The organism is Shewanella sp. SM68 (assembly GCF_025653925.1).
GTDB lineage: Bacteria > Pseudomonadota > Gammaproteobacteria > Enterobacterales > Shewanellaceae > Shewanella > Shewanella oncorhynchi.
The window spans coordinates 1-57,671 of the sequence record NZ_JAKKRU010000005.1 but is presented as its reverse complement, the minus strand read 5'-3'; the positions used below and the strand labels follow the sequence as shown (position 1 = coordinate 57,671).

Genomic DNA, 57,671 nt, shown 5'->3' with positions numbered 1-57,671 from the left:
TAGCTCATAGGCCATTTCGTTTTGGCAGCCGAATTTACGGGATAACGGCCAATCAGCGGTATCTGTACCTTCGGTCAGAATACGCACATAAATACGTGAACCCGGCGCTTCTTCAGCGATCATTCGCAAATCGGCTTCTGAGTCAGATGCATACATACGCACGCCACGCTCATAAAATGCACGCACATCTTGACGCTTTTTAATCGTATTACCATAGCTGACTCGATCGGTTGTCACACCGACATTCATGACCATATCTAGCTCATAAATCGAGGCAATATCAAAGTTTGATCCTTTATCTTTTAGTAAAGATAAGATCTCGGCCGCGGGGTTTGCCTTAACTGCATAATAAACGTTGGCGTAAGGAAAACTATTAACCATGTCATCGTATTGTTTCGCTATGATACTGGTATCGATCACGACGAACGGGGTTGCTTTGTCTTTGGCAAACGCTTCAATACGCTTGAATGTGTCCATATCATAATAGTCAGCAACATCAATAGATTGAAATTGGCTCATTGGGCCAGAGTCTCCTTTGGGTCAGATAGATAACAGTAAGTGTGATGTAGTAAAAACGTGCGCAGTAAACGATATTTTTTCGCTTTACGCAACGAATTTTTATGCTGTATTAATAACTTTTTATTCCACAACTCTTTAAGGAACTGAACCATCAAAAAAAGGCGCTATAAAACAAATAATTATGCACACAAACCCTAAGGTAAATTTGTGTGCATTATCAGAATAAAAAGTGAATTTTTTACGACGTTATCGGAAGGGAGATGGATAGACTGGCTGGAGCCAAAATATCCATCTAAAAACAGTTATCTTGAAGTAACAATCACACAGCGAAAAGAAGACTAATGAATGCCTTAAAATACGTCCGTTAAATCGATTTGTTACTGCGGCTGATTGAGTTTTGCGAGGGCTTGGTTCAAGGCTTCACTGGAATCAAAATAGGCAATGTCCAAAATGTTACGCTGCTTGAGTAATATCATAGTGGCCATATCTTTGTTATCAGGTAATAAACGACTGATCTCACCATCCCTATCTAACCCAATCGCAAAAGGTAAATCTTGCATCTGTGGCACAGCTACAAATTTAGCGATCAAAGAAGGCATACCACTGATATCGGCAACATAAACTAAACCCGTTGGCATTTGAGTCGCGCTCAAGGGTGTAAGTGCATCCTTAATCACATCACCGCCTTTCATGCTGCGACTAAAGAGCAGCACTTGAGTCTCATCAGTCACATTAATGGTTTTATCATTTTGGTCGAGAAGTGAAATGGGATTAATCGCATCTCCGGCAACATAACTCGCAGCATACGCCCAGATTGGGGTTAACAGACAAGACAAACATAACAACAGCGTTTTCATAAACACTCGACTCCATTATTGGATAGGCGAACAGCATACCTGACTCCCCCTATCGACTCATTAAACCAACCACGATTACATGATACGCTTCACACATGAAGGGCGAAAAGTATTTGGTGAAATTTCTACGCTATAATCGCACAGTTAATTTTATTACAAGGATATCATAATGATAACACCTGGACTCGATCAAGAATTGCAGCAACTACAAGGCGTTTATCAACTCATCACCGAGTTTTTAGTCACCTACAGCTTTCAACTCGTAGGTGCTTTGCTGATCTTTTTGTTAGGTTTATGGGTAGCCAGTAAAGTATCACGCTTAGTCGCTAAGCAATTCGACAAACACAATATCGATATCACCCTAAGCAATTTTGTCAGCAATCTTATCCGCATTCTGATCATCGTCATGGTCGGGATTATCGCCCTCGGCAAGATCGGCATCAGTATTACCCCTATGGTTGCGGCAATTGGTGCTGCCTCCCTCGGCGCAGGTTTAGCCTTACAAGGTATGCTAGCGAACTATGCCGCAGGCGTGACTATTATCGTCACCCGCCCTTTTTTGGTAGGCAATACTATCGAAATCAAAGGGGAAAGCGGCGTTGTTAAACGTATCCACTTAGGCATGACCATACTCACCAATGAGGAAGGCGAGCAAATCAGCATTCCTAATAAGCATATCGTCGGTGAGATCCTGCATAATTCCTTTAGCAATAAACTGGTCGAAACCCAGTTCAATCTCAGTTACAACACAGATCCCGAACGAGCCATTAGTGTGATAACTGAGTTATTAAGCAATAATCCCTATGTTTATCAAGAGACCACACCTAATATCGGCATCAATGGTTTTAATGCTAATGGAATTGAAATGGGGGTTCGTTACTGGGTGCCCACACAAAGCTATTTTCAACATAAATATAAGGTGAACCTCGCTCTTTATAACGCCCTTAAGCAGGCAGGAATCGAGATTGCCTGCCCCATTAGAGAGATCCATCTGCAAGATAAATCACGCTAATACCCATGGGATTGTTCGGCTTAGTCGATCAGCCTAGCCCAAATTGTATACTTGCATTCTTGTAAAAATTTACGTTTACTATACTCCCAAATATCGATAGTGATGGACTACTATGTTGTTGATACTCATAATTATTGCTTTTATTGTACTGTTTATTTTTTTCGCTAAATATCAAAAAAAACAAGTGCAAGCTAAAGCACTTGCCGCAGGTGATCCTACTGCGCTACTCAATCATGGCTTAACACTGATTAACCAAGGCGAAGTCAACTCTGGCCTAGATTATATTCAGCAGGCAGTCGATAAAGGCTTAGCCGTTGCCGCCATTGCTATGGCCGAACTTTATTCCGGTCGATTCCCACAAGTTCCCGCCGATCCCAAGGCATCTAACGATTGGTATAAAAAAGCCGCCGAAATAGAGCCTCAATATTTACCCATGCTCACACTACCTAATTTGCTCTCTTCTGAGTCGCAAACACTCGATGAGTTAATCGCACAGGCAGAACAGCTCAAACCTAATGCCGAAGCGGGGCAAGCCGAGTTTCAATATGAGCTTGCTTACTTGTATCTAAGCCAGCCCTTTCTCGATCCCGATGCTAGCCAAGCAATTTACTGGTTCGGAAAAGCCGCCGCACAAGAAAACCAAAGAGCCTATTACCATTTAGCCACACTCTACTGGCATGATGAGCGCGTCACTTCGGACTATATCAAAGCACGTGAATACTTTGAGAAATCCGCAGCCGCTGATTATGAATTAGCAAAAGATGATCTAGGGCATATGCTTGCTGCAGGCCAAGGTGGACCTAAAGATTTAGCGCGTGCAGAGGCATTACTTAGCGAGCGCGCCGCAGACGATGATTTCCGCCAGTATTATCTTGGTAAACGTTTCCTCTACGGTGAAGATTTTGCTGTCGACTATGACAAGGCGCGCCATTGGTTAAGCCAATCTGTCGCTAGAGGTAATGACTTCGCTAAGATTGAATTTGCTCATCTTTTACTGAAAGCGCCACAAAATGAAAGTGATTACCAACAGGCTAAAATTGACTTTGAAGAATTCGCACTTAAGTGGAATGAAGACGCACTGCTAGGCTTAGGCAAGATTTATGAGCAAGGTTTAGGCGTGAGTCGCCAACCAATTAAAGCGTTAATGTATTACCAGCTCGCGGCCATGAGCAATAGAGCCGATCATCTAAAAGAATTAGCCAGATTCAGTCAGCAACTAGGTACCTTAGAGATAAGAGAGGCTGAGCGTATACGTGACAGTTTCTTGCATCAGCATCCAATCCCCGCTGAGCAACAACAATATTTTTATATCTATAAGGCTGCATCATTTTTAAGTGATGAAAAACCCACTCAAGAGGCTCTACAAGCGGCAGAAGCTTGGTACGTCAAATCGGCAGAGCTAGGTCATGAAATTGCTATGCGGGAACTGGTCAATATTTACGGCGCAGAACAATTAAATAAACCTATACAAATGTTTATTTGGTCTAGTTTATTGCTACGTCATTTTGGTAAATACGGGATGAATAGCGCTCAACGACTCCATCAAAACACCGCAAAATCATGTTTAACCGAATCCGAACTTGCCTACGCCGAAACTCAAATTGAGGCTATTGAAACCCAATTAACGCCCTATCTTGAGTCGGATAGGTAAGTTTCCTAGCAGCGAATGAGCCCCAGAAAAGGTTTGGTCAGATTTAACAGGCCAAACCGTTTGGTTACAAAATAGAGTGAATTTATAATTACTTAAAAAGCACAGTGGATGTATAAGCACTACAATCAATTATTGACCAAACCTGCGCAGCTAAACGACTCAAAAATAAAACCTAGTCGAATTAACTGTCCAGCCCGATAATTAAAACTGAGCATTTTAATAGGCAAGATGAATGAGGCTGATACTGATCATTGTCATTTCATGCTTATTTCTGTCCCAAGCAAGGGCAGAAACCTCTGCTGTTGTCTGGCAAGCACACTGCCGCGATAGGCATCCTGTTATTTATGTCGAAAATGGTGAGTGCAAAGGCCCAGGTGCAGCTGTCATCAATGAAGTCATCGCCCGCCTAGGTCACAAGATAAATTGGAGTAATGTGCCTTGGGCACGCACAATTAAAGTGGCAGAAATGGGACAAGTCGACCTAATTCCTGTCCATTCGATGACGCCAGAGCGCAACGATTTTCTAGACCCTATGCTACTGGGATACGACAAGCGCTACGTCTATTACTTTGCCCTTGCGAATAGACAACTTGAAGTCAAACATTTCGATGAACTAAAACCTCATATCATTGGCGCACTTAGAGGCGCTTTTTACTGTCCGCAGTTTAATGACAATCAAAACCAACTAAAAGTGTCTTTTGTTAATGATAACGGTCAGTTAATCAATATGTTGAAGGTTGGACGTATCGATTTAGCCATCACCTCCGAACAGCATGAAATGCAATTTTTTGCCAAAGATCCCCAACTCAAACAGATGGCGTACGTAGATATCAGCAAAAATGGCCGCTATTTCAGTATTCCGCTCATGTCGCCGCAGCATCAATATGCCAAGCAAGTTCACCAGATAGTCGACGACATGCGTACCTCAGGTGAAATTACTCAACTATTTAAATCCTACGGCGTCGAGCCTCCACTTAATCTCACTGAATCGCCCTTAGCAACTCACTAATCTGAATGCTGATAACCCAAAACTAACTTGGAATTAATTCGATCGAGCGGCTAAATGCCGTAACAAGGTCGCCAATGTTGGCGCAACTGCCTGATGGGAGGGATAACACAAACCAATACGACGGAACATTCTCGGACCATCAAATTTCACTTGCTTGAGCCTAGGCTCATCTTCAATCAAACCATCGGGTAAAAAACTCACGCCAAATCCGGCTAACACTAGCGACATCACTAGAGATTTTGACTCAGCCTTAGCGACCAAATTAAGCGACATATTGCTGCACGCCAATAAACCTATCGTTTGCTGATGGGCTTCACAGGGTGGGCACTCAATAAAGTCAAAGCCATTGAGCTGCTCGGGACGTAGGCTATCTACTTGGGCGAGGGTATGATCCTTGGGGACGCAGAGCACATAATCCTCCTCCCACAGCGGAAAAAATACTTCATCTTCATGGCGCAAGCTGTCGATGCTTAAACGGCAATCTGCAGGGCTTTGGTAATCCACCAGCTCCAGATCTAGCTTATCAACGGCTTGATTCACCTGTTGTAAAAATCCTGCCAAACGCCGCTGGCTTAAGTCTGGCATCACAGCCAAACGTAGCTTTTGCCGGCTTGCCTTCGCCATAAACAAGCCTGGTAACTTACTCGCCTCCTCGACTAATTTAACCGCCAAAGGGTATAGATAGTGCGCGCTGTCCAAAGGTTTAACGCCTTTTTTGCTGCGCTCAAATAACTGACCACCAAGCTCTTCTTCGAGTTGCTTTAACCCAGCAGACAGTGAAGGCTGGCTCACAAAGCAACGGTTAGCCGCCGAGGTAATATTGTTCTCTTCAAAAATTGCAATAAAGAAACGCAGCAAACGCAAATCGACCATTTAATCTTCTCCGACAACCGACGAGTTCAGCACAAATTTCAACAATAGTGCCATAGGCTGAGCCTATCATATCCAGCTGGAATAAGTATTTTTCGACTGAAAATCCCCAGCCTATACTGGTTAACAAGTTCAAGACGCCGAACAACAGTTTGTTTACGGCTTACATTGGCTCCAATTAATAGGAAATACTAATGAATCAAGTTACTAAATCACTGGTCGTCATCACGGGCGCTTCATCGGGTATTGGCGCCGCTATGGCCAAAAGCTTTAGCGCTGCAGGCCACCCGCTGCTATTACTGGCACGCCGAGTTGAAGCAATGCAAGCGCTTGAATTACCAAACAGCCTTTCTATCAGCGTCGATGTCACCGACGGCGCAGCTATTAAAACCGCCATAACCCAAGCAGAAGCACAATTCGGTCCGGTCGGCTGTCTTATCAATAACGCAGGAATCATGCTACTGGGCCAAATCGATGTGCAAGATCCCAATGAATGGAGCCGCATGCTCAATATCAATGTGATGGGCGTGCTTAATGGTATTCATGCGGTATTAGCCGACATGAAAGCTCGCAAAACTGGCACTATCATTAATGTCAGCTCTGTGGCGGGGCGTAAAACCTTTCCAAACCACGCCGCTTACTGCGCCACTAAATTTGCCGTGCACGCCTTAACAGAAAACATTCGTGAAGAAGTCGCCATAGATGACGTACGCCTTATCACTATCGCCCCCGGTGCCGTAGAAACTGAGCTGTTGAGCCATACCACCAGCGATGACATTAAAGCGGGTTACCATGACTGGAAAGAAGAAATGGGCGGCGTTATCGTCCCTGAAAACGTCGCCGCTGCTGCACTGTTTGCATGGCAACAACCGCAAAATGTGTGCGTACGCGAAATCGTTCTAGCACCAACGCGCCAGCAACCTTAACACGCAACATTACACAATAAAGAATATCAACCACGGCACTGACCGCCAGTGTTGCGGTTGAATCATGACTCACAAATGAGCTTGAGTTAACAATTAACCCAATGCAGCCGCAATAGACACAGGTGCAGACAATTAGACTCAGCCATTCTTCGGCCTTGCCCCAGTTTGTCTCATTGAGTGACTCAATACGGTAGTTTGACTCTGTTTACCCCCCAAATCATCTGATTTTTATGGCATTTATTTTGCGTAGTCATAGCGTGTTCAATTACGGCAATCAGTATGACCTCGGGCAAAATTTCCCAAACAGTATCCAATCCTTCATTCAACCGTTTACTCGGTGAAACCAGTGGCGCTTTTGCTGACTTAGGCACTTTTTTACCTTTAGTACTAGGGTTAATTGCCCTCAATCAATTTTCGCCCCAAGGGATATTTTTGGGGTTTGGTCTATTCGCTATTCTCAGCGCGCTGTTTTACCGTCGCCCGATTCCGGTACAACCGATGAAAGTCATCGCTGCACTGGTGATCGCTCAGGGCTTAACCCCAGGCATGTTGCAGGCAAGCGCCATGTTAATGGGCATTATCCTGTTAATTCTCGCCTTTAGCGGCGCCATCACTTGGTTAGCCAAACAGTTATCCCAAGCTGTGAGTGTTGGCATTCAACTCGCCATAGGTCTGCAACTGATGTGGATGGGCACTAAGATGATGAGTGAATTTTGGCTGGTTGGCGTGGGGGCATTTGTACTGTTATTTATCAGTAAATTTTTGCCGCTGCGTTACCTTGCCATGCCCTTAGTCATAGCAGCGGGGATGATTTGGCAAGCAAGTACACAAACTAGTTTAGCCACTAACTTTGATATTCAAGCAATGACAGCGCCATTTCAATTAGCGTGGCCGACATCAGTTGAATGGACCTCTGCCGTCGTTTTGTTGGTTTTGCCACAACTGGCATTAACCTTAACCAATGCGGTCATTGCCACGTCTGTAATGGCACAGGAGAAATTCCCTGAAGATGCCGCCAAACTCACGCCCAAAAACTTCGCCATTAGCTCTGGTCTTGCCAACTTATTGCTCGCGCCCTTTGGTGCCTCGGCCATGTGCCACGGTGCGGGCGGACTCGCGGTGCAATACCATTTTGGCGCCCGCACTTATCTGGCGCCGTTAATTTTTGGCAGTACGTGCTTAATGATAGCCCTATGCTGGGGTAGTCATATCGCTTGGCTATTAAGCCTTATTCCTATGGCAATCCTCGGCAGTTTACTGACCACTGCGGGGCTGCAACTGGCATGGTCGAAACGCTTAATCGATGGTAAGCCCTTCTGTATCTTTGTAATTTTATCAACCGCTGTGACTTGCCTCGCCATCAACGCCGCTGCGGGACTTGCCGTGGGGATAATTCTGGAGCAAGGTCGCCGCACTTGGGCCATGCTGGCCATGCGTTAATCACTTCCGACTCGCTGTAATAAGGGTTCCCAAAAACAAAAAGCGCGTTATACAACGCGCTTTTTGTTAACCATTCAAACCTCTTCTAACAAAGCTACAGCAGGCTAAAATGTTCTTGCAGGATTGGTCGGTGTGTCCTTTTGCGCCAGCGCCCATTTAGCAATGGCATCTTTACGCATAAAGCCTACGTTAGTGTGACCTTTAGCGTACTGAATAAACTTATCTAAAGCGGTCACAAGTCCAGGAGCGCCACCAATACGGTCGTGCACACTGATCGACATCATCCGTCGCTGCGTCGAACCTTCTTGATAGAGCATATCGAACTCATCCTTTAGTTCCTGCAAAAAGGCCGTGGCCGTCATGGCAGTGTTGCCACCAAAACGTCCGATATCATTGTTACGTAAAGTGTAAGGCACAACCGCAAAAGGCTTATTTCCTACTGGGATAATTGAAGGTTCGTCCCGCGATAGGTCATCAATGTGATAAATAAAACCTAAGTCCTGCAAAATATTGAGGGTTTGAGTACTATGGCGCATCCAAAAGGCATTAAAACCTAAGGGGCGCTGACCAGTGATCCTTTGCAGCGTCTCAATACTCGCCACATAGGAGGCGCGTTCCTCTGCTGGCGACATGCTGTACTGTGGCGTCCACGTTTGTCCGTGGCCCGAAATCTCATGCCCCTCATCTACAACTTGTTTGGCAAGTTGAGGATGTAGCTCAGCGGCGCGCCCAACCATGTGAGAAGTCACCTTGATATTGTGCTTACGCCACAAGCGCAGCAGCCTTGGAATGCCTTCGTTCATACCGTAGTCGTACCAAGTCGGGGTGATGGTATCTGGATAGCCCTTTTCCATCGGCGGAAACGGCCCTTCGGCATTTTTATCTTGAGCACCTGCTTCAAACTGCATTGAGATTGAAATCACTAACTGCTCACCACTTGGCCAAAATATTTTGTTCATACCACTGCCACCTGAACTTTTGGAGTCATTTTCTAAGGTATCTAATGATGGTAAACCAATAGCAAGCGCCGTTTGGCTTAGGCCGAACCCAGCAGCGATGGCGCCACCTGCCATTAAAAATCGTCGACGTTGATTCATGATTGAGTCCCTGCAGCTAATTGAGAAAATAGCGTTTGATAATCTTCGAGGTGCCAGTTATCTGTGATGAAACCATCCCGTACTCGATACATGTCAACAGCACGAAAATCGATTTTCTGCCCTTGGCCTTTTTGCTCACCAAAGACACCAGTGAAGCGGCCATTAAAACGCAGACGTACCACTGCACGATCGCCAACGACTAGCAAATGCTCAACTGAAACAGAGAGATCGGGGACCGCTGCCCTAAATGCCTTTGAGGCTTCGAGTGGACCCGTGATTCCCTGTGCGCGGCCAGCGGGCAGAGTACGGTCGATAAAACCAGTCGCCAATGCGCCGTGGGCAAAACTTGCATCGCCCGTGTGCCAAAAACTGGCATATAACAAAGCGGCGCGGGCGATAGCTTGTGCCTGCGGTGATTGATCAGAAATCGTTTCCATTGCCGCCACTTTTGGCACTAATGCCGCTCGCACTTTAGCACTATCCTGTGTTGTTGCCCCTTGAGCGGCTAACGCATCCATGCTCAGACTTGCTAAGCTAAAACCCACAATTGCAATACCCATAAAGCCTGAAAACCATAGACTTAAGCTGAGCCAAGCGGGTAAGCGCTGAACATACAAAGTGTTAACCCGATCCATTATGCCACCTCATCGTCAGCGGATCGGATGACGGCTCTCAATGCTTCGTTGTGTGTAGGATAATCGGTATAACCCACCCCACAACCGCCAAACAAGGGCCCTTTGTCGAATGCAGATAAAGGCAATTGATGCATTAAACGGTAAGGCAAATCAGGATTCGCAATAAAAGGTCGACCGAAGGCAACTAAGTCAGCATAACCGTTATCAATCACTTCATTGGCACGCGCCACATCATAGCGACCCGCAACAATAATGCTGCCCTTAAAGACTTTACGCAGCTCGACTCTAAAAGACTCTGGCACCTGCGGTGCATCATCCCAATCCGCCTCTGAAAGATGTAAATATGCCACGCCCAATGCCGATAAATGCTTAGCCGCTAACAGAATAGTGTCTACAATTTCAGGACACGCCATATCTTTAAACGTCACGTAAGGGGCGAGGCGAACCCCGACTTTATTGGCACCAATTTTCGCACTCACGGCTTGGACAATTTCGAGTAAAAAACGAATGCGATTTTCCTGAGAACCGCCGTAGGCATCAGTTCTGTGGTTTGAATTGGTGCGTAAAAACTGGTCAATCAGATAACCATTGCCGCCGTGAATTTCGATGCCATCAAAACCCGCCGCAACCGCATTCACTCCCGCCTGTGCAAAATCGGCCACAACACGGTCGATATCCGCTTGCACCATAACCTTAGGTTCTGGGCAATCCACCATTTGCCCTTCAGGATGCGCTTCATCCACAATCCATACTTTCGTGCCAACGGGCGCAATAGCTGATGGCGCAATCGGGGTATTACCCTGCTGAAAAATCGGGTGCGATACACGGCCAACATGCCAAATTTGATTAAAGATTTTACCGCCAGCCTGATGCACTGCCGCAGTGACTTTTTTCCAGCCCTCAATTTGCTCCGCGGTATACACGCCCGGCGTAAATGAATAACCTTGGCTGTCATCGGAGATTTGTGTCGCTTCTGTGATGATTAACCCCGCCGAGGCGCGCTGGGCATAATATTGCGCCATCAGATCATTAGGAATATTACCTGGCTGCGTAGTACGCGCCCGAGTCATAGGGGCCATCACAATGCGATTGTTTAATGCCAGTGACGCTAATTTGTAAGACATGAATAGACTCATACACACTCCGAACCAGAAATTAAGATGAAACATCAGTGGTGCAATTGTGCATTAGTTAATCTATATTGATAATCAGGCTATTATTAAAATCATTTTCAAAAATAATTTGATATGTATCATTTAAACGATCTGCAATTAGCGCTGCGTATCGCAGCCTTAGAGAGTCTCTCGGCAGCCAGTAAAGAAATAGGCATGACGCCGGCAGCGGCAAGTGCCGCGCTGCAAAGATTAGAGAAAAAGCTAGGATGTCAGCTATTTGCTCGCTCGACGCGGCGCTTACAGCTCACAGAAGAAGGGCGGATCTTTCTCGATTCGGCGAAACCCGCACTGGCTATTCTCGAAACCGCCAGCGCCAATTTAGCCGAACACAGGGGTGAGCTTAAGGGTGAAGTACGCCTCGCCTTACCTTCGGATATTGGTCGCAGCCAGATCCGTGCTTGGCTCGATGAATTGATGGACAGCGCCCCAGAACTGACAGTGCAGCTGTATTTTGGCGATCATATGACAGACTTAATCGACCAAAATATCCATTTGGCTTTGCGCTATGGTCAACTTGACGACTCAAACCTTAAAAGGCGTCAGCTCGCCATGACCCCAAGGGTACTGGTCGCCTCACCCGCTTATCTGGCACAACACGGCACACCAAGCACGCTAAATGAACTTAGCCAACACGCAGTACTGATCTTAAATCGCGGCGGTGAGCCATGGCAGAAATGGAAGTTAAGTCATAACGGCGCACCCGTTGAAATCGAAGTCAGGGGCCAACGTTTCTGTAACGATGGCGCAGTGATCCGCGACTGGGCACTCTCAGGTCGTGGAATTGCCTATAAGAGTTGGCTCGATGTGGCGCAAGATGTGACCGAAGGCAGACTCCACTTAGTGCTAGCCGATAAAATAGCCCCGTCTATCCCACTGCAATTGGTATACCTACAAACCGATTATCCCAGCCATAAGATCCGTCGCACCATAGAGTTTTTAGTAGAAAAGCTCAGCCAGTTCTCCCAAAACTATCCACTGCCCTAATGGTAATTTATTCCTTGGGAAGAACGACTGTCACCACACAGCCCTGTTGCCAAGGGAGTAAAGCTTGCGTAGATTGCTGACAGTTTTCGATTTGAATGCTGCCGTGATGGCGGGTAACCACATCCTTACAGATGGCTAAGCCAAGGCCTAATCCCGCATCTTTGGTTGAGGCAAAAGATGCCATCAACTCACTCGCCTGCCCCTGTAGCCCTTCGCCATTATCAATAACTAACACTTTGATTTCATTTGGATGATAATAGATATCGATCCATAATTGACGCACACGATTATCGCCGCAGGTTTCTAACGCATCTAAGCTATTTTTTACTAAATTGACCCACATTTGACTTAAACCAACGCTATCGCCCATCAGTTCAAAGGGCTCACCCTGCACTCGCACATTCACTTGCACATTCGCGCGGTCTAGCTCGCGCCGCAACAGAGCTAAAGCTTCTTTCACCACTGGCACTATATCTAAAGGTTCGGTCTTGGCCTGACGCCGCTTGAGTAAACCGCGAATACGATGCACAACCGCTCCGGCGCGAATCGACTGCGCATTAATTTTACCGAGTACATCATAGAGTTCCGGATTATCTTGCCCAAGCCTTTCCAGTTGTAGCATGGCGCCTTCGCTGTATTGGGTAATGGCGGCTATGGGTTGATTGAGTTCATGGGCAAGTCCGGCACCTATTTCCCCAAGAATCGCCGCACTTTGCAGTCGCTCAAGCTGCAGTGCCTTATCCTTTAATTGACGCTCAGTGCTAACTAAAAACTCACTTTTCTGGCGAAACTTATATTCAAGCCACAGGTGATAAATGGTGGAAATAATGAAAATTAACAACAGTGCGCCACCCCATTCTTTATTTTTTGCCATCCATTTGTATACGGTTTGATAAAGTGGTGGTGATGCTCCCTGTAGTTGTAATTCTTTAAATAACTCAATCACTTTTAACTGGCTTACGGGCGCAGTCCAGCCCAAAGTATCGGCGGTAATGGCTGCAATATGATCGGCGGGTAAATCGAATAAGGCGCGGGTAATCGCCATAGTCAGCTTAGGAGAAACCGTATCCGCCGCAGCGAATGACCAGTTTGGGTATAACTGAGTGCTCACCTCGCAATCATATCCTGCAGGCGTAGCAGGATGGATAACCCGATAATCACCCTGATTAACAAGACCCGTTGCGATCATTTCCTCTAAGGTACAAAAAGGCGCTATTGCGGCGTCGGCACTGCCGTCTCTGACTTGATAGATAAGCGGTTCTAACGGGAAACCGAGGAAGCGCACTTGCCCAAAAAACTGTTCGGGTAAAAACCCCATTTTATGCAGTAACCCCATGGCCGCTTGATACCCTCCCAAAGCCTGCGGATCACTGGCGACCACATTGCGCCCGCGCAAATCCTGCAAGGTACGGATAGGGCTGTCGGCGCGGACAATAATGGTCGCGCCTATGGTAAAAGTGCTGCCTTGATGCTTACGGCTCTTCATTGTCGCAAGCCAAGACAGCGGGAAATTGTTACTTAGATGTAGATATTGCCCAGGGTTAGTGACGATAAACTGCAAATCATGCTCAAGTAACTGACTACGCATGCCATTAAAATCCACAGGCACGACTTCAAAATGACTATTAGGCACTTGCTCACTGAGGTAATCCATCATGGGTTGCCAACGCTGCTTGGCCTGTAACACGCCATGATTTGCCAGCACTCCGACTCTAAAATGGTTCACTTCTGTCGCTTCGTTGGCATAGGACGGATTAAGCCCAATAACACTCAGCAAGAATCCCATCAATATCGCTTTACACCAAGAGTCAATCGTCATCGCCTCTATTACCCACTCTTATATGCCATTGTCATGGAACGACTTTAGCTCGCAGATAAAAATCAAGCTGTGAAATGCCGCCAAACTCTGGTTTATGCCCAGAGGGAATCGGCTAATTTAGTGATGTATCTCCCAAGACCTAGGCTTAAAATTGAGCCCACTCTGCACCCAGCTTAAGCTGATAGCATGCTTACCGACCTACAAGGAACACCATGTCGATAAAATTGCCACTCTATCTAGTCGATGACGATGAAGCGATTCTGGATTCACTGGGCTTTATGCTCGGACAATTTGGCTATCAAGTGCAAACCTTCAACAGCGGCCGCGACTTCCTTGAGCACTGTGCATTATCACAGGCGGGCTGCGTGATTTTAGATAGTCGAATGCCAGAAATCACCGGCCAAGAAGTGCAGCAAAAATTACTGGAAACCCACAGCCCGCTAGGCGTGATATTTCTCACTGGCCACGGTGATTTACCTATGGCGTTAAGCGCCTTTCGTAAGGGGGCCTGCGATTTTTTTCAAAAACCAGTATCGGGTAAAGCATTAGTACAAGCGATTGAAAAGGCACTGCGTGAAAGCCAAGCGGCCTTCGAGCAGCAAAGTCTGCAGCATAAGTTTGACCAACTGACAGAGCGCGAACAGCAAGTGTTAGCCCATGTGATCCAAGGCATGACTAACAAGCAAATATCGGAGGCGATGTTTTTATCCCTGCGCACGATTGAAGTACACCGCGCCAAAATCATGAAGAAACTCGAAGTGAACAATATGGCGGAGCTAGTGCAACACTTAGGCAATCTGAATTCTGTCTTATAAGTCAATCACCCGTGGTCACTAAACAATCGTTAAGCCTTCTCGCCACGCATAAGGATTTAACCGTTAAACCCTTTTTACCCCGACCATTCAAGATACCGTAACTACACAGTTTTCATCCAACCTGCGACAAGCTGTCGCAGTTTGCGCATTTGGCTTTGTGAAATGTCGTATCAGCCCGCACAATCAAGCCATAGGTTCCTTCCTTTGTGCCCCGCAGGCGCTCAAGAAATCCACTGCTTTTTGAACCTCCACCCGAGGGTAACTATACCCTCGGGGATTTTTTTGCTTCCATCCGCGAATGCCTTCCTCCAAAATAACAACTAAAGTAGAAATAGAACGATCCAGTTCAAGTTCCGTCTGCAAAGCAGTTATATACTTTCCAACCGCCTCAAATAATATGAATCATGGAAGAGCGAATGTTCAAACCTTTAATATTACTCAGCTTTAGCACCTTAGTCTTAACCTGTATGAGTGGCTGCGTTGGGCCACTTAATTCAAAATGTGATACAAATTCCCCCTACAGCAAACAAGAATGCAATGCAGCCGATGCCGCAGTTTATGTTGCGGCGGCCATATTGGAAGGCCCAGATAAAGGTCAAACGTGTAACGATATGTCGGGCAAAGCAAAACAAGACTGCCTAGCTCAACAACAAGCACTGAAAGAATCATTAGAGAAACACGCTCGAAAATAGCATTAAGGAAGATGAATGAAAGCCTCCGTTTTTATTGCCGCGACCCTCGACGGTTATATCGCAACACCCGATGGGGATATCGACTTTTTAAATCAGCACCCCTGTACTAATCCCAATGAAGACTTTGGTTATCATGCCTTTATCGACACTATCGATGCGATTGTAATGGGACGAAAAAGCTTTGAAAAAGTCCTCTCCTTCGATTGTGATTGGCCCTATGTAAATATCCCAGTGTTTGTATTAAGTCGCAGCGGCGTAACAGTACCGTCGGCGTTAAGTGAGCACGTGCAAGTGCTAAATGGCGATGCGGCAAGCATTAGCGAGCAACTCAAAACCCGTGGCTTTAAGCATCTCTATATCGATGGCGGCCAAACAATCCAAGGCTTTTTAGCGGCGGGGCTAATTCAGGAACTCACGCTCACTCGCATCCCCACTTTACTGGGTAAAGGTATTCCCCTCTTTGGCGACTTAGCTCAAGCGATTCAATTAATGCCAATTCACACGCAGCAGTACGACAATGGCTACGTACAAACCCGCTATCGTGTTATAGACAAAATGGCTTTATAAGCCGTTTACATTCGGCTGATTGCATTGAAGGGTGAAGTGATGGCTTACCATCTTGCTGCATAACCATGTAACAGCAATGTTAAACAACTAAATATTATCAATGGCTTACTGATTGCAAATCAAAGTTCCGTTAGAATATTGTCCTCTAACAAATAGGTGAGCAATATGAGTCGTTTGCAGTCATCGAAGGGTTTTACATTAATTGAGCTGGTTGTGGTCATTATCATCCTTGGGATCTTGGCCGTCGTCGCAGCACCACGGTTTTTAAACCTAGGTCAAGATGCCCACGATGCCAGAGCCCAAACCGCATTTGCGGCCTTTGCCTCTGGTGTTAAGCTTTATCACAGTTGCTGGCTTGCGGGCGGTCACTCTGGTTATACCCAAGATCTCGCCTGTTATGGTGACGGAAAACTCGACTCGACCACCACAGGATTTCCACTGGGAATAGAGACTGCAACCGCTGATGCCGGTGCTAAATTGCAGGGCGATTATTGTGGTCAGTTATGGCAAGGTCTTTTGGCTAATAATCAATTTGTCATTGCCGATCAATACTCTTGGCGCACAGTTCCCAATGTCGACATTGTTTACTGGTATGGTGCCGTCGACATAAAAGATCCCAATGCTTACTGCATTTTCAACTATGTCTCTGACGATCGCAGCTTCGGCAGTGAAAACTGGGATCTTAAATACTATCCCTTCGATGGCCGCACTATTGTAGGTCGATCCACCCTTTCCCAATAAGCGCTTATTTTTACTGCTAAAGGAGCGCGAAAGATCGCAAACTCCTTTGGCATTTGCCGCGATTACTTGAATTATTGTCATCCATCCCCATATATATCTCATCATCCACCGCAACTTTTGCTGCGGGCCAGAAGAGGATTCATTGTGACCACTATCGTATCAGTACGCCGTAATAATCAAGTTGTCATCGCCGGCGATGGCCAAGTCTCCCTAGGCAATACCGTCATGAAAGGTAACGCCAAAAAAGTGCGTCGCTTATATCACAACAAGGTACTGGCAGGTTTTGCAGGCGGCACCGCCGATGCTTTCACCCTATTCGAGCGTTTCGAAGCCAAACTCGAAATGCACCAAGGCCATTTATTGCGCTCGGCCGTTGAGCTCGCCAAAGATTGGCGTACCGACCGTATGCTGCGTAAACTCGAAGCTCTGTTAGTCGTGGCCGATGCGGAAACCTCGCTGATCATCACAGGTAATGGTGATGTCGTTCAGCCAGAACACGACTTAGTTGCCATTGGTTCAGGCGGCAACTATGCCCAAGCGGCGGCCCTTGCACTATTGCAAAATACTGAGCTGTCAGCCTTAGAAATCGCCGAAAAATCCCTGACTATTGCTGCGGATATCTGCGTATTCACCAATCAATTCAAAACGATTGAAGAACTCAATTACTAAACAGCCCGTGAGGAATATTATGTCTGAAATGACCCCCCGTGAGATTGTCCACGAGCTGGATGCACACATTATTGGCCAACAAAAGGCCAAACGCTCTGTTGCTGTCGCCCTGCGCAACCGCTGGCGCCGGATGCAACTTGACGCGGATTTCCGTCAAGAAGTCACCCCAAAAAATATTCTGATGATTGGCCCAACGGGCGTTGGTAAAACTGAAATTGCCCGTCGTTTAGCCAAGCTGGCGAACGCGCCTTTTATCAAGGTCGAAGCGACTAAATACACGGAAGTGGGTTATGTCGGTAAGGAAGTCGAGCAAATAATCCGCGACTTGACCGATATCGCCATCAAGCTGACCCGTGAACAGCAAATGGGCAAGTGTCGCCAACGCGCTGAAGAAAATGCCGAAGAGCGTATTCTCGATGCCCTGTTGCCTAAGCCGAAAAACGACTGGGAAAACACTGAAACCGATTCCAACTCAAATACCCGTCAAGTCTTCCGCAAAAAGCTACGCGAAGGCCAATTAGACGATAAAGAAATCGATATCGATGTGGCCCAACCGCAAATTGGTGTTGAAATCATGTCGCCTCCAGGCATGGAAGAAATGACCAACCAGCTGCAAAGTCTGTTTAAAAACATGGGCCAAGCACCAGCAAAACGTCGCAAGATGAAGATCAAAGAAGCCTTTAAGCTATTGATCGAAGAAGAAGCCGCAAAACTGGTTAATCAAGAAGATTTAAAAGAACAAGCCATTGAAATGGTTGAGCAACACGGCATAGTGTTCCTCGACGAAATCGACAAAATCTGTAAGCGCGGCGAAACCTCAGGCCCAGACGTTTCCCGTGAAGGCGTACAACGTGACTTACTGCCGCTCATCGAAGGCTGCACAGTCACCACAAAACACGGCATGGTAAAAACCGACCACATACTGTTTATCGCCTCTGGCGCATTCCAGATGTCTAAACCGTCAGATTTAATTCCTGAATTACAGGGTCGTTTACCAATCCGTGTCGAGCTAGATGCGCTATCAGCCAATGATTTTAAACGCATTCTGACTGAGCCACACGCCTCGCTCACCGAGCAATATATCGCGCTGATGGGCACAGAAGGCGTGAAAGTTGAATTCAGCGAATCGGGTATCGACAGCATTGCGAAAGCGGCATGGCAAGTGAACGAGCGCACCGAAAACATCGGCGCCCGTCGTTTACACACTGTGATGGAAAGGCTGATGGAAGATATCTCCTACGAGGCATCGGAAAAATCGGGCTCCGCCTTTGTTATCGACGCCGACTATGTCAGCGCCCACTTAGACAACTTAGTCCAAGACGAAGATCTCAGCCGCTTTATCCTCTAGTACTAAACCGTTCACCGCCAAGCTCAAATGACTTGGCGGTAAACGACTCAACTGCAAAAGTGTGACTTAAACGAAAAAGCCTGACCAAGGCTCTCGCTTACCCTTTGTATCCTTGGCCGCGAGTGGTTACATTAGTCAGGTGTTATTTTAATGAGTCGTTATCCTATCCTTAGCATTTTCTTGGTAGCCAACCTATGACCACAGCAACGCCCAATGTCACCAATCTTAAACTGAAACGTAAATCGCGCATTCTAGAAATCAGTTTCGATAATGGTGAGCAATATCAGCTCAGCTGCGAGATGCTCAGAGTCTACTCGCCCTCGGCCGAAGTGCATGGTCACGGTAATCCAAAGCTGGTCACCCACAAGAAAAACGTCAACATCAGCGCCATTGAACCCGTCGGTAATTACGCAGTGAAAATCGTCTTCGATGACGGCCACGACACAGGTCTATTCTCGTGGAAAGTGCTCTACGATCTCGCCACCCACCAAGTGGATCTATGGGAAAAATACCTCGCCCGCCTACGCGCAGAAAAAGCCTCACGCGAACCGCTGATTGCGATGAATATAAAGTACAATTAGTACGTTATGTAAATAGACGCTTAATTGTGGGATGTAAACTCTAAAAACAGAGAATTTAACAATGGGTAGCTTGTGAAGCTGTAACTTCTCTTACTGACTTGAGTATCAAAGGAAAGACCATGTCGGAAAAAATCCCCTGCCAAGAATGTAACACCTTAATCCTTCCGAGTACCGCCGAGAAAAATGAGGGTTTATGCATGCCCTGCAAAAATGGCATACGTGCAAACCTCGAGCGTGCGAAGGAATACTACCAACAAGAGCGTGAACTCGATAAAACCTGTCCCTTTCGAGCCTTTTGGCGAGATCTTGTTGTAAAGGTACATAACAAAGATCAAGGTTTTTATACGCTTAGACCAGAGGAACAAAACTACTATGCGGTGAACTGCTTATCTGGCGAGGTCTATAATGGTGGATTTATTCAATATTTCGACAACTCTTCAGGTGAGCATTACGCCTTCGCTGAGCGTGGACTTATCCAAATGGGAGCAAGCCACTCGTTAAACTTATTGCACCAAGCAAAACAGGCCGTGTTTGGCGAAAAGCCAGTACCAATCGACAGAGATCGTCGTTTAGCCGCAACCGATAACCAAGACCTGTACAGCGTACTCGATAAGCTCGATGACGAGTTTTATAAAGATCTAGATGATCTCGATGCCAAGCTTGAAAACTACGCCCTTGATTACGGACTGGTAAATAACACTTAACTGGCGATTGTCGGTAATCACTTAAAGATAAAGGCTATCCTTGGCAGAAATAAGCATAATTGAGTCTATCTTGCTGACCCCATACCGCAGTCCAGCCATTCACATCACTCATGTAAGCGAAATAAATGGACTGCGTTTTAAGACAAGCATCTTGAAATGGCGCTTTATTTTTATTAATAAAATGCGCCGACCTAACCAACACATCGGTACAAACGTCTTCATCTTCCACTAACCAAATAAAATCATCACGCCATTCATCCAATGCTATCGCCGCCTCTGGGGAATAGAGTCTCAACTTATCTTGAGCGAGTACCATTTGCTCGGGAGTCACAGAACATGAAACCGCCAACTTATCGAATACGCCTGAGCCGCCAGCCCAAAAAGACAAATCAAATTCCAACCTATCCTCTAGCGGCGTAAAACCCAATAAATTTTCGATAATCATCAAACTTTTAGCTAAATCGGCATCAGGCCTTTGGTAACGCTTTTCAATCCCATCATATTCCCGCATACAAACTAAGCTCCTGCTGCGTTAAGTGACGCATTAAAATTGAGTAACATACTATAAAATAATAACTTTTTGATCAATGTACCCAACGATTAAGACTATTACGCCAGTGACTCGCCGACTTTGATTTAAAAATGAGTTATCCCTAAGCGCTCGATGGCGCCATTTGCAGCATAAGGAAGCGCGAACACCGCGAGCACATGGTCAAGGATAATGGAATGAAAATTATCAGGCCTACCATTTTAAATCAGCAACTTCATCAAGTAAGGCCTGTGGTTTAAACCGTCCCTGCTAAAAGCGGCCTGTACAGTTATTTTCTTGATTTTCTTGATTTGCTTGTCTTGCTATTAGCTCATTCAAACATCGCACTCTTTTGAAAACTTAGGCATGAAATATCGCATAATCGGCTGCGGTAAATTGCAATTGAATGCTTTAATCGGTTGACCTCATGCGCCTCAACTAACTCTCCTTAAACGGATTTTTGTGTTAATTCATCGCCTTTAAACAACTTATGCCACTGCTCCAGCACTTCTCAGTCAGTCCAACGATTGGCACTGTCGATATCGGCTGGCAACACCACATGCAGATAATTCGACATCACCGCAAAGGCTGCAACATCAATAGCAAAAACGGCTTCAAGTTCAAACAGTAGTGACTCAACCCAACTACAGCGATGGTCATAATTTTTCCCAGAATAGGCATCATCGCCACATAAAAAAGCACGCCGCACAACGCGGCTATAGCAATGGTAACAGGGAGTGTCTTCAAGGCTTATCTGAGTTCTGAGAGGACGCGGCATATAAACCTCCTTGTTTAATGTTTATAGTCGGAGGTTAACTACCACGCCATTTAAGCTGGGTGTCTTGAAAACAGCTTCTTTGTAGGCAACCTGAAAGTGCATTATATTGTTGCTCTAAAATGGATGGCCAGATTTATTATTAGCCCTGCATATGTGATAAAACAGTTAAACCTTCGCTGGAAACAAATCTTAGAAATGGAGTATTGTCAGTGACAACGAGAACGGAATTACTCAATAAATTAAGCGCCTTATCGACCGCCGATCCAGAGCACTGTCCGGTAGTGACATTAAATGAGTACTTTTTAGAAAACGAAGATGAAGAGTCTATCGCACCCAATAATTGGGGTTATGGTCGACCATCCATCAAAGAAATCTATCGTTGCTTGAAAGAAATCGAACATAGGTCAGATGTGCAAGGTGTTTATGTTGGGATGCACGATGAATGGTCCGAAGCACTTGAGGATGATGAGCTATGGCCTGCAGCTGAGAACATTCATATTCTTACCTGTGCGCCTCTGGCGGAAGTGGAAGAATGGATTGAAGGAATCGCGGCAGATGGAATGGGGACAGGCTGGCCCTATGGCGAACATCAACTATCCCCTAAGCCGTATGCTGGCTATCATGTCTATACAGTATATTGGGATTAGTGGTTAGCTATCTCACTGTTTATGTGAATTTTATTGCATCAGACAACCCCAAAACATCGGTCTAGGCCGATGTTTTTATATCTAAGGATACCCAATCTCATTTTTGTAATATAAAACGTGCTCCACCAGCCTTATTATATGAATTAGCTCTTGTTATTTAGACTCCCATTGTTAAATTTTAAAAATGGAGTGTTAGTACTCTTTTTAAATACTAACAAACAACCCTAAAACTTCAGAAGTTTACCTTCCCCTGCGAAGTTGCCGAAGGGCGTTGAAGAAAATCGCGTGAGCGAGGCATGGATGCCAAGTTAGCTTTCGGATTCTTTATTTAATTAATAGGGATGTACCACCGTAAGCGTTAGCGATTTTGAATAAGCACGAAGCCCTGCTTATAAATAAAGAGTTAATGCATGTAACTTCGCTAGGGTGAGTGCTGCGAAAACAGCGGTACGAACGAGAGCCAAGGATGGCGAACTGGCAGTCAGACATCGACGTTGTTCGGCAAGGACTCTTGATTGAAAATCAAGGGGTGAAGCCCCCGACTTTGACTTTGCTTTAAAAGCTATCAAACCAAGTTTAGATAAACCTCCTTGTCGAAATCACGACAAATACCCTGCTTTGTGATCCTCACTGCAACCCAATTCGTAATGTCCAACAATCTCCCATCGCGAAATGCTTAACCGCGAAAGTAATTCAACGAGTCCACTTAATGCAATTACAGCAATTTCATACCGTCAGGTTAATTTTAGGCGATCAACTCAATGCCCAGCATTCTTGGTTTAACCGCGTTGATGATCAAGTGCTGTATGTGATTGCAGAACTGCACCAAGAAAACACTTATGTGACCCATCATGTGCAAAAGATATGTGCCTTCTTTGCGGCAATGGCGCAATTTGCCAAAGAGCTGCGTGCGCAAGGGCATCAAGTGCTCTATCTCACCCTTGATGACACCTTCAATAACACTCAGGGCTATAGCGATCTACTGGGGCTCATTCAACATCAGGTTACACAGGTTGGCGCGATCAAGTTTGAATACCAAAGGCCTGATGAATACCGCCTACTTGAGCAATTAAGTCAGCTTAAACTCAACACAGCCGTGGTGAACTGTGTCGATACAGAGCACTTTATCTTACCCTTTGACGAAATCGATGCGCAGTTCCCCGTCGGCAAACACATTATGATGGAGCACTTTTATCGCCGCATGCGTAAGCGTTACAACATCTTGATGCATGACGGGAAACCACTCGGCGGGCAGTGGAACTTTGATGCCAGCAACCGTCAAAAACTTAAAACTCAGGATATAAAAGTCTTGCCTGAGCCATTAATGTTTAGCTTCGATGTGACTGAGATCCTCGCTCGGCTTGAGCGTCATCAAATTCCGACCATGGGTCGTATTGATGCGCCATTGCTGTGGCCGATAAACCGTGCGCAAAGCCTCACACTATTAACGTATTTTTGTCAGGTTTGCTTGCCTTCCTTTGGCCGTTTTCAAGATGCCATGACAGCGCAACATCCCGCCAAGTGGAGCTTGTACCATAGTCGACTATCATTCAGCCTTAACAGTAAATTAATCAGCCCGTTAGAAGTCATCAATGCGGCCATCGACAGTTATCAAACGAATGCTGAGATTGATATCGCCCAAGTTGAAGGATTTGTGCGGCAGATATTAGGTTGGCGAGAATACGTTCGCGGCATTTACTGGGCCAATATGCCGCAGTACGCCAGCACTAATGCGCTCGATGCCCATGGGACGCTGCCCGATTATTTTTGGCATGGCGACACTAAGATGAGCTGCATGCGACAAGCCTTATCCCAATCATTAGATTTTGCCTACGCCCATCATATTCAGCGCTTAATGGTGATCGGCAATTTCTGCTTATTAACCGAAATAGAGCCAAATCAAGTCGATGAGTGGTATTTAGGCGTGTATGTTGACGCCATCGAATGGGTTGAAATGCCTAATACCCGCGGCATGGCATTGTTTGCCGACGGCGGCATTGTCGGTACTAAACCCTACGCCGCCAGCGGCTCTTACATTAATAAAATGAGTGACTACTGCAGCGGGTGTCATTACAAGATAAAAGAGCGCAGCGGCACACTCGCCTGCCCGTTCAATAGCTTTTATTGGCGCTTTATGGACAAACACCGCGCGCGATTGTCGCAGAACCCAAGGATCGGCATGCTGTACAACACATGGGACAAGATGGACGAGTCCGTAAGAAGCGCCATATTAGCCACGGCCGAGCACAACCTCGTTCATCTAAACCGTTTGTAGCGGAGTAATGCTAAGCGTGACTCATTGATATAAAGAGTTTGATATAAAGAATTTGATATAGATATTTGGATAGGGAGAGTTTGCTATGAAAGTACTTATCGTCGGCGGGAGTGGGGGTATTGGCAAAGCCATGGTTAAGCAAATTCAAGAAAGCTATCCCGACGCCACAGTGCACGCCACCTACTGGCATCATCTTCCCCAAGACAGGCAGGAGAAAATCCAATGGCATGCATTAGATGTGACCAATGAAGCTGAGATTAAACAGCTAAGTGAACAACTCACTGAATTAGATTGGATAATTAACTGTGTCGGCATCTTACACTCCCAAGATAAAGGGCCAGAAAAAAGCCTACAGTCACTGGATATCACCTTTTTCCAGCACAATTTAACGCTCAATACCCTGCCCAGTGTCATGCTGGCTAAACACTTCTGCCATGCCTTAAAACAAAGTAGCTCGGCAAGATTTGCCGTGATATCGGCGAGAGTCGGCAGCATTACCGATAATAGATTGGGTGGCTGGTACAGCTATCGCGCCTCAAAAGCTGCGCTGAATATGTTTCTCAAAACACTGTCGATTGAGTGGCAACGCACCATGAAACACGGCGTGGTGTTGTCTCTGCATCCGGGCACGACAGACACGCCATTATCTCAGCCATTTCAACAGAGTGTCCCCAAAGGCAAATTGTTTACACCTGAGTATGTCGCAAACTGCTTACTGCCCATCATTGCCAATGCTACACCCGCACAAACAGGGCGTTTTTTTGCCTACGATAGCACAGAGTTACCTTGGTGAAATAAGCTGAAGAGCAAGTCAAGCAGCGGCAACTCCGATGGAGTCTTTCTAAATTAATAAATCAAAGCCGAGGGTTTTAACCCCTTGATAGGATGATGCCCCCAACGCACACCCAATCCTTAATCAAGCCTTTTCAAGAACACTGAAAAATAAACAATTGAAATAAATCATTAAATTATTTTAAAACACTCAAGTGCATCACCATTCCGCTTGGCTAAATCGCTATTACCCAAAAGTCCTAATTCAGATTTAAAAGCGTCTAAATGAACGTTGAAGATAGTTCCTTTGTACGATTGTTAACACTTTTACATTTAAATAACATCTAGAGTCATGCGGTTATTCACGCTTTGCACAGAATAAAAATCTGAGAATTCCCGCCTGAGCAACAGCTCATTCTATGCGGCCATGGCAGAGGGATGCCGAAGACCCTGTAGAAATCACAATAAAAAAACGCTCGCCCGAGCCAGTTAAGCTGTATGGCATTCCAACGTTATTTACAAAACGGAAAAAGGATTTCAAGCATGATGCTAAACAAAAAACTGTCGCTACTCTTCATTGCTGTGTCGGCCACTTTAGGCACATCCGCATTTGCTGCCGATGTTGTCGATGTCGGCACTCTTAGAAGCGCGTCTTCAAGCAATAACTTAGTGTCTCAGTTCAGCTTAGACGCAGGTAGCCAACTCAAAGTCGAGAAAAAACTCAACCTAGGTCAAGGCAAGCAAAAACAACGTTTACAACAATATTTCCATGACGTACCGGTTTATGGTTTCTCTGTTGCGACGTCACAATCGAGCATGGGCTTTTACAGCGACATGTCTGGCCGTGTATTAAAAAATATTGAAAAATCGGCTGATTTTGTCAAACCCACTTTAACGGCTAATAAAGCGTTAGATATTGCGATCCGTGGCAAGTCTGACAAAGCCGTTGCAGGTCTAAAAGCTGAAAACAAACAAGCAAAATTATGGCTTTACCTCGATGATGCCGCTAAAACTCGCCTCGTTTATGTGACCTCATTTGTAGTATATGGCGATGAGCCAAGCCGTCCATTCACTATGGTTGACGCGCACTCTGGTGAAGTGCTCAAGCGTTGGGAAGGGATTAATCACGCTGCAACGGGCACAGGTCCAGGCGGTAACATTAAGACTGGCCAATACGAATACGGTACTGATTTTTCTAGCTTAGACGTTGAAGTGAGCGGTGACACTTGCACCATGAACTCACCTAACGTGAAAACCGTTAACCTAAACGGTGCCACTTCAGGCGCCACCCCCTTCTCTTATACTTGCCCACGCAATACAGTCAAAGAGATCAACGGCGCTTACTCGCCATTAAACGATGCGCACTACTTCGGCAACGTGATCTACAAGATGTATAGCGAGTGGTACAACACTGCACCGTTAACCTTTCAGTTAACGATGCGAGTTCACTACAGCAACAACTACGAAAACGCTTTCTGGGACGGCAGCGCTATGACCTTCGGTGATGGCGCAACTACCTTCCACCCATTAGTGAGCTTAGATGTCTCGGCACACGAAGTGAGCCACGGTTTCACTGAGCAAAACTCAGGGCTGGTTTACGCAGATCAATCTGGCGGCATGAACGAAGCCTTCTCAGATATGGCGGGTGAAGCCGCTGAATTTTACATGCACGGCACAAACGACTGGTTAGTCGGCGCCGATATCTTTAAAGGCAGTGGTGCACTGCGCTACATGGCAGATCCAACCTTAGACGGTATCTCTATCGGTCATATCGACGATTACTATGATGGCATCGACGTGCACCACAGTTCAGGTGTATTCAATAAAGCTTTCTACACTTTAGCTAACTTACCGGGTTGGGATACGCGCAAAGCATTCCAAACATTTGTAGTCGCTAACCAATTATATTGGACGGCGGACAGCTTATTCTGGCAAGGCGCCTGTGGTGTTAAATCGGCCGCAACTGACTTAGGCTTAAGTGCTGACGATGTGGTTACTGCGTTTGCCGCTGTGGGTATCACACCTTGTGAAACCCCACCACCACCGCCACCACCAGAAGCCACTGAGCTCGCAAACGGTGTCGCTGTGGCAGGTTTAGCCGGTGCGTCAGGTAGCAAAAAATACTACAAACTAGATGTCGCTAGCGGTGCAACTAACCTGAGCTTCAATATGTCAGGCGGCACAGGTGATGCGGACATGTATGTTAAATTTGGTCAAGCGCCGACCTCTAGCAGCTATGACTGTCGTCCATACAAGTCAGGTAATGCCGAAAGCTGTGCTATTGATCCTGCTCAAACAGGGACTTATTGGGTGATGGTCAGCGGCTATAGCAGCTACACAGGTGTGAGCCTAGTGGGTGCTTATGACGGCGATGACACACCAAACCAAGCTCCAACTGCAGGCTTTACTGCAAGCTTTGCTAACGGTAACGGCAGCTTCACAAGCACCAGTACTGACAGCGATGGCGACCTGACGTCATGGAACTGGGATTTTGGTGATGGTACAAATGCCGCAGGTGCGAGTGTCAATCATCAGTATGCCGAGTCAGGCAGCTACACAGTCACACTGACTGTAACTGACAACGATGGCGCAACAGCAAGCACTTCGGCAGAATTTGCGGTTGAAGTCCCTGAAGTCGCATTAGAAATGGCAGTAAAAAATGCGAACAAATCTCGTCGCGGCAGCATTCGTGTTGCACTCGAATGGGAAGGTCACAACGCTGATGAATATACTATCTTCCGTAACGGTGTTGCGGTTGGTACTTCAAGCAGTTCATCGTTTATTGACCGCTTCACTGACCTAGCTGGCACTAGCTTCAGCTATAAAGTGTGTGAAACTAACGGCCCTTGCTCAAACGAAGAAACCGTTAATTTTTAATCGCATAACCTAATCGTGCAATGGCGCTAGCGTAAAATCCTAGCGCTAATTCATCGATTCACTTCTCGTTTTCTTGTTAATGCCACTCAGCCCTTTTGAGTGGCATTTTTTATGGTCAAACGGCTCAGCCTCAGCACCTCATAAGGTTTGCCTTAAGCTGTTGCCCCTTGCCCACATGTGGATGAATTGTTACTTCAAATGTCCACTTTCACCCACTGGTTTCTTCAGCAATTTACGTTGCAACGTCCGGCGATGCATTCCCAATTGGCGAGCCGTGGCGGACACATTGCCTTGGTTAGCATTGAGCACTTGCTGAATATGCTCCCACTCCAAACGCTTAGGATTAAGTGGCGAATCGTCGACTTCATCTTCTTGAAGAGTATGGGAATGCCCATCCATTTCCAGTGCGGCGAGCAAGGTTTGGGTATCCACAGGTTTAGCTAAATAATTATCGGCGCCGAGGCGAATCGCTTCCACCGCTGTAGCGATACTGGCGTAGCCGGTGAGTAACACCATAGTCACCTTGGGCAGCAGATGACGCAGCGGCACAATTAACCCTAAGCCATTGGCTTCGGCAAGCTTCATATCTAAAAGAATATGGCTAGGACGAAACTCCCGCGCCACCAGCAGAGCATCGCTGGCATCATGGGTTAATCGGCATTCAAAGCCATGGCGTGTTAATCGGCGGCCTAAAATACTCGCAAGGGAAAGGTCATCCTCTACAATCAACAAACGTTTCATGAATTTACCTCGTCACTAGCCTTAGTCTTGTGCGATACAGACGGCGCCAGCTCCCTTAAAATAGTGAAACGAATTTGTGCCACAGTGCCACCTTGGGGATGATTAGCCAAAATCAACTCTGCACCCAAACGCTCTAAACTGGCATGACTGAGTAGCAAAGCAACCCCTAAACCCTTGGGACTTTCTATGAGTAAGGTGCCCAACTGTGGCAATAAATCGGGCGCGATACCAGTGCCATAATCGCGGATCTGCAAGTAGATCTGCTCTTCGTTTGGCGCTATATCTAAACTGATATCCACCTGCGGCGCACCTATGGTTTCGGCGCTAGCGCGGGCAGCATTTTCAATCAAGGCCATGATGGCTGGCGTTAAACTCATATCAGTCAGAATACTTTGCTCTGCCAGTTGCTCAGGCATACAAGTGATCAACCAATTAAGTTCAGTTTGCGGCATTAACAACAAGGTTTTTTGCTTTAAACTGTCCACCAGCTCAATGATCTTTAGTGGGCGCTGGCGGCGATCGCGGATCGACTCCGTCGCTAATCTCAGCTCGGCAAGGGTATGTTCACAGCGACCTAACGCAGTTTCCATCTCGACAATCGTTATCGAGGTATCGCTCATGTCTTCTTTTACTTCATCGAGTAATAACCTCAGACTAGAGAGCGGCGTGGCCAGTTGATGTGCCATCTGCGCCGATACTGTGCCTAGGGCTAAGAGTTGTTCCTGACGCAATTGCCCTTCGCGCATATAGGCTAACTGCGCATCTTGGCGGCGCATACGCTTAGTAATTAATGCCACGCTGGTTGTCATCACCAATGCTGAAATCACAAAGTTGAACCACATGCCTAAATAGTGGGAACTCATGTCCATACCGTGGTGCTGCATGGGGGATTCGGGCACAGTAAAGATCATCAGGCTGTAGGCAAAGGTTGAAATAGCCGTCAGTGCCCAAGGCGCCCAGATTGGCAAAGTCACAGCCGCAAGTGCAATCGGCAACAGTAATAACGAGATAAACGCATTGGTCGCGCCGCCGGAAAAGTGCAACCAAGATATCCAAAATAATGTGTCTAAGCTGAGCGCAATAAAAAGGCCGCGCTCCTTAGCAAATAAGGGTTTACGTAGCGCCAATGTGAGCGAAAGGTATAACACCTCCAGCACTAACACATGCACTAACGGCTCCATTTGCAGGCTAAGACCAAAAGTATCGGCGGCAAACGTGGTTAAGCCTATTTGCAGCAGCAAACCTAAGGTTCGCAGTAATGCGACTTGGTCGGCAGCCTGTAGACTGGTCCCTAAGATCTTAGCCATGGCGATCCCTACAGAGTGAGTCCGAGCGTGGCAAGTGCACCACTCGATTGTGCTAATGCTTGGCGCACGCCAGTGGCAAAATTGATTTCAGAACTAATCCCCAGCGCAGCTAAACGCGCACAGCTTAAGGTGCAGTCCCTTGGCCGCTTGGCGTTATCTGTCGGCGTAGACTCAGGCGTTAAGTGCGCTGTACTGAGTTGTAAAATCTCTCCTAAGGTCAACAACATCTGATACTTAGTCATAGTCTCTGCGGCGCTAAAGTGATAAATCCCCTGCACGGTAGAATGTTCAATATGCTGTGCAATCATCTTGTCTATGGCTTGGGCAATATCGGCGGTCGAGGTTGGACTGCGTATCGCCCAATGATCAACACCCTGAGCGCGACGCTCAATCAATTGGTTAACCAGCACTAGCACAGCAGATTCACTCAGCTTTTCTACTTGGCCGTAAAGGATTGGCAAGCGTAGCACGGCAAAATCAGAGCTAGTGTCTAGCACGATTTCTTCGCCCTTTAGCTTAGATTCACCATAAAAATTAACCGGATGAGTGACTGCATCTTCAGCGTACTTAGGTTGAGTGCCATCGAACACATAGTCAGTGGAAATATAGATAAGCCAAGCGTTATTGGCCTTAGCTGCCATAGCTAAGGCTTGGCTCGCGGTTAAGTTAAGCGCCAATGCCGCCTGCGGATTTTGCTCGGAAACATCGGGGCGACGCTCGGCGGCGCAGTGCACTATCACTTGCGGTTGCTCGCGGGCGATAAATGCCTCGACATCCAAAGGGGCGGTAAGATCGAGTTTATGCACTCGTTCACTTGCGCGGCTAAAACCCGTGGCGATAACCTCATGTCCTGTTAATTCAAGCTGTTTTACGACAGCTCTGCCGAGTAGCCCAGTCGCCCCCGTGACCATAATCTTAGCCATATCGCCCCATTCAGTTTCAACGCATATTTATGGCTAACAATTCTAAAAGCTTTTCATATTCAACGCACTTGTTTACTCTTCTAAACCAAACTTACTTAGGGTTAACTCATGCAAGATTAACCCAAATACCCATAGGCAGAATTTGAGTACGACACTTCCTCTGATATTAGCTGGCCCCATGCTGCGCCACTGCGATACCTCACACTTTACCCTGTGGTTTGTAAGTCGTGAGCCATTAACTGAACTTAAGCTGCGTCTTGGTGAGCAAGAGTACCTGTTGCAGGATGCCGATTTACACTATGTGCCACTTGGGCAACATGCCCATCAATATCTAATAATACTGTCGCGCCCAGAGTTGCTCGCACCCAATATCGTCACACCTTACCAAGTGTCTGCCGCTCAGCATGGTGATATTTTTGCCACGATAAGCCAGCTGAACTATGGCGATGCGTCGACGCCAAGTGTACGTTTCACCCCTGAATTAACCCAAGTATTCCACGGTTCCTGCCGCAATCCGCATCACCACAGTGACGATGCACTGGTCGCCGCCGATACCCATTTAGCCAAGATAATCAACAGGGGTGCGGAGGATGATCGCCCAGCACTTATCATAATGAGTGGTGATCAGGTCTATATTGATGATGTTGCGGGACCTATGTTAAGCGCCATAGGGCAAGTCATCGATTTGCTTAGTCTTAAACATGAGCAATTTGAAGGCGCGAGCATCACCACTAGTGAAGACATTCATTATCAGCCCGCATATTTGTATCAACGGCATAAAAACCTGTTGCCTCATACCCAATATCCGGCCAAAACCGCGCTGTGGCGTTGGTATCGCAATCACCCCATTTTTACCTCCTCCATCGCCGTAAATCATTTGGTCAGCCTAAATGAAATCATCGCCCTGTATTTACTCACTTGGTCACCTGAACTGTGGGAATTAGTGAATATCTCGAAGGATGTCGACGGCTTATCACCCACCAATACCGCCCGCTGGCAAAATGAGTGGCAACACTTGCTTGGCTTTAAAGCTGGGCTAGGGCAAGTCAGGCGCTTTATGGCGCACATTCCCGTTTATATGATGTTTGATGACCACGACGTCACCGATGATTGGAACCTGACGGCTAAATGGGAACAAGCGGCCTACGAACACGCATTTTCGAAACGCATTATTGGTAATGCCTTAATCGGCTACACCTTATTCCAAGGACTTGGCAACGCGCCTGATAAATTTGCCGCCGATATCCGCCCGCTGCTCGATGCGTTTTTTACGCGACAAGAAAGCGAAAGTCAGGATCTGCTCATCGACGAATTACTTAAATTTGAGCAGTGGCATTACACCTTAGAGTCCTCGCCCAAACTGGTCGTACTCGATACCCGTACCCGCCGCTGGCGCAGTGAATCTAATCTTGCAAAACCTTCCGGCTTGATGGATTGGGAGGCGTTAATGGATTTGCAGCAAGAGTTACTCGGCCAGTCGAAGGTTATTATCGTCTCACCTGCGCCCATGTTTGGGGTCAAGTTGATTGAAGCTGTTCAGCGTACAGCCACTCTGATCGGCGGTTCCCTGTTAGTAGACGCCGAAAACTGGATGGCCCACCCGGGCGCCGCCAATGCACTGCTGAGTATTTTTATGCACCGTAAAACCCCAGAGGAGTTTGTGATCCTCTCCGGCGATGTGCATTACTCCTTTAGTTACGACATCAGTATTCGTTTTAGACGCAGTAGTCCTAACATCTACCAAATCACCTGCAGCGGTATTAAAAATCACTTCCCTGAGAAGCTGTTACCGATTTTCGATAAACTCAATGGCTGGTTTTATGGCCACTTTTCACCACTTAACTTACTGACAAAACGTAAACGTATGTTGCTGCGCGGCAGGCGACCAAATGGTGAGCCGAGTAAACGTCTAGTGAATAAAAGCGGAATAGGTATGTTGGAATTAGCAGATGATGGTGCACCAACAAAAATTGCGGTTTTACATGGCGATATGAGCGAAACCCTGTTCGAACCACCCAAACAGGAATAACAGATTAAACGGGTTTATTATGTTTAACCGTTTCAGGCTGAGTGGCACCAGAGCCAGAATCCATCAAAGGCGTATTTTTGGATAACGCCTCATCGGTTTTGGCAGGTTTTGGCTGAGCCTGATTGAAAATCAGTGCTTCTGGCTGCGACTTATTCGATGGTTTTTCATGCGCCATTTGATCCCAAATGATCTTAGGGCTTTGATCCCGCTCGGCATCGGCTTCTGCTGTCGATGTGCCAGACGAACTTGGTTTCTTCGGTTCAATCACCGCACTCGCCTTACGGATCTCGGCGGCAATGTCATTCAGATAAGGCTGCTTAGTCCAGTCACCAAAATACATGGCCCCCACTAATACTGCAGCGCAAAGCAAGATAGAGAAGATCGCAGATTTGGTCATAATGGACTTCCTTTAAACAATCGTAATATGGCTCCCTATGGCAGAGACTCAGATACTGCAGATTGTATTCATACCATCACAGGGCCAAGCACACAATTGCACCCGATTATTTCCTTTAAACAGACTGGAAATAATGCTTTCCGCTGACTAAAACTCAAAACCTTGACATTGCATGTCGTGGTGCATCCCGCTCACTGGGTCAATAAAACGTAACCGCTGCGCCATCAACTTAAGAGGCGTCGCAAAGTTATCCGGCCCTTTAGGTAATAAGCTTGGATAAAATCTGTCGTTTAACAATGGCATACCTAAGCTTTGCATATGCACCCGCAACTGGTGAGTTTTGCCGGTAATCGGGCTCAAGTGGAACAAACCAAGATCGCCTTTTATGGCCACTAGGCTAATTTCGGAATGGGTATTTGCCTCGCCTTCCACGATTTTCATGGTAAAACTCGGGTCGCTCGGCTGCATGCGGTTTGTTACCGTCCAGTGCAATGGCAAAGTTAAGCAGCCCTTTTGATATTGTTCAATAATCTCAGATGTCAGCTTGGCAATCGCTTGATAGTCTTTACGAATCGCATCGTCAATAAAGAGTTGATGATAGAGCGCGCGGGTTTCAGGCGCGACCGTCATCAGGATCACTCCAGCGGTTTCACGATCAAGCCTATGAGCGGGCGCGATAGTATCAATGCCAGTACGCAATCTTAGTCTATGCACCAAACATTCGTTCACATAGTTGCCGCTTGGCGTCACAGGCAAAAAGTGCGGCTTGTAGGCCAAAATGACATTGTCATCTTGGAATAGGATCTGTTCTTCGAAGGGAATTTTCGCTTCAACCGGCACTTCACGGTAGTAATACACCCGCGCCGCTGGACGATATTCAGTGTCCAAGGCGATCAAACTGCCATCCCGCCAATGCACTTTTCCATCGAGGATCCGCTGACGCCATACATCTTCACCTATACGGGCAAAATGTTGTGCAAGAAAGGCAAACACTGTGGGTTTATCTGTGACATTCACAGGAAGCACTATGTAAGAAGGTTGGGCGGCGCGGGCAGATGCAGTCATATCACAAAAAAAGCGGCTATAGAAAGCCGCTATTCTAGCCTTTTTGTGGTTTTTCAGTCCACATGGGACTTGATGAGTTGCAGCACGAAGTCCAAGGTTTTATGGCAATCTGGCTGATTCACTAACACTAATTTATCTTTGTTATACATAGGCAAAACCTCGAGCCAGCGTTGGCTCACCCAAGCGGCGTCTTCCAAATGCACTTGAGAATAGAGCTCAAACAGATCGGGATTTACTTCATAAAATTGCTCTAATGCGGCGCTTATCAACTCAAATTCACCTTTAATCGCCTCTTCTTGCCAGTTACGGCAAGGTAAAGTACGCGCCATCCACAGCTTATCTTTGGCCTGCGCCGCTGAGAGGATGCTGACGCGTTGACGCCCTTCGAGCACTATGCTGAGTGAATCATCTTCTAGCTGATTAAAATCGATAATGTCACATTGGGTGGCAGTGGGATAACAGGGCGGACTACCACTGGGTCTAATGGTGGCAAAGGCGAGCACATACTTTCCCTTGAATACATCGGCCACCATGCGCAGATGATCTGGGTCAACCACGCGAACCTCCACCCGTCCCTGTGGCAGTAACAAGGCATCGCGCATGAGTAACGCCATTTCTCGTGTTTGCATAGCAACCTCCTGCCCAAAATAGAAGGAAACGAACTCAATGCATTCGTATTTCCTATTATTGTAGAGTGTAGCAGGTGAAAGAATTTCCTTCCTAAAGCCGCTGAGCGCACAAAGAAATTTGCGACCTCGCTATTTTGAATCAGGGCATTTCGACCACGTCATGTCAAACCCAGTTTTCGAGACCAAATCACTTCAACCTAGAGGTGCTCTAGCCGATCCAGCACATTTCCCCTCGCAACAACCGAGGCAAACTCCTCTGCAAGACGTTCACTCAAAGCCACAGACGTGCGCCAATATTGCATCCGCTGCGCCGTGTCCAGTTGCTTAAAATCTTCACGGTCGGGGATTTTGCCAAAGGGCAATGAAGCGACAAATTCGGCCGATGGCGCCAACACTAGCGCATTGTGATAATTAGCGCGACCTTGGCGCCACTTCAAGGATTTATCGAACCATCCTGGGCTGATGGTCGGATAAAAATGCGGATACAGCGTCAACCCCTTAGCACGGGATAAAGGCAAATCAAAATGATAGTCGGTAATGCCGCCATCGTAATACTGCCCATCGGCAACGCCTTCAATTTGGGACACAGGGGCCAGCAACAAAGGAATCGACCCCGTTGCTAACATCACAGCATCGACATTAGCCTCAGTTAATTCGACCTGCTGACTGGGTAAATCGTTGAGTTGCAAAAAGGGAGATGCTGCAGTTTGTTGGCTAAAGACCACACGCTCAAAATGCCAACCTAAACTCCGACGGCTCACTAAGTTGGTCGCCGCTGTCATCGCCAGCCCCGCCGCAAGCGGAAGCTTTGCCGTTAAACGATTTAAATGTTTAGCTCGGCACACGACGAAATGACTGTGAATATGAGCGTTATTAACGATTTCCCTGCCACCGTTTGCCCCTAAAATGCCCTGCACTACGCCTTTAACTTGCGCACTGACTTCCTGCGGTGTTGGCATATTGTCGTAACGCTGACCAATATAAAAATCCTCTAAGCGGCCATAGGCTATGAGGGGATCTTGCTGCGCCAAACACGCTAAACGCCAAGCCCCAGAGGAAGCGCCTAATGTATATAAAGGCGTTTGCCTGTCTTTGAAAAAATCAGCAAACAGATACTTATCTAACCCAGCGATACCAAGCCACTTAGGTCCACCAGAGGCGGCAAGCAACTGGGTAAAATGCTCAGCTTTAAGGCCTTGTTCTGCCAAGGTGTTAAATGCTGTTGCTCCCGCGAGAAATCGTAACGCTGACAAATCTGTGTTCCTTCAAGCCAGTGCCATTAAAATGAAATAACGCATTAAACCACGATGGCGCACGTCAATAAACAATTCGTATCATCGACTTAACTCAGTCGCAATGTGCATGCGACAACGTGTATTGTGCCGTACGAAGCCTCAAAAGCACGCAGGTCGATAGTGAGGTTTTCATCAATATATTCAACTGCATTTTAAATATTATTTAGAACACTAGGCTCTGAGTTAGCATATTTACGTCTTAATGTAACAATTGTTACAGTGATAACCTTCTCGGCATCAGATTGTTATTTTATCTGCACACCTAAGTTCGAGTATTGGGTCACAAACATCATTGAGAGGTTTTTATGCGTCTAGCCGTTATCGCATTGGCAGTGTCATCCACACTGGTTATTCCAGCAGTCCAAGCCGAAGAGCAACAAACAGGCTTCGAAAAAATCGAGATCATAGGCTCACGCATAGCACTACGCACGGCAACTGACAGTGTTGCGCCGGTCGATATCATTACTGCCGAACAACTCGAATCAACAGGTATGACCGAAACCGCTAAAGCGCTGCAATTTGCGGCGCCAAGCTATAGCTTCCCATTCTCCTCGGTGACTGACGGTTCAGATGCGGTGCGCCCCGCGAGCTTACGTGGCCTGTCGCCAGACCACACCTTAGTACTCGTAAATGGCAAGCGTCGCCATGGTTCTGCCCTAGTACATTTAAGTGGCACTATGGGAAAAGGCTCCTCTAACGTCGATTTAAATGCGATTCCAATGACAGCGATAAAACGCATTGAAATTCTCCGAGATGGAGCCTCAGCGCAATACGGTTCGGATGCAATTGCTGGCGTGATTAACGTGGTACTCAAGGACAGCGATCAAGGGGGAAGCGTCTCGGCGCAAGCCGGACAAACCTACCAAGGTGACGGTGAGCAATGGCGTGTAGGCGTTAACCATGGGATCAGTTTAAGCAATGATGGCTTTGTGAATGTAACCCTAGAAGCGCATCACAAAGACAGCACAAACCGCGCAGGATTAGATCCACGGCAGCAATACCCTAAGTTAGCAGATGGCTCAGCAGATCCGCGCGAAGCGACATTTAACCGTAAGAGCCACCACGTTGGTGATGCCGAATATGATAATGTCGGTTTATTTATCAATGCGGCTCAGCCTATATCTACCGACGGAAAACTGTATGCCTTTGGTGGTATTAGCCAACGTGAAACTAAATCGGGTGCTTTTTACCGTTTAGCTCTCGATGCCCGTAACTTACCCGAAGTGTATCCCGACGGTTTTTTACCGCAAATTAACCCCAAAATTATCGATTCATCTCTTACCCTAGGCTATGAATTCAACCTGAGTGACTGGGACATTGATGCCTCAGTAGGATATGGTAAAAATTCATTTAACTATAATATCGTCAATACCTTAAATGCTTCCTTAGGCCCTGAAACTCCTACTGAGTTCGACGCAGGAACGTTATCGACCCGTGAAGCCAATATCAATTTAGATATTTCCCGTTATTTTGCCTTTATAAACAATTCTGAAATTCTGTTTGCGACCGGTGTTTCATGGCGCCAAAACGGCTATGAAATTGAAGCCGGAGAAGAAGATTCGTATATCAATGGTGGCTATAATGGCAAAGCGGCAGGTAGCCAAGGCTTCACCGGTTTTACCCCTGAGTCTGAGGTTGATGAAACGCGCGATAACACAGGCATTTATGCCGAACTTGAAAACCAATTAACCAACGAGTTTTACTGGGCGGCAGCGCTACGCTACGAAAACTACTCTGACTTTGGCGGCAACACGAGCTGGAAACTCGCGGGTCGTTACGATTTTACCGACAACTTAGCCCTGCGTGGCACTATCAATACAGGCTTTAGAGCGCCGAGCGTACAACAACTGTACTTCAGCAATATCTCGACGTTGTTTAATCCCGATCCAGTGACGGGGCAACTGGTTCCTATTGAATCAGGCACCTTCAACACCTTATCACCAGTGACAAAGGCGCTTGGAATTAACGAACTAGAACCTGAAATATCGCAATCATTTAGTCTCGGTCTTGTTTATACCAATAACGCTGGCCTCGCGGTAACACTCGACACTTACCAAATAGAGATTGATGATCGCATCATCTTATCTGGCTCCCTAAGAGCGACTGATAGCCCTGCGGTTGCAGCGGCACTTGCGGGCACCAATGCCGATTCAGCACGATTTTTCGTCAATGCCGTCGATAGCCGCACTCGCGGGGTCGATCTCGTTGTTAGCCAAGATATTGATATTGGCACTTGGGGCGATTTACAGGCGAATTTAGCCTATGCCTATAATAAAACCGAGATCCAAGACATCAATCTGCCATCTATTTTAGGCGGATTAGAAAAGAAACTCTTTGATGGTATAGAAAGAACCCGCATGACGTCTGCTACGCCGCATAACACGGGCAGTATTGGGCTAACCCATGAACTCGGGGATTTTAAAACCAATATCCGCTTAAACTACTTTGGTGACTATAGTGAAGGTTATTCAACGGGCGATGTGAACTATAGCGATCAGTGGGTGATGGATCTGTCGGTAAGATACGCTGCCACCAATGCGCTAAGCTTTACGGCTGGGGTGCAAAATTTGTTTGATGTGTATCCAGAAAAACGACCTGATAACAATAATTTCAATGGTATCTTTGTATACCCATTAACCAATACCCCCTTTGGCTTTAATGGTGGTTACTACTTTTTAGAAGCCAAATACACTTACTAAACCCGTTTTAGCTAAGTTTAATAATACTTGATGTAGAAACAGGTCATTCAATGGCCTGTTTTTTATGCCGACATGTTTAGACCTGCTTCCAATCGACAAAGCTTATGTCCTAACTGTGGTGATCGGATTATAATCTTTACCATTCGCCCATTTCACTTCCACCATGTCGAGTAGCCGATGATCGTCGATACCTTAAAAAACCGCCATATTTATCAATCCTTAAGCCCTCGGCTTGCGACTGCATTAGAACATCTAGCGACGACCGACTTTAGTCAGCTACCCGTAGGCAATTATCCCCTCGATGGCGACAATATTTTTGTGATAGTGAATGACTATCAAACCAAACATAAGTCGACAGAACCCTTTGAAGTTCATCAAAAATATATCGATGTGCAATATGTTTTCAGCGGTGAAGAAGAGTTTGGTTACTTGCCACTAGCGGAGCAAACACCCTCGAAACCCTATTTTGAAAAACACGATTACGCCGAGTTTGATTACGAGGCAAACCAAGCCAATGCCTCTTATATCAAACTCAAAGCAGGCATGTTTGCGTTATTTTTCCCCGGTGACATGCATATGCCCGGCACAGGCGATATCGCCACGGCGGTGCGTAAAGTCGTGATAAAAGTGAAGATCTAAACCTTAAGCCATCTTTGCCGAACCTGAGCGTTCGATTTTTAGAGAAATAGTAACTGAAGAGCGCAGTGATATGCGCTTTGGCTATTTCCGATTAAAGCCAAATATTGCTAAAATTGTCACAAATTTAAAGGAGAGTCCCTGAAATGCCCATTTACGTTGTCGGTCACAAGATCCCCGATTCAGATTCAATCTGCGGTGCTATCGCGTTAGCCTATTTAAAAAACCAAATCGGTGAAGAAGCCATTGCCGCACGTTTAGGTGAATTGTCACCCGAAACTGCTTTTATTTTGGAACGTTTCGGCTTCGAAGCTCCAGAATACAAAACCAGCTACGCTGGTGAGCAAGTGTATATCGTTGACCATTCAGAACTGACTCAAGCACCGGATGATATCGCCCAAGCGACCATCGTCGGGATTGTCGATCACCACAAACTTGGCGATTTGACCACAGATACCCCGCTAGAATGCTGGATCCGCCCAGTGGGTTGCAGCAACACAGTGATCAAGATGATGTTCGACTTTTACCAAGTCGCTATCCCTAAAAATATCGCTGGCATCATGATGTGCGCCATTTTGAGCGATACCGTGATTTTCAAATCACCGACTTGCACCACTGCAGACATTCGCTGCGTTGAAGCATTAGCTGAAATCGCCGGAGTTGAAGATTTCAAAGAACTGGGCATGGAAATGTTCAAAGTGAAATCAGCCGTGCAAGGCACACCAGCACGTGACTTAGTAATGCGCGACTTCAAAGACTTCAACATGAACGGTAACTTAGTCGGTATCGGCCAGTTAGAAGTGATCGACCTGTCAGTATTTGACGATATCAAGGCCGAGCTAGAAGCCGATATCAAAGCGCTCAAAGTGGAAGGTAACCGCCACAGCGTTTTATTGCTGCTGACTGACATCATGAAAGAAGGTTCAGAGTTGTTGATTGTGTCTGACGATGCGGAGCTGACCCAACGTGCCTATGGTAAAGATACCGTTGATGGCAAAGTGTGGTTAGACGGCGTATTAAGCCGTAAGAAACAAGTTGTACCACAGCTACAAGCAGCATTCGCCTAGACATAATATCGTCGCCAAATCGCAACAGTAATAGCGTATTAAGGCCGAACTCAGTTCGGTCTTTTATATTTTTAAGGCAAAATTGATATCACCTGAGCCTTGCTAATCACTGCAAACGAAAACGGGCATGAAACTTTGCTCATAAATCTATCCAACCAGAGAAATTGGCGAGTATGATGGCCCAATCGTCCCATTGATTTAAGCACTTTCATCTATGCCAGAAACGCTACAACATATCATCACAGAACTCACGCCTTGGCTGCAGCAATATGGTTATGTTCTGCTATTTGTCGCGATTGCTGTCGAGGGTTTTGGCATTCCGGCGCCAGGACAATCCTTATTAATTGTCGCCAGTTTATTAGCCGCTACAGGGCAAATGTCACTGCCATTGGTATTAATCGTCGCTGCTTGCGGAGCACTCTGCGGTAACTGTTTAGGATATTTTATCGGCTGGCGCTTTGGCGACGTATTACTCAAAAAAGGGTGGATAAAGCCGCAATTGGAAGACAAAATCCATGGCGTTATTGGTCAATATGGCATTGCCGCTTTAGTGTTGAGTCGTTTTGTTGAGGGATTAAAACAGTTTATGTTTATCGGCTGCGGTCTCGCTAAAATGCCATTAAAACAATTTGTGATTGGCAATGCTCTCGCCACCAGCATTTGGGTGGCACTCTTTGGATTAGGCCCAGTGTTAATCCGCGATGAAATCGCTCCCATGCTGGCGTTTTACCACCAGCATAAATACCCCACATGGGCTATGGTCAGCCTAATACTCGCTGCGCTAATCACTTTTACTTGGCGCAGGTGGCAAACCAAAAATCCGCAGTAAGCGATTTAGGATCTATTCTTCCGATTCCTTTTGGATTATCTCTATCACCTTATGAGCCTTAACAAAATGGTCTAAGCGATGAGTTTGAATCCACCAAGTCGCCGCTTCCATAAGCAACTCTGGATCATCATTTTTGTTCGCAAAGAAGGCGTAAAATGAGAGGCCGACATTATCACCTTTAGTCTCAATTTTTTTATGACAAACTGCGATGATTTTTGCTCTTAACTCAGCTCTCATATTGACTCATAACGTTTATTCACCAGCTTATTAAATATTTTCAATGACATACAACACTAGATGTATCGTCTATTGCTTACTCCATACAGCTACCGATCACTTTATGCCTTCAGTTTCAACCTTAGGTTGAGGTTCTGCACCGTCATTTGGCTTAGCCTCAGGCTTTGATTCCGGCGCTTTAATTGGCGCGGGTGACGCCTCAGTCGCAGCAGGCTTATCTTGTTCCTGTGATACGTTTGGCTCCTGCAATGGTGCATTAACCTTAGGTGTCGGTGAACTCTGCTCTTCAGGTAAAGGCTCGACAATAATCACTGGCTCTTGTGGCACAGGCGTTTCACCTTCGGTAGATGTTGCAGCTTCTGACTCTGGCGCTAAGGTGCCGAGATCTTGGTTCGCAGGGCTTTCCACCGCATGTTTAGGTAATTGATTTCGATATAAATCAATCATACGCATCACCTCAGACAAGGCTTTACCATGCTCTGGAGTGAGAATGCCATTGTGCCCAGAGACGATTTCGTCAGACACGGCCAGTACCCATACGGCTTGCATATTGGCATCAGGGCAGGTTTGCACGGTACGACGAGCCTGCAGGCGAGCACGAATTTTCCAGCCCGATTGAGGCAGCGTCATCATACAGCCAGGGATTTGATCGTGCGCCATCAAGGCCGAAGGCATCTTCATTGGTGTAGTGCAATTGCCACCAGAGCATTTGTCAATATCGTGAGTAATAGCCCAAGAGTTCCCTACAGCGCGCTCGCCGTCCTTGATGTAATTGAAGGCTTCTTTCACTGCAAAATCCCCCTTCGATTGCAACACCACCATACTCGGTTTTTGTCTATCTAAGCTCACCAACGTATCTAATGGCTGATACTCTTTAGCAGGTACGGCGGGATTTAACAGTAAGAATAAATTAGGATTATCCTGCTGATTATCAATGGCGGCTTTGATGCGATCTTTACTCGCATGCAAAACAACAGCACCGCCAAGACTATGGCCAATCACAGTGTAACGCAGCAGTTTATGCTGTGTTACTAAGCTATCAAGCTTATCCAGCAGCTGTGATAGACCTAACTGCCCGATACGTTTAGCAACCCGTTTACGCTGTAAAATAGTGGGAAAATCTAAGGGTTCAATCCAACTTTTTGCATCATCTGAGCCATCGATCCAAAAAGGATCATATTTATCGCCCCGCCAGCCAATATACAACCCCAACAAGTTGCGCTGGGTATCGGACGCGGCCATTTGCTGATAAAACTGCTCAAAGGCAATAAAGTTTTCATCCTTAGGCTCAGCACTATGATGCCAGCCATGGACAAAAATCAATAATTCAGGGATCTGTGCAGGCTCTGGATGTAAGATTCGCGTCTCTAAACCTTGCCATTGCCTTTCGTCGTGGGGCTGACCTTTATCATTAAACTCAATCACATGAAAATTTTGCTTAGCGATATCAGGGCCGGGGATGTGGTAAACCTGATCTGGAATAAAAGGAAGTAGGATGCAAAGTAATAACAACATTAAAAACAGTAACTTGTACTGAGTAAACTTTTTCAGGCTCATTTATAACAACATAATTAACGGCCAAGCTAGGCCAAAATAGACGTGCTGAAAGGGACTAACAGCAAAATTGACGAAATTATACGCTAACGCCATTAACCCAGCTAGTGCCTAAGTTGCTTTTCATCTGAACTGCAACGCTGTTTAACGCCAAGTATCGGGAAGCGTGACTTGGCTCCATAACTCTTGGCACAGCGGCTGACTATTGTGCCAGTCGCCACCGTTAATCCATTTAACGAGGGTATCCCCCACCTTTGGATATGCAATTGGGTTAGGTGATGCCGTTTTAAGCCAGCGCTTAACTATGTTCACATCAAGACTCATCATGCTATCTGCGGCCGCTAAAAGTTGTAACGCCGCCACGTTCGATAACTGCTCAAACTGGCCAATCAGTGGTTTGACTAAGAGTTTTTTACCTAAGGTTAATGCTTCGCTGGCAAGTTCAAAGCCCGCATTGCCTATCACACCGCCGCAGCTGGCAAGATGTTGCTTAAACCCCTCACGATTAAAACCGTGCCATTTAATATGTTCAGCAACTTGGCCTTTAGGTTGTTGGCTGTGATATACCAAAAACTGATAATCACTAAAGTGAGACAGAAAGTGAGCAATCATATCCGCATCTTCAAAAGGCAAATAAACTAAAATCTGATGCGTGTGTTCGAATGGGCTGGCATCCACTTCGACAAAAGGCGGCAAAATAGGGAAGCCAAAATGATGCCAATGACACCCCAGCGCCACATCCACTGGAGCAAAATAATTGAGCAGCATCTCATTAAACCAAGTGCTACCGAGTTTTGGCACCGGATGAGTTAACGCCGCCTGATGGCTAATCCCAATAGATGGCACGCCTTGGCGCCGCGCAGCCCAAGCAGAGACAGGTTCAAAGTCGTTGAGTACTAAATCGTAGCAACTGAGATCTAATGCTTTAATATCTTTAAATAACGACAAGGACAAATTTTGCCGGACTGTTTGTGGCACATTAACGCGCCCAGAGCACGTCGCAAACGTCATTCCCGCTTGAACGCGATAATCGCCAAAGCACTCCATATCGAAAAACTGATCAGGCTTGCGCCCCGAAAATAGAAAGTCCACTTCAATATCTTGTTTCATCAATGCTTTAGCCATGACGCGTGCACGACTTAAGTGGCCATTCCCTGTGCCTTGAACTCCGTAGAGTATTCGCATTACGTATCCTTAAACTGATGAGTGAAGGAGAATTCCCACTAATGAAATGATTAACAGGCGCATATTTGAATTAAATCACTGGATGAACCAGCAATACCGACCCAATCCCCAATGAGGCTCCCGCCAGAATATCTAAGGGATAATGCACGCCAAGTGCAATACGTGAGCCCCCTATGCTAAAAGCCCATAAATACGCCACAGGAGCCGCCGCTGGATAGATTTGCGCCACGCTCGTTGCCATCACAAAGGCCGCAGCTGTATGACCAGACGGTAAGCTGAAGCGATCCGATGGTTCAAAACCACTCTCAAATCCCACTAATGCATGGCATGGCCGTGTGCGACGAATACTATTTTTCAATAGTAAATACAGAGGTAACTCAACCAAAAAACTCGCTAACATCAAATTAAATAGAGCCTGTCCTTGAGCGTGCGTCAGCATCAAACCCACGGACAAATATAAATACACATGCCCATCGCCACTCGCTGATACCCGCTTTGCACGGGCATATAAACCATAGTGCTGGGTGAAGCTCACGATATGGCAAAACATTCGCTTGTCTAAGTCTGCAACGTAACTCAACATAAAACAGGCTCCTTGCTGGCATACCAGCGAGTTTTACTGCGATGTTAATCTGTGCATTCTCTCGACGACGCTTAGAGTGCTTAGTCTGAAACCAACCGACTCACCAAGGCTCTATTCACGATTGAATTCGTTATTGACTGCTCACGGCTAATTTACTGTTTGCTAATAGTTAAACCTAAACCACATTAGCTAAAGCACTATTAGATAGCTTGAGATTAAGAAAGACCTGTGACGGCTAAGTGACATCTGCTCGAAGGTTTTATGACAAGAAGCATGGCTGAGGTTTTGATCTAGAAGGATTCTAGGGACGTTATGCAGGGGCTAAGGGATTTATTTAGAAATAGCGATAGGACTGAGACAGGATATTGTGTTGCTCTAAACGTTAATCTCAAGAGCAACACAATCCAATAAAACTTAGGCTGCGGCGGGAGTATTTGCCTTAGCACGGTAAATTTTTGTCAAATGGTAAATATTAATACAAGCAACAAACGCATTCATGCCGGCCACAGGCCAAGCAGAAATAAACACCCCATAAACCACAAACAGAGTGCATCCTACAAAATTCAACCATCGCAACCAAATGATATTCTTCATCATTAGAGAGATCGCCACCATTATAGAGGCAAAATAACCAATAATTTCAATCGTATTTACAGCTTCCATAGGCACCTCTCGAAGGCCCTCTACCGTCCATAAGCGTAACGGGGGGTCCATGCCCCTAAAGCAAATTAAGTTAAGTAAGTTAATTTAAACTTGGGATATAATACCAAAACGCGCAACAGAGTTGTAATAAAAAACCGTTATTTAATGACCAATATCAAGTTTTACCGAATAAATTCTATAGTGTGACGAAAATTTACTACAGATGTGTTAACAGCCAAGTGGCAACAATACCGTGATTGATAACACTTTTCTTTTCAATAATCCCTTTTATACTGGCGTAAACTCGCTAAACTGTACGCAACGCGGATCAATAGGAGTGTAAATATGGAATACAACACCTCAGAACTATGTGACATGTACTTAGATGTCGTAGATGTAGTCGAGCCCATGTTCAGTAACTACGGTGGTTGTAGCTCTTTTGGCGGTTCTATTAGCACCATCAAGTGCTTTGAAGACAACGGCCTAATTACCGAAGTCCTACAAGAGGATGGCCAAGGTAAAGTCTTACTCATTGATGGCGGTGGCTCATTACGCCGTGCGCTGATCGATGGCGCTATCGCAGAACTTGCGGTCAGAAACAACTGGGAAGGCATTATCGTTTACGGTTCTGTACGCGATGTGGATGCATTGGAAGAATTAGACATTGGTATTCAAGCCCTTGCCTCTATTCCAGTGGGTGCTGATGGCAATTCAGTGGGCGAAGTGGAAATTCCAGTCAATTTTGGCGGTGTGACTTTCTTACCCGGTGATCACATTTATGCTGATAACACAGGTGTGATTTTATCACCTGAACCACTCGACATTGAGTAATCTCACTCTTCAGTCAAGAAAGCCAGCTAAGCTGGCTTTTTTATTCACTATTTTCAGCGTTTCCCCATTGAATCCTCGCCCTACTCTGGCCACAATAGCTCGACTCTGGCCGAATAAGAATATCAATCTATGCCTGAATTTATTCCTTTTACCCATACCGATATCGCCTCACTCGTCAGCACAAGAACGGGCGAAACTAAGCTAGGCCAATGCGTCCATCTGGCCAATCACGAACACACGTTAGAGACCATACTCGCCACTGCAAAAGCCCACGGTGCAAGCTTTGCCATTATCGGCGTTGGCGAAGATATAGGCCCACGTGCCAATTTAGGCCGCGGCGGTGCAACCGATGCGTTCACAACCAGTATGCGCCAATGGCTCAATTTACAATCGAATCGTTTTCTTTCTGGCGCCGAATGCCTAGTGTTAGGCCAAGTGAACACCGCCGATCTGCAGCAACAAACTACGAGCAATACAACAGCTAACAGTGACGTCACCTTAGATGAATTACGTGATGCGGTGGAGCAACTCGATGAGCGCGTTATCCGTGTCGTCAGTGCGATTTTAAAGGCGGGTTTAGAACCCATACTCATCGGCGGCGGCCACAACAATGCCTATGGTTTGTTGATGGCAACCTACAGCCACTATCAGCGCCAAGTCGCCGCGGTGAATCTCGATCCTCACTCGGATTTTCGTTTGCTTGAAGGCCGTCACAGCGGTAATGGTTTTAGTTATGCAGCCGATCGCGGCGCCTTAGGTTGCTACCATGTACTGGGTTTACACGAGTTAAAAAACAGCGAAGCCAACCTAAGCCAACTCAGCGAATTTGGTGGCACTTGGCATAGCTTGCAACAAATTTGGGTGCGCCGTGAAATCAGCCTTAGCCAAGCTTTACTTGAAATCGCCGCCAAACTTAATGACACAGGTTTCCCCGTAGGATTAGAACTTGACGTAGATGCTATCGCTAAAATGCCCAGTAGCGCTTCAACCGCTGCAGGTGTGCCATTGCTCGATGCGGCGCATTATGTCAGTTATATCGCTCGCCACTGCCCATGTGCTTATTTGCATTTAGCCGAGGCTGCACCAAGTTGCCACGAAGCTGGGATTGAAGCCGGTTTTAGGGATGTTGGCCAAAGCCTAAGCGAGCTTATCTACGCTTATGTGCAGGCTCGCATGCAATTTTTGGCACAATGAATATCACCAGTTGCACCCAACTGGGCGCTAAGCTATTCACCAAATCCTGATATTGTGGTCTAATGCCAGTCCATTTTACGTGGTCGCTAAGCACTTAATCCTACGACTGTTCAGGAGTGCATCAAGCTAAGGCATTGCAGTTAGTTTACTAGCTCGATCACAGAGTGATAGATCAAAGATTCAGCAAATGCAGGCGATGGCTTACACTCGCAACTAATACATTGCAAAACAATAGGAACACATTGATGTCTGAGGGCGAATCTAAAAGTACCCACTTTGGTTACAAAACCGTAGAGGCCGATAAAAAGGCTGAACTCGTTGCCGGCGTGTTTCATTCTGTTGCCGCTAAGTACGACATAATGAACGATGTGATGTCCTTCGGCATTCACCGTTTTTGGAAACGTTACACCATTGAAGTCTCTGGCGCCCGCCCTGGCATGAAAGTGCTCGATTTGGCCGGCGGTACAGGTGACTTAACCGCAAAATTCTCTCACTTAGTGGGTGATAAAGGTGAAGTAGTTTTAGCTGACATTAACGATTCCATGTTAAAAGTCGGGCGCACTAAGTTGCGCGACAAGGGCATAGTCAACAATGTCAGTTATGTGCAAGCCAACGCCGAAGCACTGCCGTTTCCCGATAACCACTTCGACATTATTACCATCGCCTTTGGTCTGCGTAACGTGACCGATAAAGATGCGGCGCTGCGTTCGATGAACCGCGTGCTTAAGCCTGGTGGCAAGTTATTAGTGCTAGAGTTTTCTAAGCCTCAGCATGAAATCATGCGCAAAGTGTATGATTTATATAGCTTCAAAGTATTACCTAAGATGGGTGAACTCATCACTAAAGATGCCGACAGCTACGAGTATCTGGCTGAATCGATTCGTATGCATCCAGATCAAGACACATTAAAACAAATGATGGTTGATGCAGGCTTTGAACAAGTCGACTACACCAACATGACCGACGGCATTGTCGCATTGCACCGTGGTTATAAATTCTAATGATGCCGCAAGAAGTTGTGCTGCTTGCCTGCGCCGCAATTGAAACGGGTCTGAAAAAACTTCAGGCCCAAGCGGGCGACGATTATTCGCGCCAGCGCCAGTTGCATGGCAAAGTGTTTCGTATCCAATTATCGCAGCTCAGCTGGCCATTCTATTTAGTGTTTGCCAAAGAGATCCAAGTACTGAGCCGCTATGAAGGCGATGTCGATGTCAGTCTACATGCCGATGCGACGACGCTTTATCGCGTATCCGAAGGCGTAAACCTGACTGAACTAATCAAGCAAGATAAACTCAAGCTTGAGGGCGATCTCAATTTATTACAAAGCTTTAGCCAATATCTACGCAGTATCGAGTTTGACTTTGCCGAGCCAGTTTCCCGTTATTTAGGTGATGGCCCCACTCACAAACTCATCTGTTCTAGCCATCAGGTAAAAGACTTTGCACTCGAAGTGTTGCGTAAAACCCGCTCCCACTTAGGGCAACTCGCAGTTGAAGAGTATCGCCTCGCACCGCACCCAATTGAGTTAATGCACTTTCGCGATCAAATGGATGATTTAGTTGCCGACACTCGCGCGATTGAACAACGGATTGCCCAATTAAGAGACCAAATTAAGCCATGACCTTTGCCAGTATCCGCCGCGGTTACCACGTCATCAAGACCTTACTTCAGTACGGGCTAGATGACGTATTGCCGCCAAAGATGACACCTTGGTACTTTAAACTCGCCCGGAACAGCCTATTCTGGATCCGCAATAAGCATAAAAATAAGCCCGGTGGCGAACGCTTAAAATTGGCGATGCAGGAACTCGGCCCCGTTTATATCAAGCTTGGGCAAATGCTCTCAACCCGCCGCGATTTACTCAGCGATGAATGGGCCAGTGAATTGGCAATGCTGCAGGACAAAGTGCCGCCCTTTGATGGTGCACTTGCCCGCCAAGCGATTGAAGCTGAGCTAAAAGCGCCGATTGAATCGCTATTCGATGACTTTAATGAAATACCACTGGCCTCAGCCTCTATTTCTCAGGTGCATACCGCGACCCTCAAATCTAACGGTAAAGACGTCGTACTTAAGGTGCTGCGCCCTAATGTAGAAGCCAAGATTCAAGCCGATCTGCAGTTGATGTCGCAAACTGCCAAACTGATTGAATACCTCCTCGGTGAAGGTAATCGACTGCGCCCTGCTGAAGTGATCGAAGATTACCGCGTGACCATTTTAGGCGAGTTAAACCTTAAGCTCGAAGCCTTAAACGCAGTCAAGCTACGCAACAACTTCCTCAACTCAGATGCGCTCTATGTACCTTATGTGTATGAAGAGTTTTGCTATCCACGCCTGATGGTGATGGAACGTATTTACGGTATTTCTGTCTCGGATATTGCCGCACTTAAAGCGCAAGGTACCAACTTTAAGTTATTGGCCGAGCGCGGTGTTGAACTATTTTTTACCCAAGTATTCCGCGATAACTTTTTCCACGCCGACATGCATCCGGGCAATATCTTTATTTCCCGCGATCATCCTGAGAACCCATACTACATTGGGCTCGACTGCGGCATCATGGGCACACTCAGCGAAGTCGATAAGCGCTATCTCGCCGAAAATTTCCTCGCCTTCTTTAATCGCGATTATCACAGAATCGCCCAGCTCTATATTGAGTCTGGCTGGGTATCGGAAAAAACCGATCTACAAGCTTTCGAACAGGCCATCAAAGTGGTGTGTGAACCTATGTTCAACAAGCCGCTCGACGAGATCTCCTTTGGTCATGTGTTACTGGAATTATTCCGCACTGCGCGCCACTTCGATATCGTGGTGCAACCGCAATTGGTATTGTTGGAAAAAACCTTACTCTACATCGAAGGCTTAGGTCGTCAGCTGTATCCGCAGTTGGATTTATGGCAAACCGCCAAACCCTTTTTAGAGCAGTGGATGGCTGACCAAGTCGGTCCTAAAGCTATGTTTAAAAAGGTATCCACAAAACTGCCATATTGGGCTGATAAACTACCTGAATTCCCTGAACTAATTTACGATAATCTTAAGTTAGGCAGGAAATTGCTGAGTTCTCAGCAACAAATGCTAGATAAGTATTTGAAATATCAGCAGCAGGCACACAAGAGTAACTACTTGCTTATCACTTCTGCCGTTTTATTGATCTGTGGCACGTTATTGATTAATAGAGACGCTACACTATGGACCCCTTATGTTTGTCTAATTTCAGGCATGATATTGTGGTTTGTAGGATGGCGATCTAGGCCAAAGAATCGCAAATTTTAGCTAGCACTAATTAATCAGAGGTTCATAATAGAACCGATATCAATTAAGAGGATACCTTCATGGGTGGTATTAGTATTTGGCAACTGCTTATCGTTGCGTTAATCGTTGTCTTGTTGTTTGGAACTAAGAAATTACGCTCTTTGGGTGGTGATTTAGGTGGTGCGGTTAAAGGCTTCAAAAACGCCATGTCTTCAGAAGAAGACAAGAAGGCATTAGAAGACACCGAAGCGGCTAAAACAGCGCAAACAACTCAACAGGCGACTGAAAAGAAACCTGAGTCTAACAAAGAACAGGCGTAACTCTTTATGTTTGACGGTATCGGCTTTATGGAGCTGCTGCTGATCGGTGTTTTGGGGCTAGTGGTTCTTGGCCCCGAACGTCTACCGGTTGCGGTGCGTTCGGTAACGAGTTGGATCCGTGCGATGAAACGCATGGCGAACTCGGTAAAAGAAGAACTTGAGCAGGAGCTGAAGATCGAGCAGTTGCATGCCGATCTTAAAAAAGCAGAGAGCAAAGGTTTATCTAACCTCTCACCTGAACTCAAAGAGTCTATTGAGCAACTAAAGCAAGCGGCACAGTCAGTGAACCGCCCTTATCAGGTTCAGGATCCGTCAAAAGACACCCCTGCGCCTGAGAATCAAATTCACACTCCTGCTCAAGTGAATCCAGTTCAAGCTAGCCAAACTAATCCAACAGCCACTGTAGAGGCGAGTCCAACATCGGCCTCTCCCGCTACTCCAAGTGAGCCATCTCAGGGCGTGGATACCAGTTCTAACCCGAAAGCCAACGGATAATTCATGTCGCAACAGCAGCCACTTATCAGCCATTTGCTTGAACTTAGGTCCAAGCTGCTAAAATCCATTGCCAGTGTGTTATTAGTGTTCATTTGTAGTGTGTACTGGGCAAATGATATCTACCACTACATGGCAATACCTTTAATGCAGTCTTTGCCTCTTGGTGGCAGCATGATTGCGACGGATGTCGCTGCACCATTTTTTGCACCTTTCAAACTAACCCTCGTTTTATCATTTTTTGTGGCAGTGCCCTACGTGTTATTTCAAATTTGGTCCTTTGTGGCACCGGGTTTATATAAACATGAAAAACGTTTAGTTATGCCACTGCTATTCAGCAGTACCTTATTGTTTTATCTCGGTATTGCATTTGCTTATTATCTTGTATTCCCTGTTGTTTTTGGTTTTTTTGCTAACAATGCGCCAGAGGGAGTTCAAGTTGCGACAGATATTACCAGTTACCTTAACTTCATTCTGAAGCTATTCTTTGCCTTTGGTCTATCCTTTGAAATCCCCATTGCCGTTGTTTTACTCTGCTGGTCAGGTGTCACTACACCTGAAGATCTCAAGCAAAAACGTCCTTATATCATAGTGGGCGCCTTTGTCGTCGGCATGCTATTAACCCCACCGGATGTGATTTCCCAGACTATGCTTGCTGTACCAATGCTGTTATTGTTCGAAGGCGGTTTATTAGCGGCTCGTTTCTACAGCAAACCAGATGACGAGTCAGGCGAAGAGACTGAACAAACAAACGACTAACGTCCTCGAAGGCGTTAGGGGAATAATATAATAAGGAACATTCTCATGCGCTTAACTCTTATCACGGCAGCGATAATGCTTGTATCTGTCCAAGCAAATGCCAGCATTGAACATCAGTTAACCCAATGTGCAGCAACCGCCGATAAACTCGACCGCTTGATTTGCTATGACAAGCTAGCAGAAAGCGTAAAAGCTGACACCATTAGCACTCAAGTGATACCGGCTACAGTAGCAACAGTTGCAGCCCCTACGACTGCAGCAGCGATAGTGGCAACCGCACCCCAAGCGCCAACGGCAAAAATTGCCGATGACTTTGGGATGGAAGCCAAGCGTGTTCAAGAAAATACTGTCGATAAGATTTATTTAGAGATTCAATCTATAGCTGAAGATGCCTACGGAGACATTAAAGTGACTTTCACTAACGGTCAGGTATGGAAACAAACTGATGGCCGTAAGTACAATGTTAAGCAAGGTGAAACTGTCTATATTGAAAAAGCCGCTTTAGGTTCTTTTTTAATGGGTACCGATGATCGCAATGCCAAGGTTCGGGTAAAACGCCTAAAATAATGCCCTCATACATAGATATCGCTGTCAATTTACTTGGCAGCGCACTCGAACAAGATACTGTATCGATAATACAAGCGGCGGCGGACCAAGGGGTTTCGCCGTTAATTGTTATTGGCGGCGATTTAACTGAGAGTGCGGCAGCCATTGCTGTATGCGAGCAATATCCTAATCAACTTTACTGCACTGCTGGTGTGCATCCCCACCATGCCAGTGGTTGGCATGATGGCTCAAACGCTCGACAAGCTGAACTCTGCCATGCACCGCAAGTGGTTGCCGTTGGCGAATGTGGTTTAGACTACAATCGTGATTTCTCCCCGAGACCTATCCAGCGCCAAGCTTTTATTGCCCAACTCGCCTTAGCCGTTGAACTGCAAATGCCGGTGCTAATGCACGAACGCGATGCCCACGAAGACTTTATTGCTATCCTGCGGGAATATCGCCCACAGCTTAGTGGCGCGCTTTTGCATTGTTTCACAGGCACTCACGCACAGATGGAAGCCTATATTGACCTCGATTTACACTTAGGCATAACAGGTTGGGTCTGCGATGAAAGACGCGGCCAAGAACTAGCGCAACTCGTTCCCTTTATTCCGCAGAATCGCATTTTAATCGAGACAGATAGCCCTTACCTACTCCCCCGTAGTATGCGGCCCAAGCCTAAATCGAGCAAAAACAAGCCCGAATACCTTCCTTATATCGCAAATTATATTGCAAATCTACGCGGAGAAGATGCGGATGAGTTTGCAAAACGTTGCTACCAAAATAGCTTAGCGTTTTTTAATTTGGATCGAGTCCATGCTTAACAAAAACATGCCACTCATACTCTTGCTGTGGCTATGGATATGCCCAACACAGGCCTTGGCAACCTTATTGAGCATTGACGAGTCAACCACGACGCCTTTAAACCTTACGCCTTGGTTAATGGTCAGCCACCCTACACCAGCAAAAGAACTGGCCGAAATACAAGCTTTGCCAAAAACTGATTGGCATAACTTTACCAATAAAGACATTCAAAAACTCAGCGGCCATGATTTTTGGCTCAGTTTCAGCTTAACCAGCCCTGACGAAACACTTTCGCGCATTTTAGCGCTAGATAACCCTTTGTTAGACAAGGTAACTATCTACCATTTAGTCAATAATAAACTCATGAATACTGTGCTGATGGGTGATATATTCCCCTATGAGGATCGACCATTCTTGAGTAATATTTTCCTATATCCTTTCAAGATCAACACAGATGACTCCCATACTTTCTATCTGCATATTCAAACTGAAGGTAGTGCTGCAGTACCATTAAACCTATGGTCTTCTAATGACTTAGCTCAAATTGCCGAATCTACCGCCGTTGAGCATGGATTCCAACTCGGTGTACTTGCCGCAATTGGCATTTTTAGTCTTTTTATCGCCATAGCATCGGGCTCATTCAGCTACAGCTATTACTCTGGCTATGTCCTTAGTATGACCTTACTCGTTGCCACGATTAACGGTTTTGCCTTCCGATTCCTCTGGCCAGACTGGCCGCTATTACAGCAAGTGATGGTGCCGTTTTTACTGCCAATCGTTATGGCATTTGCGTTAATGTTTACTGAAAAAATATTACAGCTCAAATATTTAAACCGCCGTATGTTACTCACTTGTCGCTATAGTGCTGTGTATATCCTCTGTGTTGGACTCGCCACACCATTTATCCAATATGGAACGGCGCTCTATATCGAGATCATTTCCGTTGCTGTACTCAGCTTGGTCCTCATGGTCTTTGCCATTACTCAGGCCATCAATGGCCATAAACTGGCACGTATGTACACTATTGGCTGGGTGAGTATGCTGACGGGAGCTTGCATCAGTAGCTTGCTATATCTCAGCGTGATTGACCTCAATTTAAAACCGCAAACGCCTGTGATGCTTGGGCTGACTTTTGAAATTATCTTCATGTCTCTGGTGCTCGCCATCCGCTATAACGATGAGCGCAAAGCTAAACTACGTATCCAGCAAGAAGCCTTGAAACAAGCACAGAAAATTCGTAGTGCGCGGGAAGAAGCCCTAAAAGCGGAAGCCGAGAGCAATGAGAAACTCGAACAAATGGTGCAAGAGCGGACTTTAGAACTGGAAATCACCCTCAGAGAATTGCATGAGGTGAATCAAAAACTCACAGAACAAAGCACTATCGACAGTTTAACAGGGGTCAAAAACCGCAGTGCCTTTGATAAACGTTTGATCGCTGAAAGCCGGATCAGTCGCAGACAAGAAACACCCATAGCACTGTTAATGCTTGATATTGATCGCTTCAAGCTGATCAACGACAGATTCGGTCATCTTGCAGGCGATCAAGCATTACGTACAATAGCTCAAACATTACAGCACCATTTAAAACGGCCAACGGATCTAGTGTCACGTTTTGGGGGGGAGGAATTTGCTATCATCCTTCCTAATACAACTGCAGAAGGTGCTCTCCAAGTTGCTGAAACAATAAGAGACGCTGTTGCCTCTATTCATTTTGAATGGGAAGGTGAAGCGATACCTTTGACTATCAGTATCGGAGTCAGTGCCGATATAGTGACCCACGATCAACACAGTACTAAATTACTAGAACAAGCAGATAAAGCCCTCTACCAAGCAAAAAACGGTGGGCGTAATCAAGTCAGCTTGTATTTGTCGGATCAAGTAAGACCAGTACCTAATTAGGAGTCAAATGTGAATATCATTACCAGTGCCTTCCCTCAGCGTAGAATGCGCCGCATGCGTAAACATGATTTTAGCCGTCGCCTCATGGCCGAAAATCATCTAACGGTCAATGACTTGATTTACCCAATGTTTATTCTAGAAGGCACTAATCGCAGTGAAAAAATAGCCTCTATGCCCGGTGTTGAACGCTACTCGATAGACTTGCTACTGAAAGAAGCTGAAGAACTGGTTGAGTTAGGTATCCCATTGATCGCACTTTTCCCTGTGACACCTGCAGAGAAAAAAACATTAATGGCAGAAGAAGCCTATAACGCAGATGCCCTAGTGCAACGTGCAGTGCGCGAGCTAAAAAAAGCCTTTCCACAGCTCGGCATCATGACTGACGTGGCACTAGATCCTTTCACCACTCACGGTCAAGACGGCATCATAGACGAAACGGGTTATATCCTTAACGATATCACCACCGAGATTTTAGTGAAGCAAGCACTGTCACACGCCGATGCTGGAGCTGACATCATTGCACCATCGGACATGATGGATGGCCGTATTGGCGCGATTCGCCAAGCATTAGAAGCAGCAGGCCACGTCAACACCCAAATCATGGCTTACTCGGCAAAATACTCTTCAAACTACTACGGTCCATTCCGTGATGCCGTAGGCTCAGCGGGTAACCTCAAAGGTGGCAATAAGCATAGCTATCAAATGGATCCGGCGAACAGTGACGAAGCTTTGCATGAAGTCGCACTCGATATCCAAGAAGGAGCCGATATGGTGATGGTTAAGCCAGGTATGCCGTATTTAGATATAGTGCATCGCGTTAAAACTGAACTTGCAGTGCCAACATTCGCCTATCAAGTCAGTGGTGAATACGCCATGCATATGGCAGCAATCCAGAATGGATGGTTAGCCGAAAAGGCCATCGTCATGGAGTCCCTACTCTGCTTTAAACGCGCAGGCGCAGACGGTATTTTAACTTACTTTGCTAAACGTGCTGCCCAGTGGCTTAAAGAAGCTTAAGCAACCTAATGCGAAAGTACCACCTCAAAGCAGCCTTCTGGCTGCTTTTTTATCGATGAATAGTGAAAAATCTGGAAGCAAAGCTTGTGTATTGAGGGGAAGAAAAGACTCGTCAACAAAGCTAATAGCAATACTTACAGTCGGCAGCATTGCTATTAGTGCAAATAATGTTACAGATTACAAAAGCAAAAAAGCCAGCTTATTCAGCTGGCTTGGTTACATCTCAATGAGATAATTAGGCGCTTGGCGATGACCTACTCTCACATGGGGAGACCCCACACTACCATCGGCGCGTTTGCGTTTCACTTCTGAGTTCGGGATGGGATCAGGTGGTTCCACAATGCTATTGTCACCAAGCAAATTCTTTATTCTAGGATTAAACACTAGATTGTAATGGTGCTGATACCCAGAATCGAACTGGGGACCTCATCCTTACCAAGGATGCGCTCTACCGACTGAGCCATATCAGCAATTCTATACTAATCAATTAAGATTATTTAAATTAGGCGCTTGGCGATGACCTACTCTCACATGGGGAGACCCCACACTACCATCGGCGCGTTTGCGTTTCACTTCTGAGTTCGGGATGGGATCAGGTGGTTCCACAAGGCTATTGTCACCAAGCAAATTCTGTTTATTACCGTGTCCATCTCTGGCTCACGTTAATAATAATTCGGAAAGCTGATTTTCTGTTGAGTCTTTAACTTTATCAAGTGTCGATATTCTGTCTAAGGCTTCTTTGTAAAACCCATCTGGG

At 46.3% G+C, this 57,671-nt stretch carries 55 protein-coding genes, 1 tRNA gene, 2 rRNA genes and 1 pseudogene (1 of these 59 running past the window's edge); 35 read left to right on the top strand and 24 right to left on the bottom strand.

Annotated elements, in window-relative coordinates; translation table 11 throughout:
- Nucleotides 1-519 carry the beginning of a type III PLP-dependent enzyme gene (locus tag L5M40_RS10070; RefSeq protein ID WP_105251256.1) on the bottom strand. 657 nt of this gene lie to the left of the window's left edge, so 519 of the gene's 1,176 nt are visible here — the first part of the coding sequence; the start codon lies at nucleotides 517-519; its stop codon lies beyond the left edge, outside the window.
- A gap of 377 nt (nucleotides 520-896) precedes the next feature.
- Nucleotides 897-1,376, bottom strand: coding sequence for a hypothetical protein (locus tag L5M40_RS10065; RefSeq protein ID WP_105251255.1), 480 nt, complete (start codon nucleotides 1,374-1,376; stop codon nucleotides 897-899).
- Between the two features lie 169 nt (nucleotides 1,377-1,545).
- Here L5M40_RS10065 and L5M40_RS10060 point away from each other — a divergent pair, with 169 nt between their 5' ends.
- From L5M40_RS10060 to L5M40_RS10050, 3 genes are all read left to right on the top strand, one after another.
- Nucleotides 1,546-2,388 carry a mechanosensitive ion channel family protein gene (locus L5M40_RS10060; protein WP_263176131.1) on the top strand — a complete coding sequence of 281 codons (843 nt, stop codon included), beginning with the start codon at nucleotides 1,546-1,548 and terminating at the stop codon, nucleotides 2,386-2,388.
- 112 nt (nucleotides 2,389-2,500) lie between these two features.
- On the top strand, nucleotides 2,501-4,039 hold the full coding sequence (locus L5M40_RS10055; RefSeq protein ID WP_263176132.1) for a tetratricopeptide repeat protein: 1,539 nt from the start codon (nucleotides 2,501-2,503) through the stop codon (nucleotides 4,037-4,039).
- A gap of 232 nt (nucleotides 4,040-4,271) precedes the next feature.
- Entirely contained in the window at nucleotides 4,272-5,048 is a 777-nt protein-coding gene (locus L5M40_RS10050; protein ID WP_263176133.1) for a substrate-binding periplasmic protein, read from the top strand.
- A gap of 33 nt (nucleotides 5,049-5,081) precedes the next feature.
- On the opposite strand, the gene L5M40_RS10045 is transcribed toward L5M40_RS10050, so the two are convergent.
- Complete coding sequence (locus L5M40_RS10045) at nucleotides 5,082-5,921, bottom strand: LysR family transcriptional regulator (RefSeq protein ID WP_263176134.1); 840 nt, start codon at nucleotides 5,919-5,921, stop codon at nucleotides 5,082-5,084.
- Nucleotides 5,922-6,112: 191 nt separating this feature from the next.
- On the opposite strand from L5M40_RS10045, the gene L5M40_RS10040 reads away from it, so the two are divergent.
- Nucleotides 6,113-6,844: an SDR family oxidoreductase gene (locus L5M40_RS10040; protein WP_263256614.1), complete on the top strand. Its 732-nt coding sequence runs from the start codon at nucleotides 6,113-6,115 to the stop codon at nucleotides 6,842-6,844.
- 279 nt (nucleotides 6,845-7,123) lie between these two features.
- Entirely contained in the window at nucleotides 7,124-8,284 is a 1,161-nt protein-coding gene (locus tag L5M40_RS10035) for a putative sulfate/molybdate transporter (RefSeq protein WP_263176135.1), read from the top strand.
- Nucleotides 8,285-8,388: 104 nt separating this feature from the next.
- On the opposite strand, the gene L5M40_RS10030 is transcribed toward L5M40_RS10035, so the two are convergent.
- The 3 genes from L5M40_RS10030 to L5M40_RS10020 are packed head-to-tail and all read right to left on the bottom strand — an operon-like array spanning nucleotide 8,389 to nucleotide 11,152.
- Nucleotides 8,389-9,381, bottom strand: a complete 993-nt coding sequence (locus tag L5M40_RS10030; protein ID WP_263176136.1) for a polysaccharide deacetylase family protein — start codon at nucleotides 9,379-9,381, stop codon at nucleotides 8,389-8,391.
- Nucleotides 9,378-10,016, bottom strand: coding sequence for an ester cyclase (locus L5M40_RS10025; protein WP_173247231.1), 639 nt, complete (start codon nucleotides 10,014-10,016; stop codon nucleotides 9,378-9,380). Before L5M40_RS10025 ends, L5M40_RS10030 begins: the two co-directional genes overlap by 4 nt.
- Entirely contained in the window at nucleotides 10,016-11,152 is a 1,137-nt protein-coding gene (locus tag L5M40_RS10020) for an alkene reductase (RefSeq protein WP_263176137.1), read from the bottom strand. The genes L5M40_RS10025 and L5M40_RS10020 overlap by 1 nt, the downstream gene beginning before the upstream one ends.
- Nucleotides 11,153-11,263: 111 nt before the next feature.
- On the opposite strand from L5M40_RS10020, the gene L5M40_RS10015 reads away from it, so the two are divergent.
- Nucleotides 11,264-12,175, top strand: coding sequence for a LysR family transcriptional regulator (locus L5M40_RS10015; RefSeq protein WP_263176138.1), 912 nt, complete (start codon nucleotides 11,264-11,266; stop codon nucleotides 12,173-12,175).
- 7 nt (nucleotides 12,176-12,182) lie between these two features.
- Here the strand turns inward: L5M40_RS10015 and L5M40_RS10010 are convergent, their stop codons facing one another.
- Nucleotides 12,183-13,994, bottom strand: a complete 1,812-nt coding sequence (locus L5M40_RS10010; protein WP_198573041.1) for a PhnD/SsuA/transferrin family substrate-binding protein — start codon at nucleotides 13,992-13,994, stop codon at nucleotides 12,183-12,185.
- Nucleotides 13,995-14,206: 212 nt separating this feature from the next.
- Here L5M40_RS10010 and L5M40_RS10005 point away from each other — a divergent pair, with 212 nt between their 5' ends.
- From L5M40_RS10005 to L5M40_RS09970, 8 genes are all read left to right on the top strand, one after another.
- Nucleotides 14,207-14,809 carry a response regulator transcription factor gene (locus tag L5M40_RS10005; protein WP_131523470.1) on the top strand — a complete coding sequence of 201 codons (603 nt, stop codon included), beginning with the start codon at nucleotides 14,207-14,209 and terminating at the stop codon, nucleotides 14,807-14,809.
- Nucleotides 14,810-15,225: 416 nt separating this feature from the next.
- Nucleotides 15,226-15,501 carry a hypothetical protein gene (locus L5M40_RS10000; RefSeq protein ID WP_173247249.1) on the top strand — a complete coding sequence of 92 codons (276 nt, stop codon included), beginning with the start codon at nucleotides 15,226-15,228 and terminating at the stop codon, nucleotides 15,499-15,501.
- 15 nt (nucleotides 15,502-15,516) lie between these two features.
- Nucleotides 15,517-16,068, top strand: coding sequence for a dihydrofolate reductase family protein (locus L5M40_RS09995; RefSeq protein WP_263176140.1), 552 nt, complete (start codon nucleotides 15,517-15,519; stop codon nucleotides 16,066-16,068).
- A gap of 165 nt (nucleotides 16,069-16,233) precedes the next feature.
- On the top strand, nucleotides 16,234-16,809 hold the full coding sequence (locus L5M40_RS09990; RefSeq protein WP_263176141.1) for a type II secretion system protein: 576 nt from the start codon (nucleotides 16,234-16,236) through the stop codon (nucleotides 16,807-16,809).
- Nucleotides 16,810-16,953: 144 nt separating this feature from the next.
- Complete coding sequence (hslV, locus tag L5M40_RS09985) at nucleotides 16,954-17,478, top strand: ATP-dependent protease subunit HslV (protein ID WP_006083300.1); 525 nt, start codon at nucleotides 16,954-16,956, stop codon at nucleotides 17,476-17,478.
- Nucleotides 17,479-17,497: 19 nt separating this feature from the next.
- Nucleotides 17,498-18,826, top strand: coding sequence for an HslU--HslV peptidase ATPase subunit (hslU, locus tag L5M40_RS09980; RefSeq protein ID WP_131523474.1), 1,329 nt, complete (start codon nucleotides 17,498-17,500; stop codon nucleotides 18,824-18,826).
- A gap of 194 nt (nucleotides 18,827-19,020) precedes the next feature.
- A complete protein-coding gene (locus L5M40_RS09975) occupies nucleotides 19,021-19,407 on the top strand; it encodes a DUF971 domain-containing protein (protein ID WP_263176142.1) in 387 nt (128 codons plus the stop codon).
- Between the two features lie 119 nt (nucleotides 19,408-19,526).
- Complete coding sequence (locus L5M40_RS09970) at nucleotides 19,527-20,111, top strand: DMP19 family protein (RefSeq protein WP_263176143.1); 585 nt, start codon at nucleotides 19,527-19,529, stop codon at nucleotides 20,109-20,111.
- Nucleotides 20,112-20,145: 34 nt separating this feature from the next.
- Here the strand turns inward: L5M40_RS09970 and L5M40_RS09965 are convergent, their stop codons facing one another.
- Together L5M40_RS09965 and L5M40_RS09960 are read right to left on the bottom strand one after the other, a co-directional pair.
- The gene (locus tag L5M40_RS09965; protein ID WP_263176144.1) at nucleotides 20,146-20,622 is read right to left on the bottom strand and encodes a hypothetical protein; all 477 of its coding nucleotides are present in this window, start codon (nucleotides 20,620-20,622) and stop codon (nucleotides 20,146-20,148) included.
- A gap of 291 nt (nucleotides 20,623-20,913) precedes the next feature.
- A pseudogene (locus L5M40_RS09960) lies at nucleotides 20,914-21,418 on the bottom strand (transposase); the annotation flags it as partial.
- Nucleotides 21,419-21,627: 209 nt separating this feature from the next.
- Here L5M40_RS09960 and L5M40_RS09955 point away from each other — a divergent pair.
- The 4 genes from L5M40_RS09955 (at nucleotide 21,628) to L5M40_RS09940 (ending at nucleotide 27,988) form a co-directional block, all read left to right on the top strand.
- Nucleotides 21,628-22,065 (top strand): hypothetical protein, encoded by a 438-nt coding sequence (locus L5M40_RS09955; RefSeq protein ID WP_113940113.1) that lies wholly within the window; start codon nucleotides 21,628-21,630, stop codon nucleotides 22,063-22,065.
- A gap of 709 nt (nucleotides 22,066-22,774) precedes the next feature.
- The gene (locus L5M40_RS09950) at nucleotides 22,775-24,340 is read left to right on the top strand and encodes a cryptochrome/photolyase family protein (RefSeq protein WP_263176145.1); all 1,566 of its coding nucleotides are present in this window, start codon (nucleotides 22,775-22,777) and stop codon (nucleotides 24,338-24,340) included.
- 85 nt (nucleotides 24,341-24,425) lie between these two features.
- Entirely contained in the window at nucleotides 24,426-25,133 is a 708-nt protein-coding gene (locus tag L5M40_RS09945) for an SDR family oxidoreductase (RefSeq protein WP_263176146.1), read from the top strand.
- A gap of 521 nt (nucleotides 25,134-25,654) precedes the next feature.
- Nucleotides 25,655-27,988 carry a M4 family metallopeptidase gene (locus L5M40_RS09940; RefSeq protein WP_263256613.1) on the top strand — a complete coding sequence of 778 codons (2,334 nt, stop codon included), beginning with the start codon at nucleotides 25,655-25,657 and terminating at the stop codon, nucleotides 27,986-27,988.
- A gap of 189 nt (nucleotides 27,989-28,177) precedes the next feature.
- Here L5M40_RS09940 and L5M40_RS09935 read toward each other — a convergent pair whose 3' ends face one another.
- The 3 genes from L5M40_RS09935 to L5M40_RS09925 are packed head-to-tail and all read right to left on the bottom strand — an operon-like array spanning nucleotide 28,178 to nucleotide 30,959.
- A complete protein-coding gene (locus L5M40_RS09935; protein WP_105251231.1) occupies nucleotides 28,178-28,729 on the bottom strand; it encodes a response regulator transcription factor in 552 nt (183 codons plus the stop codon).
- Nucleotides 28,726-30,036 carry a sensor histidine kinase gene (locus L5M40_RS09930; protein WP_263176149.1) on the bottom strand — a complete coding sequence of 437 codons (1,311 nt, stop codon included), beginning with the start codon at nucleotides 30,034-30,036 and terminating at the stop codon, nucleotides 28,726-28,728. The genes L5M40_RS09935 and L5M40_RS09930 overlap by 4 nt, the downstream gene beginning before the upstream one ends.
- Nucleotides 30,037-30,044: 8 nt before the next feature.
- A complete protein-coding gene (locus L5M40_RS09925; protein ID WP_263176150.1) occupies nucleotides 30,045-30,959 on the bottom strand; it encodes a dTDP-4-dehydrorhamnose reductase family protein in 915 nt (304 codons plus the stop codon).
- 178 nt (nucleotides 30,960-31,137) lie between these two features.
- Here L5M40_RS09925 and L5M40_RS09920 point away from each other — a divergent pair, with 178 nt between their 5' ends.
- Nucleotides 31,138-32,988, top strand: a complete 1,851-nt coding sequence (locus L5M40_RS09920) for an alkaline phosphatase D family protein (protein WP_263256667.1) — start codon at nucleotides 31,138-31,140, stop codon at nucleotides 32,986-32,988.
- Nucleotides 32,989-32,992: 4 nt separating this feature from the next.
- Here the strand turns inward: L5M40_RS09920 and L5M40_RS09915 are convergent, their stop codons facing one another.
- From L5M40_RS09915 to L5M40_RS09900, 4 genes are all read right to left on the bottom strand, one after another.
- The gene (locus tag L5M40_RS09915; protein WP_212600493.1) at nucleotides 32,993-33,385 is read right to left on the bottom strand and encodes a hypothetical protein; all 393 of its coding nucleotides are present in this window, start codon (nucleotides 33,383-33,385) and stop codon (nucleotides 32,993-32,995) included.
- Between the two features lie 147 nt (nucleotides 33,386-33,532).
- The gene (locus L5M40_RS09910; protein WP_263176151.1) at nucleotides 33,533-34,450 is read right to left on the bottom strand and encodes a pseudouridine synthase; all 918 of its coding nucleotides are present in this window, start codon (nucleotides 34,448-34,450) and stop codon (nucleotides 33,533-33,535) included.
- A 53-nt stretch (nucleotides 34,451-34,503) separates the two neighbouring features.
- Nucleotides 34,504-35,079 carry an LON peptidase substrate-binding domain-containing protein gene (locus tag L5M40_RS09905; RefSeq protein WP_263256612.1) on the bottom strand — a complete coding sequence of 192 codons (576 nt, stop codon included), beginning with the start codon at nucleotides 35,077-35,079 and terminating at the stop codon, nucleotides 34,504-34,506.
- A gap of 197 nt (nucleotides 35,080-35,276) precedes the next feature.
- The gene (locus tag L5M40_RS09900; protein ID WP_263256611.1) at nucleotides 35,277-36,332 is read right to left on the bottom strand and encodes an alpha/beta hydrolase; all 1,056 of its coding nucleotides are present in this window, start codon (nucleotides 36,330-36,332) and stop codon (nucleotides 35,277-35,279) included.
- 347 nt (nucleotides 36,333-36,679) lie between these two features.
- Between L5M40_RS09900 and L5M40_RS09895 the strand changes: the two genes are divergently transcribed.
- From L5M40_RS09895 to L5M40_RS09880, 4 genes are all read left to right on the top strand, one after another.
- Complete coding sequence (locus L5M40_RS09895) at nucleotides 36,680-39,073, top strand: TonB-dependent receptor plug domain-containing protein (protein WP_263173003.1); 2,394 nt, start codon at nucleotides 36,680-36,682, stop codon at nucleotides 39,071-39,073.
- A gap of 177 nt (nucleotides 39,074-39,250) precedes the next feature.
- The gene (locus L5M40_RS09890) at nucleotides 39,251-39,712 is read left to right on the top strand and encodes a YhcH/YjgK/YiaL family protein (protein WP_105251222.1); all 462 of its coding nucleotides are present in this window, start codon (nucleotides 39,251-39,253) and stop codon (nucleotides 39,710-39,712) included.
- 143 nt (nucleotides 39,713-39,855) lie between these two features.
- Nucleotides 39,856-40,776: a manganese-dependent inorganic pyrophosphatase gene (locus L5M40_RS09885; RefSeq protein ID WP_212600488.1), complete on the top strand. Its 921-nt coding sequence runs from the start codon at nucleotides 39,856-39,858 to the stop codon at nucleotides 40,774-40,776.
- A gap of 214 nt (nucleotides 40,777-40,990) precedes the next feature.
- Entirely contained in the window at nucleotides 40,991-41,605 is a 615-nt protein-coding gene (locus L5M40_RS09880; RefSeq protein WP_263176159.1) for a DedA family protein, read from the top strand.
- Between the two features lie 12 nt (nucleotides 41,606-41,617).
- Here L5M40_RS09880 and L5M40_RS09875 read toward each other — a convergent pair whose 3' ends face one another.
- The 5 genes from L5M40_RS09875 to L5M40_RS09855 form a co-directional block, all read right to left on the bottom strand.
- Nucleotides 41,618-41,842, bottom strand: a complete 225-nt coding sequence (locus tag L5M40_RS09875) for a DUF6500 family protein (RefSeq protein WP_173496419.1) — start codon at nucleotides 41,840-41,842, stop codon at nucleotides 41,618-41,620.
- A 96-nt stretch (nucleotides 41,843-41,938) separates the two neighbouring features.
- The gene (locus tag L5M40_RS09870) at nucleotides 41,939-43,399 is read right to left on the bottom strand and encodes a thioesterase (protein WP_263176160.1); all 1,461 of its coding nucleotides are present in this window, start codon (nucleotides 43,397-43,399) and stop codon (nucleotides 41,939-41,941) included.
- A gap of 141 nt (nucleotides 43,400-43,540) precedes the next feature.
- Nucleotides 43,541-44,581: an MJ1255/VC2487 family glycosyltransferase gene (locus L5M40_RS09865; RefSeq protein WP_173496417.1), complete on the bottom strand. Its 1,041-nt coding sequence runs from the start codon at nucleotides 44,579-44,581 to the stop codon at nucleotides 43,541-43,543.
- A gap of 70 nt (nucleotides 44,582-44,651) precedes the next feature.
- Nucleotides 44,652-45,164: a phosphatase PAP2 family protein gene (locus L5M40_RS09860; RefSeq protein ID WP_173496416.1), complete on the bottom strand. Its 513-nt coding sequence runs from the start codon at nucleotides 45,162-45,164 to the stop codon at nucleotides 44,652-44,654.
- A gap of 414 nt (nucleotides 45,165-45,578) precedes the next feature.
- A complete protein-coding gene (locus L5M40_RS09855) occupies nucleotides 45,579-45,827 on the bottom strand; it encodes a YgjV family protein (protein WP_113940145.1) in 249 nt (82 codons plus the stop codon).
- A 324-nt stretch (nucleotides 45,828-46,151) separates the two neighbouring features.
- Here L5M40_RS09855 and rraA point away from each other — a divergent pair, with 324 nt between their 5' ends.
- The 12 genes from rraA to hemB all read left to right on the top strand — a co-directional run bounded on the left by rraA (nucleotide 46,152) and on the right by hemB (nucleotide 56,914).
- Nucleotides 46,152-46,637, top strand: coding sequence for a ribonuclease E activity regulator RraA (rraA, locus tag L5M40_RS09850; RefSeq protein WP_263176161.1), 486 nt, complete (start codon nucleotides 46,152-46,154; stop codon nucleotides 46,635-46,637).
- 129 nt (nucleotides 46,638-46,766) lie between these two features.
- A complete protein-coding gene (locus L5M40_RS09845) occupies nucleotides 46,767-47,831 on the top strand; it encodes a formimidoylglutamase (RefSeq protein ID WP_263176162.1) in 1,065 nt (354 codons plus the stop codon).
- Between the two features lie 245 nt (nucleotides 47,832-48,076).
- Nucleotides 48,077-48,832 carry a bifunctional demethylmenaquinone methyltransferase/2-methoxy-6-polyprenyl-1,4-benzoquinol methylase UbiE gene (gene ubiE, locus L5M40_RS09840; protein ID WP_006083326.1) on the top strand — a complete coding sequence of 252 codons (756 nt, stop codon included), beginning with the start codon at nucleotides 48,077-48,079 and terminating at the stop codon, nucleotides 48,830-48,832.
- Nucleotides 48,832-49,452, top strand: coding sequence for an SCP2 domain-containing protein (locus L5M40_RS09835; RefSeq protein WP_263176163.1), 621 nt, complete (start codon nucleotides 48,832-48,834; stop codon nucleotides 49,450-49,452). Before ubiE ends, L5M40_RS09835 begins: the two co-directional genes overlap by 1 nt.
- Nucleotides 49,449-51,098, top strand: coding sequence for a ubiquinone biosynthesis regulatory protein kinase UbiB (ubiB, locus tag L5M40_RS09830; RefSeq protein WP_105251211.1), 1,650 nt, complete (start codon nucleotides 49,449-49,451; stop codon nucleotides 51,096-51,098). The genes L5M40_RS09835 and ubiB overlap by 4 nt, the downstream gene beginning before the upstream one ends.
- A gap of 59 nt (nucleotides 51,099-51,157) precedes the next feature.
- Nucleotides 51,158-51,397, top strand: coding sequence for a Sec-independent protein translocase subunit TatA (gene tatA / locus L5M40_RS09825; RefSeq protein ID WP_006083329.1), 240 nt, complete (start codon nucleotides 51,158-51,160; stop codon nucleotides 51,395-51,397).
- Between the two features lie 6 nt (nucleotides 51,398-51,403).
- On the top strand, nucleotides 51,404-51,892 hold the full coding sequence (gene tatB, locus L5M40_RS09820) for a Sec-independent protein translocase protein TatB (RefSeq protein ID WP_263256610.1): 489 nt from the start codon (nucleotides 51,404-51,406) through the stop codon (nucleotides 51,890-51,892).
- Between the two features lie 3 nt (nucleotides 51,893-51,895).
- Complete coding sequence (tatC, locus tag L5M40_RS09815) at nucleotides 51,896-52,648, top strand: twin-arginine translocase subunit TatC (RefSeq protein ID WP_263176165.1); 753 nt, start codon at nucleotides 51,896-51,898, stop codon at nucleotides 52,646-52,648.
- A gap of 45 nt (nucleotides 52,649-52,693) precedes the next feature.
- Nucleotides 52,694-53,215, top strand: a complete 522-nt coding sequence (locus tag L5M40_RS09810) for a hypothetical protein (protein ID WP_263176166.1) — start codon at nucleotides 52,694-52,696, stop codon at nucleotides 53,213-53,215.
- Nucleotides 53,215-54,018 (top strand): TatD family hydrolase, encoded by an 804-nt coding sequence (locus L5M40_RS09805; protein WP_263173023.1) that lies wholly within the window; start codon nucleotides 53,215-53,217, stop codon nucleotides 54,016-54,018. The genes L5M40_RS09810 and L5M40_RS09805 overlap by 1 nt, the downstream gene beginning before the upstream one ends.
- Nucleotides 54,011-55,897: a diguanylate cyclase gene (locus tag L5M40_RS09800; protein ID WP_263173024.1), complete on the top strand. Its 1,887-nt coding sequence runs from the start codon at nucleotides 54,011-54,013 to the stop codon at nucleotides 55,895-55,897. Before L5M40_RS09805 ends, L5M40_RS09800 begins: the two co-directional genes overlap by 8 nt.
- A gap of 9 nt (nucleotides 55,898-55,906) precedes the next feature.
- Entirely contained in the window at nucleotides 55,907-56,914 is a 1,008-nt protein-coding gene (hemB, locus tag L5M40_RS09795) for a porphobilinogen synthase (RefSeq protein ID WP_105251204.1), read from the top strand.
- 241 nt (nucleotides 56,915-57,155) lie between these two features.
- Here hemB and rrf (L5M40_RS09790) read toward each other — a convergent pair.
- The 3 genes from rrf (L5M40_RS09790) to rrf (L5M40_RS09780) all read right to left on the bottom strand — a co-directional run bounded on the left by rrf (L5M40_RS09790) (nucleotide 57,156) and on the right by rrf (L5M40_RS09780) (nucleotide 57,538).
- A 5S ribosomal RNA gene (gene rrf, locus L5M40_RS09790) occupies nucleotides 57,156-57,271 on the bottom strand.
- 37 nt (nucleotides 57,272-57,308) lie between these two features.
- Nucleotides 57,309-57,384 (bottom strand) — tRNA-Thr (locus L5M40_RS09785).
- Between the two features lie 38 nt (nucleotides 57,385-57,422).
- A 5S ribosomal RNA gene (rrf, locus tag L5M40_RS09780) occupies nucleotides 57,423-57,538 on the bottom strand.
- Nucleotides 57,539-57,671: the final 133 nt, after the last annotated feature.

Bases quoted from the DNA above. Each gene is read 5' to 3' on its own strand.
- L5M40_RS09845 (WP_263176162.1), top strand. From the start codon at position 46,767: ATGCCTGAATTTATTCCTTTTACCCATACCGATATCGCCTCACTCGTC.
- L5M40_RS09970 (WP_263176143.1), top strand. From the start codon at position 19,527: ATGTCGGAAAAAATCCCCTGCCAAGAATGTAACACCTTAATCCTTCCG.
- L5M40_RS09915 (WP_212600493.1), bottom strand. From the start codon at position 33,385: ATGACCAAATCTGCGATCTTCTCTATCTTGCTTTGCGCTGCAGTATTA.
- L5M40_RS09920 (WP_263256667.1), top strand. From the start codon at position 31,138: ATGCTGCGCCACTGCGATACCTCACACTTTACCCTGTGGTTTGTAAGT.
- L5M40_RS09835 (WP_263176163.1), top strand. From the start codon at position 48,832: ATGATGCCGCAAGAAGTTGTGCTGCTTGCCTGCGCCGCAATTGAAACG.
- L5M40_RS09885 (WP_212600488.1), top strand. From the start codon at position 39,856: ATGCCCATTTACGTTGTCGGTCACAAGATCCCCGATTCAGATTCAATC.
- L5M40_RS09925 (WP_263176150.1), bottom strand. From the start codon at position 30,959: ATGGCTAAGATTATGGTCACGGGGGCGACTGGGCTACTCGGCAGAGCT.
- L5M40_RS09975 (WP_263176142.1), top strand. From the start codon at position 19,021: ATGACCACAGCAACGCCCAATGTCACCAATCTTAAACTGAAACGTAAA.
- ubiE (WP_006083326.1), top strand. From the start codon at position 48,077: ATGTCTGAGGGCGAATCTAAAAGTACCCACTTTGGTTACAAAACCGTA.
- hslU (WP_131523474.1), top strand. From the start codon at position 17,498: ATGTCTGAAATGACCCCCCGTGAGATTGTCCACGAGCTGGATGCACAC.
- L5M40_RS09855 (WP_113940145.1), bottom strand. From the start codon at position 45,827: ATGGAAGCTGTAAATACGATTGAAATTATTGGTTATTTTGCCTCTATA.
- tatB (WP_263256610.1), top strand. From the start codon at position 51,404: ATGTTTGACGGTATCGGCTTTATGGAGCTGCTGCTGATCGGTGTTTTG.
- L5M40_RS10005 (WP_131523470.1), top strand. From the start codon at position 14,207: ATGTCGATAAAATTGCCACTCTATCTAGTCGATGACGATGAAGCGATT.
- L5M40_RS10015 (WP_263176138.1), top strand. From the start codon at position 11,264: ATGTATCATTTAAACGATCTGCAATTAGCGCTGCGTATCGCAGCCTTA.
- L5M40_RS09940 (WP_263256613.1), top strand. From the start codon at position 25,655: ATGATGCTAAACAAAAAACTGTCGCTACTCTTCATTGCTGTGTCGGCC.
- rraA (WP_263176161.1), top strand. From the start codon at position 46,152: ATGGAATACAACACCTCAGAACTATGTGACATGTACTTAGATGTCGTA.
- L5M40_RS09990 (WP_263176141.1), top strand. From the start codon at position 16,234: ATGAGTCGTTTGCAGTCATCGAAGGGTTTTACATTAATTGAGCTGGTT.
- ubiB (WP_105251211.1), top strand. From the start codon at position 49,449: ATGACCTTTGCCAGTATCCGCCGCGGTTACCACGTCATCAAGACCTTA.
- L5M40_RS09860 (WP_173496416.1), bottom strand. From the start codon at position 45,164: ATGTTGAGTTACGTTGCAGACTTAGACAAGCGAATGTTTTGCCATATC.
- L5M40_RS10020 (WP_263176137.1), bottom strand. From the start codon at position 11,152: ATGAGTCTATTCATGTCTTACAAATTAGCGTCACTGGCATTAAACAAT.
- L5M40_RS10030 (WP_263176136.1), bottom strand. From the start codon at position 9,381: ATGAATCAACGTCGACGATTTTTAATGGCAGGTGGCGCCATCGCTGCT.
- L5M40_RS10045 (WP_263176134.1), bottom strand. From the start codon at position 5,921: ATGGTCGATTTGCGTTTGCTGCGTTTCTTTATTGCAATTTTTGAAGAG.
- L5M40_RS09995 (WP_263176140.1), top strand. From the start codon at position 15,517: ATGAAAGCCTCCGTTTTTATTGCCGCGACCCTCGACGGTTATATCGCA.
- L5M40_RS10055 (WP_263176132.1), top strand. From the start codon at position 2,501: ATGTTGTTGATACTCATAATTATTGCTTTTATTGTACTGTTTATTTTT.
- L5M40_RS09930 (WP_263176149.1), bottom strand. From the start codon at position 30,036: ATGGCTAAGATCTTAGGGACCAGTCTACAGGCTGCCGACCAAGTCGCA.
- L5M40_RS09910 (WP_263176151.1), bottom strand. From the start codon at position 34,450: ATGACTGCATCTGCCCGCGCCGCCCAACCTTCTTACATAGTGCTTCCT.
- L5M40_RS10065 (WP_105251255.1), bottom strand. From the start codon at position 1,376: ATGAAAACGCTGTTGTTATGTTTGTCTTGTCTGTTAACCCCAATCTGG.
- L5M40_RS10040 (WP_263256614.1), top strand. From the start codon at position 6,113: ATGAATCAAGTTACTAAATCACTGGTCGTCATCACGGGCGCTTCATCG.
- L5M40_RS09905 (WP_263256612.1), bottom strand. From the start codon at position 35,079: ATGCAAACACGAGAAATGGCGTTACTCATGCGCGATGCCTTGTTACTG.
- L5M40_RS09875 (WP_173496419.1), bottom strand. From the start codon at position 41,842: ATGAGAGCTGAGTTAAGAGCAAAAATCATCGCAGTTTGTCATAAAAAA.
- tatC (WP_263176165.1), top strand. From the start codon at position 51,896: ATGTCGCAACAGCAGCCACTTATCAGCCATTTGCTTGAACTTAGGTCC.
- L5M40_RS09800 (WP_263173024.1), top strand. From the start codon at position 54,011: ATGCTTAACAAAAACATGCCACTCATACTCTTGCTGTGGCTATGGATA.
- L5M40_RS09890 (WP_105251222.1), top strand. From the start codon at position 39,251: ATGATCGTCGATACCTTAAAAAACCGCCATATTTATCAATCCTTAAGC.
- L5M40_RS09895 (WP_263173003.1), top strand. From the start codon at position 36,680: ATGCGTCTAGCCGTTATCGCATTGGCAGTGTCATCCACACTGGTTATT.
- L5M40_RS10025 (WP_173247231.1), bottom strand. From the start codon at position 10,016: ATGGATCGGGTTAACACTTTGTATGTTCAGCGCTTACCCGCTTGGCTC.
- L5M40_RS09945 (WP_263176146.1), top strand. From the start codon at position 24,426: ATGAAAGTACTTATCGTCGGCGGGAGTGGGGGTATTGGCAAAGCCATG.
- L5M40_RS09950 (WP_263176145.1), top strand. From the start codon at position 22,775: ATGCAATTACAGCAATTTCATACCGTCAGGTTAATTTTAGGCGATCAA.
- L5M40_RS10060 (WP_263176131.1), top strand. From the start codon at position 1,546: ATGATAACACCTGGACTCGATCAAGAATTGCAGCAACTACAAGGCGTT.
- L5M40_RS09805 (WP_263173023.1), top strand. From the start codon at position 53,215: ATGCCCTCATACATAGATATCGCTGTCAATTTACTTGGCAGCGCACTC.
- L5M40_RS10050 (WP_263176133.1), top strand. From the start codon at position 4,272: ATGAGGCTGATACTGATCATTGTCATTTCATGCTTATTTCTGTCCCAA.
- L5M40_RS09935 (WP_105251231.1), bottom strand. From the start codon at position 28,729: ATGAAACGTTTGTTGATTGTAGAGGATGACCTTTCCCTTGCGAGTATT.
- L5M40_RS09880 (WP_263176159.1), top strand. From the start codon at position 40,991: ATGCCAGAAACGCTACAACATATCATCACAGAACTCACGCCTTGGCTG.
- L5M40_RS09865 (WP_173496417.1), bottom strand. From the start codon at position 44,581: ATGCGAATACTCTACGGAGTTCAAGGCACAGGGAATGGCCACTTAAGT.
- L5M40_RS10035 (WP_263176135.1), top strand. From the start codon at position 7,124: ATGACCTCGGGCAAAATTTCCCAAACAGTATCCAATCCTTCATTCAAC.
- L5M40_RS10000 (WP_173247249.1), top strand. From the start codon at position 15,226: ATGTTCAAACCTTTAATATTACTCAGCTTTAGCACCTTAGTCTTAACC.
- L5M40_RS09870 (WP_263176160.1), bottom strand. From the start codon at position 43,399: ATGAGCCTGAAAAAGTTTACTCAGTACAAGTTACTGTTTTTAATGTTG.
- L5M40_RS09965 (WP_263176144.1), bottom strand. From the start codon at position 20,622: ATGCGGGAATATGATGGGATTGAAAAGCGTTACCAAAGGCCTGATGCC.
- tatA (WP_006083329.1), top strand. From the start codon at position 51,158: ATGGGTGGTATTAGTATTTGGCAACTGCTTATCGTTGCGTTAATCGTT.
- L5M40_RS09810 (WP_263176166.1), top strand. From the start codon at position 52,694: ATGCGCTTAACTCTTATCACGGCAGCGATAATGCTTGTATCTGTCCAA.
- L5M40_RS10010 (WP_198573041.1), bottom strand. From the start codon at position 13,994: ATGACGATTGACTCTTGGTGTAAAGCGATATTGATGGGATTCTTGCTG.